The organism is Nonomuraea sp. NPDC003214, from assembly GCF_053590035.1.
Map to the genome: position 1 here is coordinate 230,449 of NZ_JBSFSX010000003.1, position 56,018 is coordinate 286,466.

Below are 56,018 nucleotides of genomic sequence, written 5' to 3' on the forward strand. Positions count from 1 at the left end.
GATGACCTCGTCACCGGGCTCGCACAGCGCCAGGACGGCGGCGGCGATCGCCTCGGTGGCGCCGACGGTGACGAGCACCTCGCCGGCCGGGTCGTAGGACAGGCCGTAGTGCTCGCGGCGGTGCTCGGAGACGGCCTGGCGCAGCTCCATCACGCCGGGGCCCGGCGGGTACTGGTTGGCGCCCGAGCGGATCGCGTGCACGGCCCGGTCGAGCATGGCGGCCGGGCCGTCGGTGTCGGGGAAGCCCTGGCCCAGGTTGATCGCGCCGGTGCGGGTGGCGAGCGCGCTCATTTCCGCGAAGATCGTCGTGCCGAAGGAGCGCATCCGGGAGACAAGTGGTTCCGTCACAGCCTCACACTATTACCCGTAGGGTGATTCACTTGGGCAGCGTCGCACGCATCCGTGAGCTCGACGCCCTCCGCGGGTTCGCGGTGGGCGGGATCATGCTGGTCAACACCTGGCAGCACGCGCCGCACGAGCCGCAGACGGGCATCGACCAGGTGGTCGACACGTTCTTCCAGAGCCGCTTCTACCCGATCTTCTCGCTGCTGTTCGGCATCAGCTTCGTGCTGTTCCTGCGCGGGTCCGACCGGTGGGCGCTGGCCCGGCGGCTGGCGTGGCTGATGGGGTTCGGGCTGGTCCAGCACCTGTGGTACCCGGGCGAGGTGCTGACCGACTACGCGTTCTTCGGGGCGCTGGTGCTGCTGCCCGCCTCGTTCCTGCCGGGCGGGCTGATCCCGCTGCTGCTCGGGGTGGCGCTGCTGGCGTGGAGCGTCATGTCGGGCGGCGGCTACCTGGGCATCGAGGACGCGCCGCCGTTCGTCTCCAACGGGCCGCTGCTGATCCCGGCGGCGTTCCTGATCGGCATGGGGCTGATGCGGCTGCGGCCGTCGCGGCGGCTGCTGGCGCCGGGGTTCGTGGTGAGCGTGCTCGCCGTCGTGTTCCTGACCGCCGCCTGGAACTCCACCGGCGACTGGTCGCTCTACCTGGCGGGCGCGGTCGCCGGGGCGTCGGCGTACGTGACGGGGCTGCTGCTGGTGCTGCGGCCGTGGCTGTCGGCGGCGCTGGAGCCGCTGGGCAAAATGGCGCTGACCAACTATGTGAGCGGCACGGTGGTGATCGTGCTGGCCGCGCCGCTGCTCGCGACCGACCCGACCCGTTGGTCGGTGCTCGGGCTGACGGCGGTGACGCTGCTCGTCCAGGGGCTGTTCAGCCGGTGGTGGCTGGCCCGCTTCCGTTACGGGCCGCTGGAGTGGATCTGGCGGTGCCTCACCTGGTTCCGGTACGTGCCCAACAAGTTAGAGTCGGGCCGTGACGAGAATCGCCCTCTGCCAGATCCCGGTGTCTCCTGACCCGGCGGCCAACCTGACACGAGTCCGCGACGCCCTCGCCAAGGCGGAGGGCGCCGACCTGGCGATCTTCCCCGAGGCCACGCTCACCCGCTACGGCAGGCGGATCACCGAGCTGGCCGAGCCGCTCGACGGGCCGTTCGTGACCGGCCTGGCCGAGGCGGCGCGGCGGCACGGCCTCGCGGTGATCGCCGGGGTGTTCGAGCCGGGCGACGGCCGGGTGCGCAACACCGCCGTCGCGATCGGCGCCGACGGCGGGATCCGCGCCGCCTACCGCAAGATCCACCTGTTCGACTCGTTCGGCGCCAAGGAGTCGGAGCTGGTCGCGCCGGGCGCCGAGCCGGTGGTCGTCGAGCTCGCCGGGCTCCGCGTGGGGCTCGTCACCTGTTACGACATCCGCTTCCCCGAGCTGACCAGGGCGCTGGTCGACCGGGGCGCCGAGCTGTTCGCGGTGATCGCCGCGTGGGGGTCGGGGCCGCTCAAGGAGGACCACTGGGTCACGCTGGTGCGCGCCCGCGCGCTGGAGAACACCATGTGGACCGCCGCCGTCGGCCAGGCGCCCAACCCCGCCGAGTCCGGCGACGGCTACGGCGTGGGCCGCAGCATGCTGGTCGACCCGCTGGGCGTGGTCCGCGCCGACCTGGGCACGCCGCCGGGCGTGCAGGTCGTGGAGCTCGATCCGGAGGCCACCGCGGCCGCCCGCGCGACCTTGCCATGCCTTGAACATCGGGTGCTCGGGGTCGAGCGACCGTAAAGTGGTCATCATGAGCGGAACGCAGATGCAGAAGGTGGTCCCGCCGCGTCTGCTGGTGCCCTATCTGGCGGGTAAACGCACGGTCATCTCCGGCTTCGTCTACCGGGTGCAGGACTGCGCCAGGCTGACCACGCCCGAGCAGCTCTACTACGGCCTCGACCTGTCGTTCGACGGCTCGGAGCTGACGGCCGGCGTGCCCGAGCTCTACGTGATGCGCTGGCAGGCACGCGACGTCGACACCTACGCGGTGCCCTACGGCCCGCACATGGGCGGCGACTGGAGTGACGCGCCGCCGTTCGCCGGCAACGGGTTCACCACCTCGCGCGAGCACGTGGTGCCGCAGTTCCACACGACGCCGATGCCGATCCCGGCGGGCGCGAGCATCGTGCACGTCACCGCCGAGGGCGAACGGCCCTTCGCCGAGTACGACGGTCTCACGTGGCGGCCGGCCGCATGAACGACGAGCTCATCCCTGTCGCCTCCGGGTTCGTGGCCCGCTTCGGCGAGCGCACGCTGCCTGCCGCGCTGGGTCCGGACGAGCAGGTGGTGCTGTTCAGCGAGGAGGAGCTCGACGGGTTCGAGGCGGCCTCCGGCTACTGGCGGCGCACGGTGGCGCGTACGGAGCTGGAGTGGCTGGTGCTGGTGCGCACCGTGGGCGCGTTCGGCGGCGAGCCGTGCATCGTCCTGGACGAGGACGAGGACGGCCTGCACATCGCCTACACCGGCCACAGCGGGATGAAGGCCGAGGCGCTGGGCTACTGGATGGTCGATCACGGCGCCTACGAGGTCGTGGTGCCGCGCGAGGAGGTCGTCTCCATCCGCGTCGAGCGCGTCCCGGTGCCGTGACTCAGCCGCCCAGGTGGCGGTAGCGGGCCAGCCGGGCGGCGAGCCGGTCGGCGGGTGGCTGGGCGAGCAGGCCGGCGATCTCGTGCTCCAGCGCGCGGCCGACGCGCTCGCAGAAGGCGCGCGGCTCGTAGGCGGCGTCGGGCAGCTCGGGGACGACGCGGTCGACGATGCCGTCGCGGCGCAGGTCGGTGGCGCGCACCCGCTGCGCCTGGGCGATCTCGGGGGCGAAGTCGACGCTGCGGTAGAGGATGGCCGAGGCGCCCTCGGGCGGCAGCGGCGACAGCCAGGCGTGCTGCGCGCACAGCACCCGGTCGGCGGGCAGCAGGGCCAGCGCGGCGCCGCCGGCGCCCTCGCCGAGCAGCAGGCAGACGGTGGGCGCGTCGAGCATGACCAGCTCGGCCAGGCAGCGGGCGATCTCGCCGGACAGGCCGCCTTCCTCGGCGGACTTCGACAGCGCCGCGCCGGCCGTGTCGATGACGGTGACCAGGGGCAGCCCCAGCTCGGCGGCCAGCCGCATGCCGCGCCTGGCGACCCGCAGCCCGGCGGGGCCGAGGGGTGAGCGGGCGCGCTGGTGCTGGCGGTCCTGGCCGAGCAGCACGACCGGGGCGTCGCCGAACCTGGCCAGGGCCAGCACCAGGCCGGGCTCGTTCTCGCCCTCGCCGCTGCCGCTGAGCGGGGTCACGTCGGTGGCGGCGAGCTTGAGCAGCGCCCGCACGCCGGGCCGGTCGTCGCGGCGGGAGCGGGTGATGGCCTCCCACGCCTCGACGGGCCGCAGGTCCTCCTCGGGGGCGGGGCCGGGGTCGAGGCCGCGGCGCTCGGCCGACAGCACCGACAGCGCCCTGATCGCGATCTCGCGGGCGTCCTCGGCGGCGACGACGGCATCGATGAGGCCGTGCTCGAACAGGTTCTCCGCCACCTGCACGCCCGCCGGGAACGGGTAGCCGTGCAGCGACTCGAACACCCTCGGCCCGAGGAACCCGATGAGCGCGCCCGGCTCGGCCGCCGTCACGTGCCCGAGCGAGCCCCAGGAGGCGAACACGCCGCCGGTCGTCGGGTGGCGCAGGTAGACGACGAACGGCAGGCCCGCCGCGCGCAACTGCTGCACCGCCGCGGTGATCTTGACCATCTGGACGAACGCGGTCGCGCCCTCCTGCATGCGGGTGCCGCCCGAGGCGGGCGCGGCCAGCAGCGGCAGCCGTTCGCGGGTGGCCCGCTCGACGGCGGCGACGATCCGCTCGGCGGCCGCCACGCCGATCGACCCGGCCATGAACGAGAACTCCGACGCCACGACGGCCACGCGGCGCCCGCCGAGCAGCCCTTCGCCGGTCAGCACGGCCTCGTCGTAGCCGGATTTGACCCGGGCCGCGGCCAGCTCCTCGGCGTAGGAGGAGCCCGGCTCGGCCGGGTCGGCGGGAGGCGCGTCCCACGACTTCCACGAGCCCCCGTCGAGGACCGTGTCGATCAGTGTGCGCGCGTCCGGACGGCTCACCATCGCTCCCTCTCGTCAGCCGGTGATGCAAGGTTGACGCACGAGCTCCTCGTGCGGTGCCGCCGGATCGCCGTCATCGCTCCCGCTCTTCGAGCTCCGTGAGCCAGCGCAGCACCGCGTCGCCGTCCTGGCCGAGGGCCGGGGGCGGCGTGTGTCTCACGCCGTCGAGGCCGTCGAAGCGCAGCGGCGGCCCCGGCAGCTCGATGGGGCCGAGCACCGGGTGGTCGACCTCCACCACGAGGCCCTGCGAGCGGGTCTGCTCCCAGGCGTAGACCTCGTCGATGGACCGGATCGCGCCCGCGGGCACGCCGGCCTCTCCCAGCCTGGCCAGCCAGTGGGCGCGGTCGTGGGCGGCCAGGGCCTTCTCCATGTCGGCGATCAGCTCATCCCGGTGCGCGAATCGGTCCCTGTTGGTCGCATATTTCGCCATATCAGGGTCAATGTCGAGTAGCGCGGCGACCTTCTTCCACTGGCCGTCGTTCGCCGCGGCGATCTGCAGCATGCCGTCGGCGCAGCGGAAGGCTCCGTAGGGGGCGATCGTGGCGTGGTGGTTGCCGCCCGCCGCGGGCACCCGCCCGCCGACGGTCCAAGCGGTGCCATGGTAGGAGTGCACGCCGGTGACCGCCGCCAGCAGCGACGTCCGCACGACCCGGCCCCGGCCGGTGCGCTCGCGCTCGTACAGGGCGGCGACCACTCCGTACGCGCCGTGGATGCCCGCCAGCAGGTCGGCCACCGAGGCGCCCACGCGGTGGGGCTCCCCGGGCGGCCCGGTCAGCGACATCAGCCCAGCCTCCCCCTGCGCGATCTGGTCGTATCCCGGCCGGCCGCCCTCGGGGCCGTCGTGCCCGAACCCGGTGATGGACAGGACGACCAGGCGAGGGTTGAGCTCGTGCAGCCGCTCGACCGGCAGGCCCAGCCGGTCGAGCACCCCGGTGCGGAAGTTCTCCACCAGCACGTCGCTGCGGCGGACCAGCCGTTCGACCAGGTCTCTGCCCGCGTCGGACTTCAAATCCACGGCGATGGACTGCTTGTTACGATTCGCCGCCAGGAAATATGTCGAAATTTCCTCGTCCGGGCCGACGAAGGGCGGTCCCCACCCCCGCGACTCGTCTCCCCCGTCGGGGTGCTCCACCTTGATGACCCTGGCGCCCAGGTCGCCGAGCATCTGCGCGGCGTGCGGGCCCGCGAGGGCCCTGGAAAGGTCGAGCACGACGATGTCACCCAGGGGTCCGCGCAAGATCAACCTCCAGCCGGTTCGGAAGCGGAAGCATATCTCCTCGCCTCCGCACTCCAGTCTCCTCCTACCCTGAGTGCGTGGAATCCCTGGCCCGGCGCGTCCTCGAACGCCCACCGTCGTGCGGCCCGGTCCGCGTCGTCGCCGTCGACGGTCCGGCCGGCTCCGGCAAGACCACGTTCGCCGGCGCGCTCGCCGCCGCGCTCGGCTGCCAGGTGGTGCACAGCGACGACTTCCCCGTGCACTGGGACGACGGCCCCGAAACCTGGTTCGCCGCCCTCGACGAGCAGGTCCTGCGCCCGCTCGGCCAGGGCCGCCCCGGCGCCTTCCGGCGCTACGACTGGGTACGGGCCGCCTACACCGGGCGGATCGTGGTGCCGGTCGCCCCCACGCTGATCATCGAGGGCGTCGGCACCGCCAGGGCGTCGGCCGCCCACCTGCTCGCCTTCACCGTCTGGGTCGAGGCCGACGAGGACGTCCGGCTGCGCCGGGTGCTGGCGCGCGACGGCGCCCACCTGGAGCCGAGCTGGCGGACGTGGTTCGCCAAGGAGGAGGCGTGGTTCGCCGCCGACGGCACCCGGGAGCGCGCCGACGAGATCGTCACCACCTGACCCCTACAGGTGGCCCCCGGCGTTGAAGTCACGCAGCGTCAGCCGGCCGCCGACCGTGTGCCAGGTGGAGACCGAGCCGTTGCGGATCGGCGTGAACGCGTCCAGCTCCGCCAGATCGGCGTCGGGCGCCTCGGCGATGACGTGGCGCAGCGCCAGCACCACCGCGTCGTGCGCCACGATCAGCACCCGCCGCCCGTCGGCCCGCCCGCGCAGGCCCGCCAGGAAGTCACGGACGCGGGCGGCCACGTCGCCGAACGACTCCCCGCCGGGCGGCCGATAACGGTATTCGCCCTCGGCCCGCAGCCGGGCCAGCTCCTCCGGGCGGCGCAGCGCGATCGCCGCCTCGTTGTAGCGGCCCAGCTCTCCCCTACCGCGGTCGCGCAGCCGCTCGTCCACCGTCACCGGCGGATCGGCGCCCCACACCCGGCGCGCGATCTCCCAGGTGTCGAGCGCCCGCCGGAAGGGCGAGCAGCGGACCAGGTCGGGCGCCTCCTCCTCCGGCAGCGCGGCCAGCAGCGCGCCGAGCGCCGCGGCCTGCTCCCTGCCGTGCGGCGTCAGCGTGACCTCGTCGTCGCCCCGCCCGTAGACCAGCGGCTCGTCACCGGCCTCCCGGTAGGCCAGGTTGGCCTCGCTCTCGCCGTGCCGCACCGCGATGATCCGCGACGGTCCCGTGGCGTGCATCGCGCCTCCTCATTCCGTCCGGAAGTGGCGGCGCCGGCCCGCGGGCTCGGCCGGCGCGCTGTCGAAGGGGACGACGTCCAACGGCGGTCCTCCCGGCAGGCTGGGTCCGGGATCGATCCTAGGCTCAGGGCCGGTAGCGGAACAGCTTCGGACCCTCGGCGAAGTACACGTCTCCCGACCGGTGCACCGCCAGGTGGTGCACCGGCCCCTGCTTGATCACGGCCCGCGCCAGCGTCCTCGGGTCGAGGGTGAACGCCTCCTTGCCCGCGTGCGCCCCGTACAGGAGCCTGTCCGCGGGGTTGAAGGCGAGCTGGCCGCCGGAGCTGGAGCTGGCGGAGAGCGTCAGGCGGTCGACCACCTTGCGCGCGTGGACGTTCACGCCGAACACCTCGCCGCCCGCGATGCCCCACAGGCGGCCGCGGTCGTCGAAGGTCAGCGCCGGGATCGCGGGCTTGCCGGGGGCCGGGACGATCTCCCACAGCAGCTTGTCGTGCCTGACCGACCAGGCGAACAGCTTGGCCTCCGGCTGGGTGGGCTCGGTCGCCGACTGGCCGCTGTAGATGGAGGTGCCGCCGTACAGGACGCCGTCGCGGTAGGCGAGCGAGACGATGCTCTGGTCCTTGACCACGTCGCGCTCGGCGTGCTTGAGCGCGCCGGTCTCCGGGTCCCACAGGGCCAGGACGCCGCCGAGGTGCCCCAGGTCGGGCATGGTGCCGACGGCCAGGTACTTACCGGCGGAGGTCAGGGCGCGGGGCCTGATCTGCTTGTCGGCGGCGAAGTCCGCGAGCCTGGCCGGGTTCGGCGCGGGGCCGGGCTCGGGGCTGGGCGAGTACTCGGGGCTGTTCCAGGGCAGCGCGGGGTCGTAGGCGTAGAGGCGGGCGTCCGGGTAGGCGCCGACGTAGAGCTTGCCCCGGTGCGTGGCCAGCGCCTCGGTCTGGGAGAAGGTGTGGAACTCCTCCCTCTCGCCGGTGCCCGGGTCCAGGGCGGCGAAGCCGCCATTGAGGAAGCCGCCGGTGTAGACGCGCCCGTCGGGGCCGTCGGCGATGGCGGTGACGTCGATCGGCTCGCCCTTGATGCCGGACTGGACGAACGACTTGGCCCCGGTCTGCGGGTTGTAGCGGAACATCATGCCGCGCCACAGCAGGCCCACCAGGCTCTTGCCCGGGTAGTCGGGCAGGCCCAGCTCGGCCCAGCCGATGCCGCGCGTGTTGGCCACCCGGCCGACGAACGGCATCCCCGTCGGCGTGACGGTTTTGGTACGCGGGTCGTACCTGACCAGTTCGCCCGCCTTTACAAAGTAGACCCTGCCTTCGTCGTCGGGCGGCGACACGTCGAGGCCGTGGGCCGTCTCCAGCGCGTCCACCCAGGCGCCCGCCGCGATGTCCCACACGTGCAGCGGCGCCGGGAACGCGCTGCCGAGCCGGACGTACAGGTAGCCGGCCTCCACGTCGACGTCGTACGCCCACCGGTCCGTCAGGTCGATGCCGGGCGGGGCCGGCAGCCGGCGGACCGCGCCGGATGCGGCGTCGATCTCGAACAGGGCGGCAGGGTTCTCGGTGCCCGCGTAGATCTTGCCGTCGGCGTAGGAGACGCTGCGGACGTAGGAGTGGGACGGCGACAGCTTGCCGTAGTCGCGCACGCCGGTGGCAGGGTCGTAGGCGAACAGGCGTCCGCCCGGGTAGGTGCCGCCGTAGACGGTGGCGCCCTCTCCGGCGGCCACGGACCAGATGAAGTTCTCCGAGGCGATCGGGCGGCCCAGGTCCGTGACGCCGCCGCCGGGGGTCCAGCGGTAGAGGCGGCCGTCGCCGTAGGTGCCGGCGTAGACGCTGCCGTCGGGCGTGGCGTCCACCGCCCAGGCTCCGGCGGCGCCGGGCAGGTCGAGCCGGGTCACCTCGGCGCCGGTGGCGGGGTCGACGGCGTTGAGATGGGCCGGGGCCCCGGAGGAGGCGGCCCAGAGCACGGGCGTGCCGCCGGGTCCGGGGGCGACGGTGCCGCCGAGAAGCAGCACGTCCTGCAGCGGCACCCCCAGGTCGGTGAGCCGGTCATCGGCGTGCGCGGGGGCGGCCGGCGCGGCCAGCACCACGGCGGCCACGGCGGCGGCGAACGCTCGCTTGATTAAGGTCATGACCGAAACCTAGGAAGGAACGGTTTTCCCGTCAATACTCCGGTTACGGTTGGGGCCGAATATAGATCTCCTGGAGCTCCGGCACGGCCCGGCGGTGCCCGAGCGCGATCACCGCCACCAGCGCGCCCATCGCGACGCTGACCAGCGCGCCCGCCGACACCGCCGCCGCGAACGCCCCCGGCGCCTTCGCCAGGCCCAGCGCCATCAGGGCCGCGACCGGCAGCCAGGCCAGCGCGTTGAGGATGGCCGCCACCGCGAGCGAGGCGCCGCACGTGCGCACCACGGCCGCCAGCGCCGGGACGGGGGCGGCGATCGCGGGCAGCGGCAGCACCAGCGCCAGCACCACGGGGACGAGGAAGCCGCCCGCCATCGCCTCGCCGAGCGGGCCGGCCGGGTAGCCGTCACGGGCGAAGGCCGCGCCGTGGAAGAGGTGGCCGAACAGCGCCACGGGCACCGCCACCAGCACCGCCGTCACGAGCACCCGTCCCGCCGTCAGCCGCGCGACCTGACCCTGGCCGGGGGACGTCATGACCGCCCGGGAGGCCAGCACGAGCGGCAGCGCCGCGAGCACCGCCTGGACGCCCGCCGCCGCGAACAGCCAGCGCGCCGCGTCCGGCAGCCCGGCGGCGAACCCGCCGGCCGCCGCCGCGGCCCACACCCCGTGCAGGCCGGCCTGGTCGCGCAGGCCCGGGTTCCACAGGAGCCACAGAAACGCCCCGCCGGCGGCCAGCACAGCGGTCAGCACGACGGGCAGCCCGGCGGCCCGGACGCGCGGGGGCGCGGCGCCGGGCAGGCGGCGGCGGTGCGCCCACGCGTCGGCCGCTCCCCGCGCCAGGTCGAGCACCGTGCGCGGCCGCGCGGGCCGGGAGCGGACCAGGTCGGCGACCTCCTCGCCGTAACGGTCGCGCCACACCTTCGGATAGAGCGCGAGCACCGCCAGCGCGATCGCCCGCATCATGACGCCCCCCAGGCGAGCCCGGCGCGCCTGACGCCGGTCCGCTCGACCCGGCGCAGCGTGGCGAGCTGCTCGCGCAGCGCGTCGCGGCCGTCCTCGGTGATCCGGTACGGCTTGCGGCGCTCGGCGGAGGCGACCGCCTCGATCCAGCCGCGTTCCTCCAGCCGCATCAGCGCGCCGTAGAGCGTGCCGGGTTCGAGTGCGGTCCCGGAGAACTCCTCGATGTCGTGGATCATGCGATAGCCGTGCTTCTGGCCTTCGGCCAGGCTGATGAGCACCAGCAGCGCCACATCCGTGAAGCGGCCGAGCTCCTGCGTCCTGCGTGCCATGTATTCAGTAAAACTTAGTAAGTTGAACTGAGCAAGCGCAGGAGCGGGGGAATCTAGGCCGACAGCACCTTGGCCAGCGCCTCGGCGATGTCGGAGGCGCGGGCCGGATCGTCCATGAGCATCGACTGGCGCACCCACACCACGTCGCGGGCGGCCTGCTCGGCGGCCGGGCACGGCTCGGCGCGCGCCCCCTCGGCGGTGAGCGCGTCCATGCCGCCCAGCGGCGGGTAGCCGGCGTCCAGCGGCACCCCTTCGGCGGCCATGGCGGCCAGCAGGAAGTCCCGGTCCACCGGAGCCTCGACGCGCAGCATGAGCAGGTGCCGCGAGTCGCGCGTGGTCCCCTCCGGCGCGGGCACGGCGCTCACCGGCAGGTGCGCCAGCTCGGCCGTGAGCGCCGCGCAGAACGCGTCGCGGCGGGCCAGCTCGCCGTCGAGGCGGTCCAGCCACGGCAGCAGGAGCGCGGCCTGGATCTCGGTGAGCCGCAGGTTCCAGCCCACCGACGGGTGGCCGTACCACTGGCCGCCGAGCCGGCGGCCGACGTTGCACACCGACCAGACGGCCTCGTACGCGCTCTCGTCCCGGCAGACGATCATCCCGCCCTCCCCCGCGGTCATCGCCTTGCTGGACTGGAAGCTGAAGACGCCGGCGTCGCCGAGCCCGCCGACCGGGCGGTCACGGTAGGCGGCGCCGTGGGCCTGGGCGGCGTCCTCGACGACCGCGAGGCCGTGGCGGGCGGCCACGGCGGCGAGCTCGTCCATGGCGGCGGGGCTGCCGGCCAGGTGGACCGGCATGACGGCGGCGGTGCGCGGCGTCACGGCCCCGGCCACGGCGCGCGGGCACAGGTGCAGGTGCTCCGGGTCGACGTCCGCGATCACCGGGACGGCGCCCGCGAGCAGCACCGCCGTGGCCGAGGCGACGAACGTGTAGGCGGGCACGATCACCTCGTCGCCCCGGCCCACGCCCAGGCCCTTGAGCGCGGCGAACAGGCCCAGCGTCGCGTTGCCGACGGCGACCCCGTACGGGACGCCGGCGGCGCGGGCGAACGCGGCGGTGAGGTCGGCGACGTGGGAGCCGCCCTGGGTGGCGCCCCACAGGCCGCTGTCCAGCACGCCGGTGACGAGCTCGCGCTGGGCGGCGTCGAGGGGCGGCGGCCAGGCGGGCCACGGGGTGGCGCGCACGGGGGTGCCGCCGTGCAGGGCGAGTGTCATGGGAGTCCCTTCCCGAGCAGGCGGGCCAGGTTGCCGCCCTGGACGAGGGCGCGGTCGGCGTCGGACAGCGGGGCGAGCGCCAGGCGGCCGAAGCCGAGGCGCATGTCGAGGAAGCAGGCGTCGGTGCCGAACACGACACGTCCGGCCCCGGCCAGCTCCACCAGGCGGGCGATCCAGCGGCCGGTCGACTTGGAGCCGCACACCTCCAGGTGGACGCTGGGGTGGTCCGCCACCAGGCGGGCGGCGCGGGCGAAGCCGTTCGGCCACAGCCCGGTGTGGCCCATGAGGAGCGGCACGTCCGGGTGCCGGGCGGCGACGGTGGCGAACTGGGCGGGGTCGCTCCACGGCGAGTCGGTCTGGCCGTGGGCGAGCACCGGCAGGCCGAGCCGCCAGACGGGCTCGTAGCGGGGGTCGTCGAGGCGGCACTGGTGGACGTCGGGGTGCAGCTTGACGCCCCACACGCCGTCGGTGACCAGCGGGGTGCGGTGGTGGGGGTTGTAGACCTGCCAGACGCCGAACCGGCCGGGGTGGCGGGCGGCGACCTCCTGGGCGAGCCGGTTGCCGCGTTCGGCGTCGGGGCCGACGGCGAGCAGGTGGCTGATGCCCACGGCGGTGACGCCGAGCCGGTCCATGGTGGCGACCAGGCCCTCGGCGGTGGGGTCGGGGATGAGGAAGTCGGGCCAGGCGCCGACGTGGCCGTGCGCGTCGAGGATCATCGGCGGTCTCCGAGCAGCGCGGCGAGGGACCCGGCGGCGATCAGGTCGGTCTCGTGCGGCGTGAGGTCGAGGTGGTCGAGCAGGAAGCGCGGGCCGCAGTCGTCGGCGACCGGGGCGCCGGTGCCGAACACCAGCCGCTCGGCGCCGAACCGTTCGGCCAGCCATTCCACGCCGCCCTGGGTGTTGACGGTGCCGATCTCCACCCAGACGTCCGGCGCCTCGGCCATGAGCTCGGCCAGCGCGCGCAGGCGGCGGTAGCCGGGGTTCAGCACGAGGATCCGCTGGCCGGGCAGCCGGTCGGCGAGGGTGCGGAGCTGGGCGGGGCTGGTCTCGTCGAGGTCGACGGCGACGACGGGCGGCCGTCCAGGACCGGCGTCACCCTCCGAAGCGCCGTCGCGGAGGGCGGCGAGCCAGCGGAGCGCGATCGGGCCGGTGAGGTCGAACCGGTGCCGTTCGGGGCAGAGCCGGACCATGCGCGCCCCCCACGCCCGCACGGCGGCGGGCGTGGCGGGGGTGCACGCCCCCGGCACGGCCGGCACCACGACGGGCACCGGTTCGAGCCGGGGGTCCGACAGCGCGAAGAGGGCGTCGTTGCCCGCCTCGGCGTCGGAGTAGAGGCTGAGGGTGTGGGTCACGAGGGCCCGGTCGATGCCCAGGCGGTCCAGGTCGGGCCGCGGGTCCACCGGCAGGTCGTCGAACGGCACGGGACCGGCCAGCCGGTGGGCGTCCACGATCAATTTCGGCACAGACCGAAACCTACGACGTGCCGACGGGGAGCGTCAAGGGCGGGCAGCGCGGGTCTAGCCGGACGCGGGCCAGGTCACGCCCCACGATCGCCCAGGCGTTCCAGGAGCCGGGCTCGAAGTGGAGCTGCGGATTGGTGTGCCACTCGTCGCCCAGCCCGGTGGCCAGCAGCGTGGCCCCGCGCCCGGCGTCGAGCTCGTAGGCGTTGCCGCCGCCCCGGAAGACCGAGGCGAACAGGCGGCCCCGGTGCGTGGTCAGCTCACCGTAGCCGGAGATCGTGCCCTGCCGCACGACCTGCCGCGTCTCGGGGTCCATCGCCATCCAGGCGCCCGACTCCCGCTTGAACGACGCGTACAGCAGGCCCTTGTGCAGCTTGACGTCCTGGAAGGTACGGTGGCCCGGCATCGGGTCGGCCTGCCAGAGGACGGTGCGCCGGGCCAGGTCGAAGGCGGCGACGGAGGCGGTCGGCGTGCTGGTGCCGAACACGTCGCCGGCCAGGTAGACGACGCCCCGCTCCTCGTCGAGGGCCAGGCTCATGAGGTTCTGGCCGGGGATGACGCCGGCGTACACGTCCTTGGCGCCGGTCCGCGGGTCGACGACCGACAGCGCGCCGGGGACGCTCGCCGACAGCGACGAGGTGGCGACCAGGAGCTTGCCGGTGCGCGGGTCGTACTCGATGTCCCAGGGCCGCTTCTGGTCTTGGCCGAGGTAGCCGAGGCTGCGGACCTCGTCGGTGCGCACGTCGACGGAGATGATCTCGCCGGTGGGGTACATGGCGGCGTAGACCTTGTCCCCCGCCCTGACCATGGCCTTGGGCTCGCCGGGGACCCGGATCCGGCGCTGCTCGCCGGTGCGCAGGTCGCGGATGTCGAGGGCGAAGTGGCCGCCGGCGTAGACGGCGCGGCCGGGGACGAGCACCATGCTCTGGGTGCGCTCGGCCCCGGCCGGCATGCCCGCGTCGATGAGGTCGGTGAACTCGGCCGCGCCGGTGCCGCCGTCCAGCGCCCACAGGCCGCCGCTGCCGGCGAACGACAGCACCGCGTTCTCGCCGGTCACGTGGAGCAGGCGGGTCTCGTCGCCGTAGGAGGGCGGGGCGGCGACCCGGGTGAGCGCGCTGTCGCCGGTGCGGTAGCGGTGGACGGCGCCGTCGGGGCGGGAGGCGGCGTAGACGGAGCCGTCGGCGGCCGGGGTGAGGGCGTCGAGCAGCCCGGTCTCGACGGTGACCCGCCGCAGGTCGGTGCCGTCCTTGCGGACGTCGATCAGCTCGGGCCCGGCGGCGGCCACCACGCGGTCGCCGTTGAGGGTGACGACGCCGAAGGCGGCGCCCGCCTCGGCGAGCCGGGTGACCTCGCCGCTGACGCGGTCGACCCGCACGAGCAGCTTCTTCTCCAGCAGGCCCGCGTAGACGTAGCGGTCGTCGGCGGCCACGGCGCGCACGTAGTGCTCGCCCTGGGCCAGCACGCCGTAGCGGCGGACGGCGCCGGTGCCGGGGACGTACTCCCACACCCGCCCGTCGGAGGAGGTGCCGGCGTACAGCGTGCCGTCGGGGGCCGCGGCCAGGCTCCACACGAAGCCGCCGACCTTGCCGAAGGAGTGCAGGTGGGCCACCTCGCCGGTGGCGATGTCGAAGCTGTAGAGGTCGGGGACGGGGTAGGTGCCGACGTAGACCTTGCCGCCGGACACGGCGACGGCCCAGCCGCCCTCGGGCTCGCCGTCGGCGGGGCCGTCGGGCAGCGTGGCGCTCCTGACGACCTTGCGGGTGGCCAGGTCGATCTCGGCGATCACGGGCGGCTTGGGGCCGCGGCTGACGACGTAGGCGCGGCCCTCGTGCACGGCGGCGCCGACGATGGCGGCGGTGACGGAGGCCGGGCCGTAGGTGGTGACGGCGGGGTCGCCGCAGCGGGAGGGGGCGGCGGAGGCGGCCCCGGGAGAGACGAGGGCGGGTAACAGGCCCGCCACCACGACGAGCAGGGATCGGAGCACGCCGGCCACCTCACGTTCATTTGTGCGTGATTTTGGCCCAGACCGTAACTATATGAGCGTGGTTAGTCAATGGCATGATGACGCGCATGACGATTGAGGAACAGCCCGCAATACCGTTCGACGCCTGGAGTCTGATCGGCGGCCTGGAGGTGACGCTCGACGTGGACGTGCTCGTCGGGGCCTTCCCCGACCGCGACGGCCCGCCCGGCACGCCGGAGTCGGTGGGCGGGCTCCTGGCCGGCCACCGCACCCGCGCCGGCGCGGTCGCGAGCCTGCGGGCCGCCCTGTTCGACGTACGGCAGGGCAACGACGAGGTGCTGGCCCTGGCCGCCGAGCCGCGGTGGCTGCCCGTGGGCGCCGTGGACCTGCGTGACGCGCTCGGCGCCGGGCGCGAGCTCGACCGGCTGGCCGGCGCCGGGGTGCGGGCGGTGCGGCTGTTCCCGGACGAGCAGGGCGTGGACGCGTCGTTCCCGTCGGTGCGCCACGTCGCCCGCCGGGCGGCGGAGCTCGGGCTGGTGGTGCTGACCGGCGGCGACGTGCGCCGCTTCTGGCAGCCGTTCGCCGGGATCGGCGCCCGGGTCGTCTTCCTCGACACGCACTTCTACCACCTGGGCGACTTCCTGGTGGCCGCGCTGGAGGAGCCCGGGTTCCACACCTCGACGCGGCTGCTCAACTCCCCCGACGCGCTGGAGACCGTCGCCGCCGAGCTGGGCGTGGAGCGGCTGCTGCACGGCACCCGCGCGCCGCACTACGAGCCGATCGTGCCGCTGCTCAGGCTGGCGACGAGCGGGCTGGACCCGGCCCAGGTCGAGGCCGTGGCCGGAGGCAACGCGAGGAGGCTGCTGGCATGATCATCGACGTGCACGCGCACTGGGGGCCGTGGTTCTTCACCATGGACGTGGCCGGGGCGAGCCTGGCCACCATGGACCGCTACGGCATCGGCAAGGCGATCGTGTCGGCCACCGAGGCGGTCATCTACGACGCGCAGGCGGGCAACCGGGCGCTGGCGAAGGTGCTGGAGGGGCAGGACCGGCTCCTCGGGTACGTCACGGTCAACCCGCGGCGGCTGCGCGAGGCGGCCGAGGACCTGCGGGACCTGACCGGGCCGTGGGTCGGCGTCAAGATCCACACGGACTACACGGGCTCGCCGGTGACCTCGCCGCGCATGCGGGCCGCGCTGGAGCTGGCCGCCGAGGCGGGGCTGCCGGCGCTCGTGCACACGTGGGGGCCCTCGGTGCTCGACCTGGCCCAGGTGTGCCTGGACATCCCGGGCCTGCGGGTCATCGCCGGGCACATGGGCGCCGACGGCCACCGCTACGCGATCGAGGCGGCGCGCGGGTGCGACCGGCTCTACCTGGAGCCGTGCTGGTCGCACGCCCCGGCGGGCCGGATCGCCGAGGTGGTGGCGGCGGTGGACGACCGGCAGCTGCTGTTCGGCACGGACGCCACGCTGATCGACCCGTCCTCGGCGTTCGGCGCGGTCGCGGCGGCGGGGCTCACGGGCCTGACGGCCGAGCGGGTCGCGTGGCGCAACGCGGCGGAGCTGTTCTCGATCTAGACATTACGGACCAGCCCGTTATAGCGTGCGGCCAAACCTTCCCAGGAGCCGCACATGATCCCCCGCCGTCGTTTCCTGCAGGTGGCCGCCGCGTCCACGGCGGCCGCCGCGCTGCCCGCCCTGACGCCCGCGACCGCCCACGCCGCCGCACCTCCCGAAGGAACCCTCACCGACCTGGGCCCCGCCAGCGTCGCCAGCCCGCTGGGCAACGCCGAGATCGTCGGCGGCGTGCTCTACGCCGGCTCGCGCGGCCTGTCGCCCAACGTGGTCGGCGCCTACGACCTCGCCCAGGATGCGGTCACCGCCCACTTCGACATCCCCACCGGCATCGGCGTCTGGGCGATGTGCCGGGTCGGCACCGACGTGTACGTGGGCACCCACTCCAGATCCGACCTCTACAAGCTCGACACCGTCGCGGGCACCGTCACCAAGGTCGCCTCCTACCCGGACCACTTCATCTGGACCCTGGCCGCCTCCCCCGACGGCAAGGTCTACCTGGGCACCTCCGAGCCGGGCAAGGTCAAGGAGTACGACCCGGCCACCGGCGCCGGCCGCGACCTGGGCGAGGCGGCCCCCGGCGAGGCGTACGTGCGCGGCATCCAGGCCGACGAGACCCACGTCTACGCGGGCGTCGGCGCCAACGCCCACCTGATCGCGATCGACCGGGCCACCGGGGAGCGGCGCGACCTGCTGCCGCCCGAGCTGGCCGACCGCGACTGGGTGTCGAGTCTGAGCGTCTCCGCCACCCACATCGCCGGCGGCATGAACTCGCTCGCCGAGCTGGTCATCCTGAACAAGGCGGACCCGTCCGACTACAAGGTCGTCAAGGCCACCGCGCCGGGCGAGAAGTACATCGTCTCGGTGCTGATCCACGACGGCTACGCCTACTTCGCCGGCCGCCCCACCGGCACCTTCTACCGGGCCCGGCTCAACACCGGCGAGCTGGAGGTGCTGGGCGTGCCGTACTTCGAGGCCGCCACCCACCGCATCCTGGCCCACGAGGGCCGCGTCTACGGCGTCCAGGACAACGCGGTGTTCGTCTACGACCCGGCGACGGGCTCGCTGGACTACCGCAACCTGGTGCAGCGCGGCTTCCGGGCCGCCGCCGAGGAGCCGATGTCGGTGCACTCCGACGGCGAGCGCGTCTACGTGGGCGGCAAGAGCGGCGCCGACATCCACGACCTGGCCACCGGCGAGACCACCCGGCTGGCCATCCCCGGCGAGCCCAAGACCATGATCACCGTCCACGGCACCACCTACATCGGCGTCTACACCCAGGCCGCGCTCTACTCCCACCGGGCCGGCGACGCCGAGGCGACCCTGCTGGCGCGCACCGGCAACCAGCAGGACCGGCCGCGCGACCTGGCCTGGGACGCCAGGACCGGCCTGCTCGTCATGCCGACCCAGCCGGAGCCCGGCCACATGAACGGCGCCCTGTCCTTCTACGCCCCGCGCACCCGCGCGTACACGACGCAGCGGCCCGCCGTCGAGCGCCAGACCGTCTACTCGGTCGTCACCCGGCGCGGCACCGCCTACCTCGGCACGCTCACCCAGGAGGGGCTGGGTCTGCCGCCGGTCACGACCACCGCCCGCCTGGCCGCCTACGACCTGGCGGCGCGCGAGCTGCTGTGGGAGGCCGAGCCCGTCCCGGGCGCCCGCTACATCTCCGCGCTCGCGCTCGGCCCCCGCCACCTGTACGGGATGACGAACACGGGCGTCGTCTTCGAGTGGGACCTGCGCGCCCGGAAGGTGACCCGGACGCTCAAGACCGGCTCGAAGGGCGGCGACCTGCACGTGGTGGGCCGGGTGGCGTACTGCACCGACGGCGACAAGGTCTACAAGGTCGACCTGCGCGCCTTCACCGCGAAGCCGATCGTGGAGGGGCTGGCGGGGCAGTGGTTCGGCGGCGAGCCCAAGCTGGCGCTCGACCCGTCCCGGCGCGCCCTGTACGGGGTCAAGGGCCGCAACCTGGTGCGGATCGCCATCGACGGCAGCCGCTGACCAGCGCCGTTCCGGGCCCGGTTACCGTAGAGGTGAAGTCGTGATCTGGGGGAGAACATGACCGGCGTCGCAGTGCTCGGAACGGGGATCATGGGCGCGCCCATGGCGGCCAACCTGCTCGCGGCGGGCCTGCCCGTCCGCGTGTGGAACCGCACGCGGGAGAAGGCGCAGCCGCTGGAGGCGGCGGGCGCGGTGGTCGCCGGCACGCCGGCCGAGGCCGTGGACGGCGCCGACGTCGTGATCACGATGCTGAGCGACGCCGGAGCCGTCCACGACGCCGTGTCCGCCGCCGCCCCCGGGCTGCGCGCCGGGCAGGTGTGGGCGCAGATGAGCACGGTCGGCGTCGGCGGCGTGGCCCGGCTGGCGGAGCTGGCCGCGGCCCACGGGCTGACGTTCGTCGACGCGCCCGTGCAGGGCACCAAGCAGCCGGCCGAGCAGGGCACGCTGATCATCCTGGCCGCCGGGCCGGGGCAGGCCAGGCAGGCGCTCGAACCGGTCTTCGCCGCCCTCGGGCAGCGCACGCTCTGGCTGGACGAGGACGGCGCCTCCGGGGCCGGGTCGCGGCTGAAGATGGCCACGGTGAGCTTCGGCATCTCGCTGACGGCCGTCGTCGCCGAGTCGCTGGCCCTGGCCCGGGGCCTCGGCGTGGACCCCGAGCTGGTCCGTGAGGTGATCGTGGGCGGGCCGATGGACAGCGCCTACTTCCAGGTCAAGTCGCGGGCGATCCTCGACGGCTCCTTCGAGCCGAGCTTCACCGTGCGCAACGCCGAGAAGGACACCGGCCTGATCGTCGAGGCGGGCCGGGAGGCCGGCGTCCGGCTGGACGTGGTGGCCGCCGCCCGCGAGCGTTTCCGCCGCGCCGACGCCCAGGGCCACGGCGACGAGGACATGTCCGCCACGTATTTCGCTAGTTTCGACTGATGCGTACGTGCTAGTTAACGGAGATGCGATATCCGTCTCCCCTGCGCCCCGGTGACCGGGTCGGGGTCACCTCACCGTCCAGCGGCGTCGACAAGAGCCTGAACGACCGCCTCCAGGTCGCGATCCACGCCGTCGAGGCGCGCGGCTACGAGGTGGTCGTCGGCGCGTGCATGGACGGCTCCGGTCACGTCAGCGCGCCCGCCCCCGAGCGGGCCCGCGAGCTGACGGACATGCTCACCGACCCGTCGATCAGGGCGATCGTGCCGCCGTGGGGCGGCGACACCTGCATCGACCTGCTGCCGCTGCTCGACTGGGACGCGCTGCGCGAGGCCGAGCCGACCTGGCTGGTGGGCTACTCCGACAACACCACGATCCTGACCCCGCTGACGCTGCTGACCGGCGTCGCGACCGTCCACGGCAACAACCTGATGGACACGCCCTACCGGGTGCCCGACGGGCTGGCGAGCTGGCTGGACATCGTGGCGATGCCTCCCGGCGCGACGTTCACGCAGACCCCGCCGGGCCGCTACCGGGCGCAGGGCTTCGACGACTGGCAGAACGCGCCCGGCTCCGACGAGTTCACCCTCGACACGCCCGGCCGGTGGACCCGGCTGGACGGCGACGGCGACGTGCGGGCGGAGGGACGGCTGATCGGCGGCTGCGTCGAGATGCTCTGCAACCTCGCCGGGACGCCCTACCTGGACACCGCGCCGCTGGCCGGCGACGGGCTGATCGTGTACGTGGAGGCGTGCGAGCACGACGCGGGCACCATCTGCCGCAACCTGCACGGGATGCGGCTGGCCGGCTTCTTCGACGGCGCCACCGCGATCCTCGTCGGCCGCACCCGCGCCCCCGGGCTGCGCACGCTCACCCAGCACGAGGCGGTGCTCGACGCGCTCGGCGGCCTCGGCGTGCCCATCGTGGCCGACGTCGAGTGCGGCCACGTGCCGCCGTACCTGCCGCTGGTCAACGGCGCGCGGGCGGTCGTCACCCACACCGCCGAGCGCGACGAGGTCACCCAGACCCTGGCGTGAGCCCCATCCTCAGCAGCGTGTAGGCGGCGACCGAGCTGGAGTCGCTGATCTCGCCGGCGCGGATCATCCGCTCGAACTCGGCGCGGCTCACCCACCGGTGCAGCATGTCCTGCTCGGTATGCTCCCGGTTGACCGGGCCGCGTCGCAGCTGCGTGGCGAGGTAGACGTACAGCTGCTGGTTGACCAGGCCGTGGGCGTTGTCGAGCGCGCCGAGGAGGGTCCAGCTCGCGGCGCGCAGCCCGGTCTCCTCCGCCAGCTCGATCCTGGCCTCCTCCTCCCGGCTGGCGGCCGTCGCCGTGCCCTGGGGGAAGCTCCAGGAGCGGCGCCGCATCGGGTAGCGGTACTCCTCCACCAGGTGGAACCCGTCGTCCTCCATCGGGACGACCAGCACGAAGTCGGGCTTGTCGACGTAGGCGTACATGCCCCGGGTGCCGTCGGGGCGCTCGACCTGGTCCTCGCGGACCGTCATCCACGGGTTGTCGTAGACGACCTTGCTGGACAGCTGCCGGATCGTGTCCGGCCGGGGGTCAGGCACGGCCGGCCGCCAGGGCGCCCAGCACCGCGGCGCGTTCGCCGCCGGGCAGCGGCGGGCCGTAGGGGTCGGCGGCGTGGGCGGCGGGGATGCGGCCCTCGGCGGCGGCCAGCCAGAGCATGCGCTGCACGTAGCCCTCCATCGGGGCGGTGAACGTGGCCGCCGCGAGCCGGTCGAGCCGGGCGGACGCCTCGTGGAAGGCGCGCAGGTCGGTGCCCTCGAAGGCGCGCAGGACGGCGGCGGTCAGGCCGACGTGGGCGGCGGCGATGCCGACCAGGGCCGCCTGGGCGCCCCACAGGAGCGAGGGGCCGAACATGCGGTCCTCGCCGGTGATCGCGAGCCGGTCGGCGTCCCTGGTGAGCGCGATGGCGAGCTGGCAGCCCATGGCGTCGGACAGCAGGGCCGTCTTGAGCCCCGCCACGCCCGGGTGGGCGAGCAGGTCGCGCAGCGTCCCGGGCGGGCAGGGGCGGGTGTAGAGGTCGAAGGCGATCATGGGCAGCCGGGCCGCCCGCCAGACGTGCTCGTGCCGGGCGAGCCGGTCCCCCTCCTCGGGGAACACCAGCACGCCGGCCGCGCCCAGCGCCGCCGCGACGCGCGCCTGCTCCCCCGGGTCGTCGCGCGCCGGCCCGCCGCCCACGCCGACCAGGACGGGGACGCCGGTGGCGACCGCGCGTTCGATCACGGTGGCGCGGGTGGCCGGGGGGAGGTACGGGCCGCGGCCCGTGTGGGCGAGGACCGCCAGGGCCCCCGCGCCGTCCTCGACCAGGCCCGCCAGGTAGCGGGTCACGACGTCCGGGTCCACCTCGCCGGTCGCCGTCATGGGGGTGGCCGCGGCGGCGATGAGGGTGCCGTGGAGCCGATCCCGAAGCGCTTGTGCCGTTTCATCCACGGAAGGGAGCCTATTTGAATCCGGTCATCGCGATGCTGTTCACCAGGTACCGCTGCAACAGGAAGAACACCAGCAGGCACGGGATCACCGAGATCGTCGCCGACGACATGAGCATCGTCAGCTGCATCTCCTCGGTACGCAGCCCCGCCAGGCCGACGGTCAGCGTCCGGGTGGCGTCGCTCTGGCCGACGACCAGCGGCCACAGGAAGTCGTTCCAGTGCCACAGGAACACGAACACGCCCAGCGTGGCCATGATCGGCTTGGTCAGCGGCACCACGATCGTCAGGTAGACGCGCAGCTCGGAGGCGCCGTCGACCTTGGCGGCGTCGAACAGCTCGTCCGGCAGCCCCATGATGAACTGCCGCATGAGGAAGACCGCCTGGGAGTTGGCCAGCGTCGGGACGATCAGCCCCCAGAACGTGTCGACCCCGTCCAGGCTGTTGACCAGCACGAACGTGGGGATGAGCGTCGCCTGGAACGGCACCATCATCGTCGCCAGGAACGTCCAGAACATCGCGTCGCGGCCCGGGAAGCGCTTCTTGGCGAACGCGTAGCCGGCCATCGACGCGGTGAGCAGGATGATCACGACCGACACGACGGAGTAGACGATCGAGTTGACCGTCCACTCCACGAACCCGGACGCCGACAGCACCGCGGTCAGGTTGTCCAGCGTCAGCGACTCGGGCCACTGGGCGGGCAGCGTGGGCCGTCCGGCCGGCGACAGCGCGACGACGAACATGGCCAGGAACGGCGCGACCGTCAGCAGCGACAGCACGGCCAGCAGGGCGGCGAGCGGCCACCTCGCCCGGCGCCTGGGCGGCCGTCCGGCGGCCCGTTCGCGGGTGAGCGGCCTGGTGGCGGTGATGGTCACGTGTTCCCCCGGTCCAGGAAGCGGCGCTGGATCAGCGACACGACCAGCACGATCGCGAACAGCACCACGCCCCACGTGGCCGCGTACCCGAAGTCGAAGAAGCGGAAGCCGTGGTCGTAGATGCCGTAGATGAGCGTGTAGCTGGCCCGCGCCGGGCCGCCGCCGGTCATCACGTAGATGGTGTCGAACACCTGGAAGGCGCTGATCGTCTCGATGATCAGGACGAAGAAGAGCGTCGGCTTGAGCAGCGGCAGCGTGATGCGGCGGAACTTCTGCCAGGAGCCCGCCCCGTCGACGGTGGCCGCCTCCAGGTAGCTGGCCGGGATGGACTTGAGCCCGGCCAGCAGGATCAGCATCGAGTAGCCGAACCCCTTCCACACCGACACGACGGCCAGCGCGGGCAGCACCAGCGACGCCTCCTCCAGGAAGGCCACCGGGCCGAGGTCCAGCTTGCCGATCAGGCCGTTGACCAGCCCGTCGAACTCGTAGATCCAGCGCCACAGCACGCCCGCGAGCACGAAGCTGGTCACGTACGGCAGGAAGAGCATGCCGCGGAACAGGCCGCGCATGAACACCACCCGGTTGAGCAGCAGCGCCGTGCCGAGCGCCACCACGAGGGTGAGCGGCACGTAGACGGCCGCGTACACGAGCGTGACCCGCAGACTGCGCCAGAAGTTGACGTCCTCGAACAGCCTGGCGTAGTTGTCCGCGCCGATGAGACTCCAGTCGCCGCTGACGTTCCAGTCCGTCAGGCTCATGCCCACGGCCCCGAGCGAGGGGAAGATCCGGAAGATCAGGAAGAGCACCAGCACGGGCAGGACGAACAGCAGTCCGGTGACCGGGTCACGCAAGCGATGTCGCACGGCGTTCCTTTCTCGTTCAGCCGCTTCAGCCGCCGCTGCTCAGCAGCGCGTCGGCTTCCTCGGCGGCCTTGTCCAGTGCCGTCTTGGCGTCCTCCTGGCCGAGCAGCGCGGCCTGGATGTGCGGCGCGATGAGGCCCATGACCTGGCGGGCCTGCGGGTGGGTGTCGCCGGGGAAGGCGTACTCCAGGGACTTGGCGAACTCCTTGGCCGACTCCGACTGGCCGGGCACGGTGACGTCGGTGCGGGCGGGGAAGAAGCCCGACTCCTTGGCCAGCTCGGCGGCGACCTCGGGCGAGGCCAGGTAGCCGGCGAGCTTCTTGGCGGCGTCCTTGTTCTCGGTGTGCTTGGCGAGCACGACGCCGCCGGGGATGCCGAAGGCGACCCGCTTGCTGCCTTCCAGGGGCAGGCCGATGCCGACGTTCTCCTCGCCGATGGCGGTGCCGAGCTGGACGGCCTGCAGCGCGGTGGCCGCGTGGTACATGGCGGACTTGCCGGACGCCAGCGCGCCGCCCTCGATGTCGTTGCCCTTGCTGGCGGTGTTCTCCGGCAGGCCGCCGGCGGCCTTGAGGTCGAGCAGGAGCTGCAGGCTCGCCACGCCCTCCGGGCCGTTGAAGGCGACGCTCTTGCCGTCGGCGGCGAAGACGGTGCCGCCGTTGGCCCACAGGATGGGGTAGAAGCTCTGGTTCAGGCTGACCTCGGGCTTGCCGGGGTAGTCGAGGACGGCGACCTTCTTGGCGGCCAGCTTGGGCGCGGCGGCCTTGAGCTCGTCCAGCGTCTCGGGGACCTTCTCGACGCCCGCCTCGGCGAACAGCTTCTTGTTGTAGATGGGCGCGGTGATCGTCTGGTAGATCGGCACGCCGTAGAGCTTGCCGTCGACGGTCAGGGCGCTGAGCGAGTTGGGCAGGTAGGCGGCCTTGTCGGCGGCCACCACGTCGTCGACGGGCTCGATGGTGCCCTGCTGGGCGTACTGCGGGATCTGGTCGGGTCCGAGGACGACCAGGTCGAAGCCCTTCTTGGAGACGAGAGCGGTGGTGACCTTCTCCTGGCGGCCCTCCCACGGCTGCTGGTCGACGGTGACGTCGATCGCCGGGTTCTTCGCCTCGAAGTCCTTCTCGACCTTCGCCCAGAACGCCTGGCTCTTGGCCTGGTCGCCGATGACGGGGTACATCCAGAGGGTCACCGTGCTCTTGTCCGACCCGTCGGACGACGATCCGCACCCGGCGGCGGCGACGCTCAGCGCGAGCGCGACGCCCAGGGCCGTTGTCTTCCTCATCGGCGGCATCCTTTCGTTAATACCGGTCCTGACCGAAACCTAGTAACGCGTACTCGGCGCGGTCAATCCCTGATACCTGACCGTGACTACGGGGCGGGCCGGAATTTCAGCATTTCCTGGGCGATGAGGGTGACGTGATCGGGGGTGTAGTTCTCGTTCCAGTCGATGACCAGCAGCGTCTCGGCGACCAACCGCTCGGCCTCGGGGCACGCGCGGGGGACGTACCCCTCCAAAGGGTAGCGAGACGACCCGTATATCGGCCCTTGCCATACGGGCGCGTGGTTGAGCGGCTCGTCCAGGTATCCGGCCCGCGCCGGTATCCCGGCCTCCCGCAGCCGCGCGGCCAGCTCCGGCGCGCCGCCCCCGGGCAGCACGACGGGGAAGAGCCACCAGGCGTGGCCCTCCGGGCGCGGCAGCCGTACCCCTTCCAGGCCCTCCAGGGCCTCCAGCAGCCGCAGGGCCGCCGCGCGGCGGTCGGCCACCACCCGGGGCAGCTTGGCGAGCTGGGCGCGCGCCACGGCGGCCTGGAGCTCGCTCATGCGGTAGTTCAGGCCGAACGCGGCGTGCGAGCGGCCCGCCGACCGGTCCCAGCCCTTGTCGGAGAACAGCCGCATGCGCCGGGCCAGCTCGTCGTCGTCGGTCAGCGTGAGCCCGCCGTCGCCGCAGGTGATGTGCTTCCACTGCTGCAGGCTCAGGCAGGCCACGTCGCCGGCGGTCCCGGCGAGCCGCCTCTCCCCCGGCCCGGCGGGCAGCTCGGTCAGCCACGCCTGGGCGCAGTCCTCGATCAGCGCGAGCCCGTGCGCGTCCGCCAGCGCGCGCAGCTCGTCCACCCGGGCCGGGGCGCCGAACAGGTGCACGGCCATGATCGCCCTGGTCCGCGGCCCGATGAGGCGCGCGACGGCGTCCGGATCGAGATTGCCGTCGGCGGGATCGACGTCGGCGAAGACAGGAACGGCGTTCTGCGCCAAGATGGGGGCCACAGTCCCGAAGTCCGTGATCGGCGTCGTGATGATCTCGTCGCCGGGATCCGGCGCTGCGGCCACGACCGCGAGATGGAGGGCGGCGGTGCCCGAGCTGCACGCGATCGCGTGGCGCACGCCGTGCATGTCGGCGATCTCGCGTTCGAGCGCCCGCGCCTCGGTGCCCCAGACGGAGTTGAGCATGCCCGAGCGGATCACCCGCTCGACGGCCGCCACCTCCTCGTCACCGAGCGTGCGGCCGGCCGCCTCTGCCATGGACGGGAACTTCACAGAGCACCTCACAGGATACGATTGCGGTCTTGACCGTTATAGCGAGAGGGAGACGTGGGTGGCGATCGTCATCGGTGTCGTCGGTCCGCATGATCTGGTCGACCAGGTCGCGGCCACCTGCGAGGAGCAGCCGGGCCTGAGCGCCCTGCGGCTCGACTACGACCACGAGTCGCAGGCGCCCGCGATCGTGGAGGCGCACGCCACCTCCGTCGAGGGCTGGCTGTTCACCGGCATCGTGCCGTACATGCTCTCCCGCGACGCCGACGCGCTCACCCGCCCCGCCGCGTTCGTCGACTACACCGGCGCGACGCTGCTCAGCGCCCTCGTCCGGCTCCAGCACCAGGGCGTGGACGTGACCCGGCTGTCCATCGACACGCTGTCGGCGGCCGACGTGACGGCCACGTTCGCCGAGGCGGGGCTGCCCACCGAGCAGCTCCGCACGCTGCCCTACCGGCCCGAGATGACCTCGAAGAAGGCCATCGCCTTCCACCGGCGCGGCCCCGCCCACCCGGTGATCACCTGCCTGAGCTCCGTCTACGAGGCGCTGCGCGACGACCCGCACGTGCTGCGGCTGGCCCCCTCCACGCACTCGGTGCGGGTCGCGCTGCGCCAGCTCCTGCTCACCGCCGAAGGGCAGGCGCAGGAGGACGCGCAGATCGCGCTCGGCCTCATCGAGGTGGAGAACGACGAGGGGCTGCTGCGCGAGGCCGCCGCCCTGGGCGGCACCGTCGCCGCCTTCCGTGGCGGCACCCACCTGCTCGTCACCACCCGGGGGCCGCTGCACGACGCCACCGTGGGCTTCACCGGGCTGCCGCTGCTGGCCCGCCTGGCCGGCCAGAACCAGGTGGTGCGGGTCGGCTTCGGCCTGGGCCGCAGCGCCGCCGAGGCCGAGAGCCTGGCCCGCCGCGCCCTGGCCCGCGCCCGCCGCATCGGCGACGTCGCCGCCGTGCTGTCGCTGCGCGCCGACACCGACATCGTGCTGGAGTCGGTGCCGACGGGCCCGGCGGGCGAGCAGAACCTGTCGGTCATCGCCCGCCGCGTGGGCCTGTCGGTGCCCACGCTGGAGAAGCTCCTGGAGGCCCGCGACGCCGCCGGCGACGAGCCGCTGACCACGCGGGAGATCGCCGACCGGCTCGCGGTCCAGCAGCGCACCGCCCGCCGCATGCTGCACCGGCTGGAGCTCGCCGGTCTCGCCGAGCGCACCGGCAACCTGACCAGCGGCTCCAGCGGGCGGCCGCTGACCCTCTACCGGCTGACGCTCTGACACGGCTTCAGGCGAGCCAGCGGGCGAGTCCCTCGGCGACGAAGTCGTCGTCGCGCAGCCACGGGTAGGCCGCCCACACCCGGTCGATCTCCGCGAGCTGGCCCGGCGACAGCTCCTCGGCCGGGTCCAGGCACCAGCGGCCCGCCAGCAGTCCCTGGCGGCGCAGGATCTCGTGGATGCCCGGGATGCAGCCGTGGAAGCCGTTGGCCGTGTCGAAGATGGCCGCGTTGGCGTCGGTGAGGTGGCCGTCGAGCGTGAGCAGGCGGCGCGTGGCCGCGTCGTCGCCCGCGCGGGCCCGCCCGGCCTCCTCCAGCAGCTCCACCGCCCGCCGCACCCACACGGCCCACTGGCCGAGCAGCCCGCCGACGAACTCGACCTCCACCTCGCGCCCGTCCACCACCACCCGGTGCGGGGTGATGAGGTCGGCCAGGATGTGGTCGTCGTTGCCCGTGTAGAGCGCGACCTCGCCGGCGCGCCCGGCCCGCACGACGCCGTGCAGCACGTCGAGCGTGCGGTAGCGGTCGAACGGGGCGACCTTGATGCCGACGACCGACTCGATCGAGGCCAGCCGCGTCCAGAAGTCGCGCGACAGCGGCCGTCCGCCCACGGCGGGCTGCAGGTAGAAGCCGATCACCGGCAGCACCTCGCCCACCGCCCGCGCCCGCTCCACCAGCGCGTCCTCGTCGAGCTCGGCGTACGGGCTCAGCAGGGCCATGTGGTAGCCGAGCGACCTGGCCAGCTCGGCCTCGGCCACGGCCTGGGCGGTGGGCCCGGTCGTGCCCGCCACCATCACCACCTCGCGCTCGAACTCGCCCGCGGTGCGCGCGGCCAGCTCCAGCACCGGCGGCAGCAGGTCCGTGCCGTGCAGGGCGAACTGCGTGGTGTGCACGCCGACCGCCAGGCCGCCCGCGCCGGCCTCGATGTAGTAGCGGGTCAGGGCGCGCTGGCGGCGCTCGTCGAGCGTCCTGCCGGGTGTGAGCGCGAGCGGGTGCGCCGGGATCACCAGCCCGCGCCTGAACAGGTCACGCACCGACGTCTGCGCCTCTGGAGCCGTGCTGAGCACGTTTGTCCCCCTTGTCATGGAAGATGTGGTCCCGCCGGCGCTAGAAACGGCCGTCACGGCGTTCGAACTTCGTGGGCTTGCCCAGCAGCGGGCCGCCGTCCGCCACCCAGCGGGCGATGTGGTCGATCAGCTCCAGCGGCGTGATCTCCGGGTAGCCGAACAGCCGGTGGCAGCGCGAGGCGTTCGACAGCAGCGCCGTCGGGGCCTCCTCGCCGGTGAACACCGGCTCGACGCCCAGCCGCGCGCCCAGCTCCAGCGCGGCCCGCCGTACGGAGATCAGCTCCGGGCCCGTGACGTTGAGCACGTACGGCGGGGTGCCGGCGTGCAGGAGCGAGCGGAGGGTGACCTCGTTGGCGTAGCCCTGCCACACGACGTTGACCTGACCGGTCGTCAGGTCGACGGGCTCGCGGGCGAGCACCTTCTGCGCCAGGTCGACGAGCACGCCGTAGCGCAGCTCGACGGCGTAGTTGAGGCGGATCAGCGCCATCGGGGTGCCGTGCAGCTCCGAGAAGTGCGTCAGCACCCGCTCGCGGCCCAGGCAGCTCATCGCGTAGTCGCCGACGGGCCCGGGCCGGTCGTCCTCGACGCTGCCGCCGCCGGTGACGGGGACGAGCGGGTAGACGTTGCCGGTGGACAGCGCCGCGATGCGGCTGTCACGGAAGCGCTCGGCGATCCGGCCCGGCAGGTACGTGTTGGTGAACCAGGTGGCGTGCTCGCGCCCCTGCGTGCCGAACTTGGCCCCGACCAGGAACACCACGTTCGGCGCTTCGGGCAGGCCGGCCAGCGCCCGCTCGTCGGCCACGTCGGCGCCCACCACGGTGGCGCCCTCGGCGGCGAGCGCGTCGGCCAGGCCGGGCTCGGAGAAGCGCGACACGGCGATGACGCGCTTCTCGCCCCGGGTGGCGTTCAGCGCCAACCGCACCAGGCTCGGGCCCAGCTTGCCGCCCGCGCCGAGGATCATGATGTCGCCGTCGAGCTTGCCGAGATCCTCCACGAGGCCGGCGCTGGGGCGCGCCAGGCGCTCCTCGAGTTCCGCTGTCGTCCGCACGCGGGGTCCCCCTCTGTCCGTTATTTACGGTCCAGACCGTAACCGTGAGGGAGTCCGCCTGTCAACGGGCGGCGCCGCGACGTCAGACGCTCTCGCGCGCCGCCACCAGAACACCGAGGATCGCCCGCGTCTCCGCCCACGGCACCGGGCTCGGCGCGCCGCCCGCCATCTCCAGGAACGCCTCGATCGTCCCCGCGTAGCCGAGCCCCCGCACCGGATCGTCCCCCGCCTCGATCACCACGTGCTCGTCGCCGCCCCGGCGGTGCACGGTCACGCCGTAGCGCTCCTCGTCACTCACCCCGATCACCTCCACCACGCCGGTCACCCCGCTGTCCCACCGCAGCGCCATCACCCCGGTGTCCTCCGACCGCAGCGTCCCGTAATGCCGCGTCGCAGCCGCCGCCCCCGCCAGCCGCACCCCCGGCCCGAGCAGCGCCACCAGCAGCTCCACCCCGTGCACGCCCATCGTCACCAGCGTCCCGCCGCCCTCCGACGGGGTGTCCTGCCAGGCGTTGTAGCCGGTCGCCCACAGGCCCACGTCATGCCGTACGGTCGCGCGCACCGACAGCACGTCGTCCCCGTCCGCCTTCACCCCGGCGAACGCCGGCGCGAACCGCAGCACCGAACCCGACATCACCCGGTCGTGGATCGGCAGCCGGTCCAGCCGGTCGAGCTGCTCCCGCGTCGCCGCCGCCGGCTTGTTCACGAAACACGCCGCCCCGGTCTCCAGCACCGCCGCCAGCGCCTCGGGCACCTGCGGGTTCGGCACCGTCAGCACCACCCCGTCAGGGCCGTGCTCCAGCGCCTCCGCCAGGCTCCCCGCCACCCGCGCCCCCGGGTACTCCTCCGTGAAGCGCCGCAACCGCTCGGCGTCCGGCTCCCACACCACCAGCTCGGCATGCCGGGCCAGCGTGCGGGCATCGGTGTAGGGATGGCTGGTGGCGAGCCCGGCGAGAGTGATGCGCACGGCGTGCTCCAAGAGTGTCAGAAGGTACGAAACGCAGCCCATCATGACAGCCCGGCAACCCAGGTGACACTGCGTACGCGGACGGGTACGCTTTCCTTGCCGCCCATCGCCGATGGGACCGGAAGTGAGCCCGGGTGGACTGCCGGACGACAGGAGCCCGGGCTTTGCGCTGTCCGGCCTCAGCCGACGGTCACGTAGACCATCTCCACCCCGGCGCCGAGCCCCTCCCAGAGCTCCGTCCGTCCCGCGGCCGCCAGCGACGCGGCGCCCGCCACCACGTCGGGCAGCCAGGTCAGCGGCTCCTCGACGGCAGGCACCCAGAGCGCCCGCAGCCTCGGGCTGATGGCGTGACGGATGCGCAGGACGTCGATCAGGTCCCGGTCAGCCGCGTCGAGCCCGGGCCCGCGCGACTCGAAGAAGATCTCCAGCACCGGCCGCCGCCCGAGCTCCCACAGCAGGTGCTCCATGCACTTGCGGCGCGCCCGCTCCTGCCTCCTGGCGTCGAGGCCGGTGCCCACGACGACGAGCGCGGAGGGCCGCAGCTCCGCCACCGCCTCGACGATCAGCGCCCGCCGTTTGGCGTTCTCGTCACGCCAGTGGAGCCGCCGCTGCCGGCGCAGCAGCAGTTCGCGGAGGGCGGCCCGATGACACTCGGCCCGGGCCGGCGGGACGAGCACGGCGGCCATCAGGTAAAGACCATGGGAGAACCGCATCGACTCGTCGACGTACGCGGAGAACGGGGGGTTCACGAGCGCTCATGCTAGCCCCGCCCCTCACGTAGCGTGACGATCTCCCTACAGTTCGTCGACCTCCGCGAACGTGCGCCCTCCCGAGAGGCGGGGGTAGCCGGGGCCGCGGTCGAAGAAGCGGTCGGACGGGGGCCGCAGGCGGGCGCGGAGCTCGGCGGTGCCCTGCTCGTCGATGCGGTCGCCGTCGAGGACGACGCCGTAGTCGCCGAGGGCGCCGGCGATCGACACCTTGCCGTCGCGGACGTCGGCGGCGACGGCGCGCGGGTCGCGGTCGTAGGGGGAGCCCCAGCCGCCGCCTCCGGTGGTGCGGATGCGGATGAGCTCGCCGGCCTGCACCGGGTGGTCGTCGACCAGTCCCTCCATCTCTTTGCCGGCGATCTCGACGCGGAAGGGGCGCCCGGCGAGGCCGCCGTTGACGCCCCAGCAGGACAGGATGGACCGGTCGGCGATCGACATGTAGGAGGCGTCGCGCAGCATCCGGATGTGCTTGTCGTAGCCGAGGCCGCCGCGGAACATGCCGGGCCCGCCGGAGTCGCAGGCCAGCCCGAGCCGCTCCACCCGGAACGGCCAGCGCGCCTCGGCGAACTCGACGGGGATGTTGCGCGAGTCGGGCACGACGTGGATGGTGTCCTCGCCGTCGGCGTACCAGCGTCCGCCGGAGCCGCCGCCGAGCACCTCGCGCATGAGGTAGGGGCCGTCGTCGCCGATGCCGTGCACGCCGGTGTAGCGGATGGTCTCCTGGTCGGCGGGCATGCGTCCGCCGGTGGCCTTGGCGAGCACCCCGGCCAGGACGCCGAGCAGCCGCAGGATGACGAACGTGCGGGCGTTGGTGGGCGCGGGGAAGACCGGGGTGAGCAGCGTGCCCTTCTCCGGGAAGATCATTTTGATGAGGGGGACGACGCCCTCGTTGACGTCCAGCTCGGCCATGCGCTCGGGCGTGTCGGCCAGGTTGCGCAGCACGGGCGCGAGCCACTTCTTCAGGAAGACGCCGTCGGCGTAGTCGCCCGCGTGGTTGATCGGGCCCTTGGCCTGGGGTGAGGTGCCGGTGAAGTCGATGGTGAGCGGCGCCTCGGCGGCGTGGTCGACGGTCAGCGTGATGCGCTGGGCGTGCAGGCGCGGCTCGTCGACGCCGTCGTGCTCGGCGTAGTCCTCCCAGGTGTAGGTGCCCTCGGGGATCTTGGCCAGGAGTTCGCGGCGGAACGTCTCGGTCGTCTTGCCGATGATGGCGTCGAAGCACTCCTCGACCGCCTGCCTGCCGTAGCGCTCGAACAGCTCGGCGAGGCGGCGGGCGCCCATGAGGCAGGCCGAGCACTCGGCGTCGAGGTCGCCGGCCAGCGAGTCGGGCATGCGGGAGTTGCGCGTCATGATGCGCAGCGCGGCCTCGTTCGGCACGCCCTGGTCCCACAGCTTGATCGGCGGGACCATCAGCCCCTCCTCGTACACCGAGCGGGCGTGCGAGGGCATGGAGCCGGGCACCGAGCCGCCGATGTCGTCGTGGTGGCCGAACGCCTGCACGAACGCGACCACCTGGCCGTCGTGGAAGACGGGCACGGTGACGCACAGGTCGGGCAGGTGGCCGATGCCGCCTTCGGACAGGTAGACGTCGTTGTGGAAGTACACGTCGCCGGGCTTCATCGCCTCGACGGGGAAGTCGCGGACGATCGGCTGGACGAGCGCGCTGTAGGAGCGGCCGGTGAGCTTGCGCAGCCGTACGTCGTGGATGCCGGCGCGGAAGTCGTGCGCGTCGCGGATCATCGGCGAGCGGGCCGTGCGCGCGATGGCGGTCTCGACCTCCTTCTCCACGGAGGCGAGCGTGCCCTCGACGATCTCCACGAGGATCGGGTCAGTCACGCCGCACCTCCAGGTTGCCGTATTCGTCCACCTTCGCGGAGAAGCCGGGATGGATCGGGATGGTGGACCCGTACTCCTCGATGACGGCGGGCCCGGCGACGACCGTGCCGGCCTCCAGCGCGGCGCGCTGGTGGACCGGGGTGTCGTGCGCCTCCTCGAAGTGGACGCTCCTGCTCGCCTCGACGGGCTCGATCCGCCGGTACGGGTCGCGCCGGATGACCGGGCGGGTGATGGGGCCGATGCCGAAGACGCGCAGGTTGACCCATTCGACGCCGTGGCGCGCGTCGTCGCGGTAGGCGTAGCCGTACAGCTTCTCGTGGGCGTCGTGGAAGCGGGCCACGACCTGCTCGCGCCACTGCTCGTCCAGCGGCCCGGCGGGGGCGGGGACGCGCACCTCGTAGGCCTGGCCGTAGTAGCGCAGGTCGGCGCTGCGGACGTGGACGGGCTCGTCGAAGCCCTCGCGGTCGAGCGCCTCGGCGGCCTCGCCCTCCAGCTCGCCGAAGATCCTGGCGGCCGTGGCCAGGTCGAGGTCGCGGGTGACGCAGGTGCGCACGTAGTCGTTCTTGACGTCGACGGTGAGCAGGCCGAACGCCGAGACGTTGCCCGGCTCGGGCGGGACGATGACGGCGGGCAGGCCGAGGATGTCGATGAGCCGGCAGGCCAGCAGCGGCCCCGAGCCGCCGAACGTCACCAGCGGGAAGTCGCGCACGTCGAGGCCGCGCTTGACGGTGAGCTGCCGGATCGCGTTGCTCTGGTTGAACGCGCTGATCTCCAGGATGCCCGTCGCGGTGCGCTCGGGGGTGAGCCCGAGCTTGTCGGCCAGCGCCTCGACCCCCATCCGGGCGGCGTCGTAGTCGAGCGGGATCTCGCCGCCGAGCAGGTGCGGCGGGATGCGGCGCAGGTAGACGTGCGCGTCGGTGACCGTCACCTCGGTGCCGCCCCGGCGGTAGCAGAGCGGGCCCGGGTCGGCGCCGGCCGAGCGGGGGCCGACCTTGAGCGTGCCCTCGGGCGAGATCCAGGCGATCGAGCCGCCGCCCGCGCCGACGGTCACGATGTCGATCATCGGGACCTTGCACGGGTAGCGGCCGACGGACCCCTCGGTGGTGACGGACGGCTCGCCGTCGATCACCACGGCCACATCGGTCGAGGTGCCCCCGCCGTCCAGCGTGATCACCGACGGGTGCCCGGCGTTGGCGGCGATCAGGCTCGCGCCGAGCGCGCCCGCCGCCGGCCCCGACAGGACCGTGGTGACGGGCTGGTGGACGACCTCGCGCGCCGACAGCACGCCGCCGTTGGACTTCATCACCGAGAACGGCTTGCCCAGGCGGCTCGACAGGTTGGCGATGTAGGCGCGCATGGCCGGTTTGACCGCCGCGTCGACCAGCGTGGTGACGGCGCGCTCGTACTCGCGGTATTCGCGCAGCACGTCGCTGGACAGCGACACCACGGCCTCGGGGTGCTCGCGGGCCAGCACCTCGCGCATGCGCCGCTCGTGGGCCGGGTTGGCGTAGGAGTGCAGGAAGCACACGCCGATCGCGGTCACGCCCCGGGCGCGGAACCAGCGCGCCACCTCGGCGGCCTGCTCCTCCGAGAACGGCCGCACCTCGGCGCCCCGGTGGTCGAGCCGGCCGCCGACGGTCTTCACCAGGTGCACCGGGACGATCCGGGGAGGCTTGACCCAGAAGTACGAGTTGCCGTAGCCGTCGGGAACGCTCTGCCGGCCGATCTCCAGGAGGAACTCGAAGCCCTCCGTGGTGATCAGGCCCAGGTTGGAGATCCGGTCTTCCAGGAGCTGGTTCGTCGCCACGGTGGTGCCGTGCACGATCGAGGCGACGTCGAGCTCGCCCAGCCTGGCGACGCCCGTGAGGAAGCCGTCTGCAGGGTTGGCGGGGGTGGAGGGGGTCTTGGTCGTGACGATCTCACCGGTCTGCTCGTCCACCGCAACCACATCGGTGAACGTCCCGCCGGTGTCGACTCCGATACGGACGCTGCGCATGGCTCCTCTAGCTTCGGCGACGGCCGAGCACTTCGTCGATGACCTTGGGCGCGTTCTCGGTGCCGACGTAGGCGGCGAGCCGGACGACCATCTCCTGTGCCTTGGACAGCTCGGCCTCGACCCTGGCCTTCCCCGACTGGCCCGCCTGCACGCCGAAGTAGGCGCCGATGATGGTGCCGATCACCCCGGCCACCCCGGCGAACAGCGCGGCGAGCTCCCCGGTGGCGAACACGGCGGCGCCGAACGCGACGAGGACGGCCACGATGCCGGTCACGACCACGAAGAAGCCGTACCGCCACCGGGCGGCGTCAGCCTGCGCGGCGGTGACCTCGTCGGGGGTCATCATCGCGTCGAGCGACGGGGGTTTGTCATGGACCACGGTTCCTCCTGATACTCCAGAGGAGAAATGTCCCACGAGGTCATGGAACAAGCCAAGCCGCTAAGGTGGCACCCCGTGACTGAATCGTCTGCCCTGTCTCCTGTGCCGCCGGGTGCCCGTGATGCCGTGCTGAAGTTCTATTTCGGGCCGATGGACTGCGGCAAGTCCACGCTGGCGCTGCAGATGAACTACAACCACGGCCGCCAGGGCAGGCGCGGCCTGGTGCTCACCAAGCACGACCGGTCCGGCGGGCCGCGCGTCACCAGCCGCATCGGGCTCGGCCTGGAGGCGATCGAGGTGGACGACGCGCTCGACCTGGTGGCGCTGGTCGGCGCGCACGACAAGATCGACTATCTGATCTGCGACGAGGCGTGCTTCTACACCGTCGAGCAGATCGAGCAGCTCGCCGACCTGGTCGACGAACACGGGATCGACGTGTACGCGTTCGGGCTCGCCTCGGACTTCCGGTCGGTGATGTTCCCGGCGGCGCAGCGGCTGTTCGAGCTGGCCGACGAGGTGTGCCGGCTGCAGGTCGAGGTGCTGTGCTGGTGCGGCAGGCCCGGCCTGCTCAACGCCCGGGTGGTGGGCGGCGAGCTGGCGCGCACCGGCGAGCAGGTCGTCATCGGCGACACCGACGCCTCCCCGGTGCGCTACCAGGTGCTGTGCCGCCGTCACCACCGCGCCGGCCTGCTCGGCGAGGGCACCACGGCCCCCGCCCCCGCCGCCGCTGCTGCCGGTCAGACGGCGCAGTAGCCGTCGTCGTCGCACCCGTCGCCGGGGGTGGCGAGCTGCGTGATCGGGGTCTGCCCGGTACGCGCCGCCACCTCGTCGACGGCGGCCGCGAACGTCTCCACGGGCTGCGCCCCCGACACCGCGAACTGCTCCTCGAACAGGAACAGCGGCACCCCGGTGATCCCGAGCCGCGCGGCCCGCGCCACCTGCTCGCGCACCGCGTCCGCGCCCTCGCCGGTGTCGCGCACGCCCGTCTCGGCGGCCAGCTTCGCCAGCACCTCCGGGTCGCCGACGTTCAGCCCGTCGGTGAAGTGCGCCCGGAACAGCCGCCCGGTCATCTCCTCCCCCAGGCCCTGCCCGGTGGCGACCTCGACGAGCCGGTGCGCCTCGAACGTATTGGCGCTGATCGCCTGGTCGAAGCGCATGTCGAGGCCGTCCTCGGCGCCGGCGGCGGTGACCCGGGAGGTCATCTGCGCCACGTTCGGGCCGAACTTGCGCTCCAGCGCCGGAATCAGCGGCTCGCCCTCGGCCGGGGCGTCCGGGTTGAGCTGGTACGGGCGCATCATCACGTCGATGACCCCGCCCTTGGCCCGGAACGCCTCAGCGGCACGGGCGAACCGGGTGTGCCCGATATAGCACCAGGGGCAGACGATGTCAGAGAAAATCTCAACCTTCACGCCCAACCACAACCACACCCCCGCCCCGCTGATTCCAGCCCCGCCCGGACCGGCGGTCTCAGCCGGAGGCCAGCTCCTCCAGGCGGTACGGCAGGTAGGCCGAGCCGTCGACGAGCGCCGACGCGCCACGCCACCAGCCGAACCACTCGCCGCTGCGCCACATCCAGTCGACCCGCTCGATCGCCGCCACCACGTCGCCGACGCTCTCCCACCGCTCCCCGAGCTGCGCCGCCGTCGCGCCGTGCCGCAGCGCCCAGTCACGCAGGATCCGCACCGCCTCGGCCTCGACCGGCCGCGCGTACGGGTCCGGCTCCTCGCCCGGCAGCCGGTGCGGCCCGAGCCCGGCCGCCACCCCCCAGCTCCACTGCGCCTCGGCGGGCCGCGAATAACGCAGCGAGTGGAAGTCCAGGTTGGAGCCCAGCTCCTCGTCGGGACGCCGCGTGACGACCGCGTCCAGCCTGCCCCCGGCGTCGAAGTGCACCACCAGCCGCTGCCCCGGCCGCACCCCGTCCGGCAGCGCGAAACGGTCCTCGGCATGCCAGGAGTTCAGGTCCACCTCGGCGACCGGCTTGCCCCACAGCGCGTCGGCGGCGTCGTCGGACGCCCACGCGGCCAGCATCTCCAGCGCCGTCAGGTCGGTCCACGGCTCGATCGCCACGGCCGTGCGCAACACCTCGTCCGGCGCGGGCAGCTTCCCGCCCCGGGGGCGCGTCCACCACTCCACGCCCAGCTCCCGCGTGCCGACCAGCAGCGCGGCGATCGCCGCCAGCTCCGCCGACCGCCGCGTCAGCGACGCGCCCAGGACCAGCCCGAGGCACCGCTCGCACCGCTCCTCGCCGACCACCGGACGCGCCTCGGCCACCAGCGACCCGGCGGTCGGGCGGTCGTCGCCCAGCAGGTTGCGGATCACTCGTCTGGCCTCGGTCCTGGCGTCTTCAGCGTGTGCCTGCCGCATACCGCCACGCTACGCCCGGAGATCCTTTTCCGCGAGAGTCCACCCTGCACCCAAACCCACCGGTCACCCCGCCACCGCGGGCCCGAGGGTGGGCGGCCCTCGCAGGGCCGGGGTCAGCGGCGGGCGCGGCCGAAGAGCCAGCCGATGGCGGCGCTGCCGAGCGCGACGCCCGCGCCCATGCCGAACGCGGCCAGCATCACCCAGGGCCGCGTCTCGGCAGGCTGTCCGGCGGGGCGTTCGTAGACGGCGGGCGCGATGGGGGGCGCCGGGGCGGAGGCCGGGGCGGGGGCCGGGGGGTGGGCGCCGTTGACAGACGCTGGTTCGCCGGGGGCCTCGGGTGCGGGGGCGTTCGGGGCTCCGCCGGTGCGGAGGTGCCGGTCGACGGCGGTGAAGAAGTCGCCGGCGGTGCGGCGGGCGACGGAGCCGAGCATGCGCTGCCCGACGCCGCCGATCATGCCGCCGACGACCGCGTCCGCGTCGTAGTCGACGCGGGTGCCGCCGTCCACCTCGCTGAGGCGTACGCGGACGGTGGCGTCGACCGTGCCGGGGGCGCCCTGGCCGCGGGCGCGCAGGACGAAGGTCTCGGGCGGCGAGGGGTCGGCGAGCGCGACCTCGCCCCGGTAGACGCCCTTGAGCGAGGCGACCCCGGCGTTGACGGTCATCCGGTACGTGTCGGGCCCGGTCTCCTCCAGGCGCTCGCAGCCCGGGATGGTGCGCACGAGCACCGCCGGATCCTGCAGGGCGGCCCACACGCGGTCTCTGTCGACGCCGATCACGGCGCTGCCTGCGACTTTCACACCGCCACTCTAGAAAGCCGCCGGCCCCGGCGATAAGGGCAACACCTGACCAACGCGGATTGCGTACGTGGTGATCAGGGCTGGCAGGATGGGGCGGCATGTACGGGGGACGGGCGCGGCGGGGCGCGGCGATCGCCGCGGTGCTGCTGATGGCGGGGTGCGCGGCGGAGCCGGCGCGGCAGGACGGCGGCGCGGCGCGGGAGAGCGGCGCGGCACGCGAGCCGGCGACGGCCGAGGCGAGGACGCCGGGCCCGCAGGGGGTGGCGCCGAGGCCGGGCGAGGTGGGGCGGATCCGGGCGTCGGGCGGGCTGCCGCCGGTGGTGAGCTCGATCCCGACCAGGCGCAAGGTCGTGTTCCTGACGATCGACGACGGCTGGGAGCAGGATCCGGGGTTCGTGCGGCAGATCCGGGAGGAGCGGATCCCGATGACCGCGTTCGCGATGCGGGACGCGGTGGAGGCGGAGGGGACGCCGGACCAGTCGGGCGGCGAGGCGCGCTTCGTCGGCGCGGGCAAGTGGGGATATTTCCGGCAGTTGCGTGACGCGGGCGTCCCGATCGAGAACCACACGCTCACCCACCCCGACCTCAGCCGGATGGGCTACGACGCCCAGCGCCGGGAGATCTGCGGCGCCTCCGCGCTGATCCGCAAGCAGACCGGCGCCCGGCCGACCCTGTTCAGGCCGCCCTTCGGCGCGTACAACACCGCCACCCTGCGCGCGGCCGGGAGCTGCGGCATCGACGCCGTGCTGCTGTGGACCGCGACCGTCCAGCCGGGCGGCAAGATCGCCTACCAGGTGCCCGACAAGCGGCTGCGCCCGGGCGACATCCTGCTGATGCACTTCCGCCCCAATCTGGCCAGGGACTTCCGGATCCTGGTCAAGAAGATCAAGCGCCGCGGCTACGAGCTGGGCGACCTGCGGGCGTACCTGGACGCCGCCGTCCGCCCCGGGGCGTAGCGGGCGGTCCGCCGCGCGGGTGACGCGCCCGGCGGGGGCGCTCCGGCATCGTTGAACGGCCTGATGGGGGCGCGTTGTGACGAAGATCGCATCGCATTGCTCTACGGCTTGTAGTACTACTTCAAGTAGACGCACTACAGGCTGTAGAGCTAACGGACGCGGTGAGGGGAAATGGACGCACTGGATCTCGCACGGTGGCAGTTCGGGGTGACCACCGTCTACCACTTTCTGTTCGTGCCGCTGACGATCGGCCTGGGCGTCTTCGTGGCCGGGCTGCAGACCGCGTGGCATCGCACCGGCAAGGAGCAGTACCTGCGGCTGACGAAGTTCTTCGGGAAGCTGTTCCTGATCAACTTCGCGATGGGCGTGGTCACCGGCATCGTGCAGGAGTTCCAGTTCGGCATGAACTGGTCGGAGTACTCGGTGTTCGTCGGCGACGTGTTCGGGGCGCCGCTGGCGATGGAGGCGCTGCTGGCGTTCTTCATGGAGTCGACGTTCCTGGGCCTGTGGATCTTCGGCTGGGACCGGCTGCCCAAGCGGGTGCACCTGGCGACGATCTGGGCGGCGGCGATCGGCTCGAACATCTCCGCCTACTTCATCCTGGCGGCCAACGCGTGGATGAAGCACCCGGTCGGCTACGAGGTCGTCGACGGCAAGGCCAGGATGACCGACCTGTGGGCGGTGCTGACCAACTCCACCGCGCTGGCGCAGGTGCCGCACGTGGTCGGGGCGGCGTTCGTGGTGGCCGGCGGGTTCGTGCTGGCGGTGTGCGGCTACTGGCTGCTGCGCACCAAGGAGGACATGTGGCGCAGCGCGGCGCGCGCCGCGCTGGTCATGACGGCGATCGCGGGCGCGGTCGTGGCCCTCACGGGCGACACGTCCGCCAAGCTCATGTACGAGCAGCAGCCGATGAAGCTGGCCGCGGCCGAGGGCCTGGAGCGCGACACGGCCGGGGCGCCGTTCTCGATCGCGCCGGGCATCGAGATCCCCAAGGTGCTGAGCTTCCTGTCCACCAACGACCCGGACGCCGTCGTCCAGGGCACCGAGGACCTGCAGGCGCGCTTCGAGAAGGAGTTCGGCCCCGGCGACTACCGCCCCGACCAGACCGTCGTGTTCTGGTCGTTCCGGGTGATGATCGGGTTCGGGATGGCGACGGTCGGCCTGTCGGTGCTGGGGCTGTGGCTGATGCGGCGCAGGCGGGAGATGCCGCGCTGGCTGGCCAGGGCGCTGCTGTGGGCGCTGCCGCTGCCGCTGCTGGCGGTGACCGCCGGATGGCTGCTCAGCGAGGTGGGCCGCCAGCCGTGGACGGTCGCGGGCGAGCTGCTGACCGCCTCCAGCGTCTCCCCCGGCGTCTCGCTCGCCGAGGTCGCGACCTCACTGGCGATCTTCACGCTGGTGTACGGGGTGCTGACCGTGGCCGAGATCGTGCTGCTGGCCAGGCACGTGCGCAAGGGCCCGGACGAGCACGAGCCCGTCCCGGCCGCCGAGCGGCGCGAACCGTCCCTGATGTACTGAGGAGCTGGTCATGATCGATCTGTGGTTCGTCATCATCGCCTTCCTCTGGACGGGCTACTTCGTCCTGGAGGGCTTCGACTTCGGCGTGGGCCTGCTGGCCCCGTTCGTCAGCCGGACGCCGGCCGAGCAGCGGCAGGCCCTGCAGACGATCGGCCCGGTGTGGGACGGCAACGAGGTGTGGCTGATCACCGCCGTCGGCGCCATGTTCGCCGCCTTCCCCGCCTGGTACGCGGGCATGTTCAGCGGCTTCTACATCCCGGTCATGCTGGTGCTGCTCGGGCTGATCGTGCGCGGGGTGGGCCTGGAGTGGCGCGGCAAGGTGGCCAAGCCGTTCTGGTGCGACCTGGGCATCACGGTCGGCAGCGCGCTGCCCGCGTTCGTGTGGGGCACGGTCTTCGCCGACCTGCTGTTCGGCAGCGCGACGGCGGCGCTGATGGGCGGCGTGTTCTCGCTGGCGGTGTGCCTGCTGCACGGCGCGGTGTTCCTGGCGCTGCGCACCGACGGGCCGGTGCGGCGGCGCGCCAGGACCGCCGCGCTGGCCGTCAGCGTCGTGGTGGTCCCGGTGGCCATGGTCGCGCTGTCGGCCGTGGGCACGATCCCGGCGCTGGCCGCGATGGGGGCCGTGGCGGCGGCGGCGGCGCTGGTGTGGCGGCGCCGCGAGGGCTGGGCGTTCACCGCGATGGCGGCGGCGCTGGTGCTGGTGTCGGTGGCGGTGTTCACCGAGCTGAGGGGCGCCCCGCTGCCGGGCTTGACGCTGGCCGAGGCGGCCTCCGGGCCCTACACGCTGACGATGCTGAGCTGGATCGGGCTGATCGCGCTGCCGTTCGTGCTCGGCTACCAGGGGTGGACGTACTGGGTGTTCAGGAAGCGCGTCACGCTCCCGGTGGTCAGTAGCCCGCCGCGGGCGACTGTGTGACGCGGTCGCCCGCCGCGGGCGACTGTGTGACACGGTGGTCCGACAGGTGCAGGTCGCCGTCGAGCGGTTCCTGCAGCTTGCGCAGGACCTTGAGGTCGGCCAGCACCGTCCACAGCGGCCCCACCAGGTGCGGCTTGTACTCGGGGGCGGTGTCCATCCAGGCGTTCTTGCCCTCCTCGGTGACGAACGTGCTGACGAAGAAGCGGCCGGCCTCGGTCTTGCAGTAGCCGGTGCGGATGTCGGCGGCGTCGACCTGCATGCGGGGCGTGCAGCCGACCTTGGCGGCGAGCTGCTCCACGGTGAGGGGGGCGGCGGGCTCGGGGTTCGGGACGCCGCCGCCCTCGGCGCCGGGCGCGCACGCGGCGGCGAGCCCGGCCAGCAGCGCGAGGGCGGCCAGACGTGGACGAGTCTTCATGTGCGGAGGTACGCACAGGCGGGCGGCCCGGTTCAGCGGGCGATGGTTCAGCGCAGGATGACGCAGCCCCGGGCGGCCAGCTCGCGCAGCACCGGCGGGTCGCCGTCGAGCTTGTTCCAGCGCAGGTCCAGCTTGTCCACGTACGGCAGGCGCTCCGGGAGGTCGCGCAGCCGGTTGTTGCGCAGGTCGAGGTGGCTGAGCCGGTCCAGCTTGGCCAGCTCGGCGGGCACGGCGCGCAGGTGGTTGTCGCGCAGGTCGAGCGTCCGCAGCTCGGCCAGCTCGCCGACGGAGGCGGGCAGCGCGGTCAGCCGGTTGCCGCGCAGGTGCAGCTCGCGCAGCCGGGTCAGGCCGCCGATGCTCCCGGGCAGCTCCGTCAGCTGGTTGTCGTAGAGCCGCAGCTCCACCAGCGACGCCATCCGGCCGATCGTGGCGGGGAGCCGGGTGAGCCGGTTGCCGGTCAGGTTGAGGTAGCCCAGCCGGTCGAGCCTGCCGAGGGTGTCGGGGACCTCGGTGAGGCCGTTGTCGCTGGCGTACAGGTAGTCGGTGAGGGGCAGCTCGCCCAGCTCGGGCGGCAGCGCGGTGAGCCGGTTGTGGCCCAGGTCGAGCATGCGCAGCCGGGTCAGGCGGGCGACGGCGGGCGGGATCGACGTCAGCGCGTTCTCGGCCAGGTTGAGCGATTCGAGCCGGGTCAGCTCCCACACGGCGCCGGGCACGGCGCTCAGCCGGTTGCCGCCGACGGCCAGGTGGCGCAGGCCCGGAGGGAGCCGGTCGGGGATCGTCTCGACGGCGTTGCCGTACAGGAAGAGGCTCTCCAGCCCCGGCGGGCAGGCGGGGAAGGCGGTGAGCGCGTTGCCGTCGAGGTGGAGCTCGCGCAGGGCGGCGAGCCCCGACAGGTCGGGCAGCGAGCGCAGCCGGTTGCCGTCGAGCCGCAGCTCCTCCAGCGCGGTCAGCCCGGTCACGCTCGCGGGCAGCTCGGTCAGCTCGTTCCAGGCCAGGTCGACGACGCGGGCGCCGGCGGGCAGGGCGGGGGGCGCGGTCAGGCCCGCGGCGGGCGCGCGCAGCTCGCTCACGCGCCCTCGCGCAGGTGGAACAGGTCGGACGGGGAAAGCGGCATGCGGTCGATGCTAATGCCTTCGGCGTCCTCGACCGCCGAGGCGATCACCGCCGACACCGGGATGACGCCCGCCTCGCCCGCGCCCTTGATGCCGAGCGGGTTGAGCGGCGACGGCGTCTCCAGGTGGCCGGTCTCGATGGGCGGGATCTCGGTCGCGTACGGCATGAGGAAGTCCATGAACGAGGCGTTGAGCAGCTGCCCGTCGCCGTCGTAGGCCATCCGCTCGTACAGGGCGCCGCCGATGCCCTGCGCCACTCCCCCGTGGATCTGCCCCTCGACGATCATCGGGTTGATCAGCCGCCCGCAGTCGTGCACGACGGCGTAGCGCACGACCTTGATCTCGGCGGTCTCCGGGTCGGTCTCGACGACGGCCGCGTGCATGCCGGCGGCGAACGTGGACCGGATCGGCGAGTAGTAGCCGCGCCCCTCCAGCCCCGGCTCCTCGCCCGGCTCGACCGGCGGCCGGTCGGGGGACGCGGCCCCGGCGAACTGGGTGGCGCGGGCCGTCTCCTCGTCGAAGGCGTAGCGCAGCGGGTTGGCCAGCACCGCCACCGTGCCCAGCGGGATCGACGCCGACGGCGCGCCCACGACGTGCACGAGCCCGTCGGTGACGGTCAGGTCGGCCGGGTCGGCCTCCAGCGCGGCGGCGGCGACGCGCAGCGCCTTGGCGCGCACCTCGGCGCAGGCCAGCGCGATCGCGTTGCCGCTCATCACGGCGGCGCGCGAGGCGAACGTGCCGACGGCGTAGCCGAAGCGGCGGGTGTCGCCGGTGACGACGGAGACCCGCTCGACGGGCACGCCCAGCTCGGTCGCGGCGATCTGGGCGAACGCGGTCTCGTGGCCCTGCCCCTGCGAGGTGAGCCCGGTGGAGACGTGCACCCGCCCGTCGGAGGTGATCTGCACGTGGCCGCCCTCGTACGGGCCGACGCCCGTGCCCTCGACGTAGCAGCCGATGCCGATGCCCCGGCCGGGCGCCCGCTCGAAGGTGTCCCAGCCGATCAGTTCCTTGATCATGCGCAGCATCTCGGGGTAGTCGCCGCTGTCGTAGACGAGCGGGCGGCCGTCCTGGAAGGTCAGGCCCTGGTCGTACGGGAACTCCTCCGGCCGGATCAGGTTCGCCGCCCGCACCTCGGTCCGGTCCTTGCCCAGGTACCGGGCGATCTTGTCCATGGTCCGTTCCATGCAGAACACGCCCTGCGGCCGCCCCGCCCCCCGGTACGGCGTGACCTGGACGGTGTTGGTGTAGACGGCGGTGAACTCGACCCGGTACGCCCCGATCCGGTAGGGCCCGAGGAGCTGCGTGGACGTGACGATCGGCACGATGATCCCGTACGGCGTGTAGGCGCCGTGGTCGTGCAGGATCGACACGTCCAGCCCGAGCACCCGTCCCTCGTCGTCAAACCCGACCCGCACCCGGTGCACCTGGCCGCGCTCGTGGGCGGCGGCGACGAAGTGCTCGCGCCGGTCCTCGGCCCACTTGACCTCCCGGCCGAGCAGCATGGCCGCCCACGGCACCAGCAGCTCCTCCGGCCACGGGTGCACGATCTTGACGCCGAACCCGCCGCCCACGTCCGGGGCGATGACCTCGACATGTGGCAGCGGCAGCTCCAGCGCGGCGGCGATGGCCATGCGGACGCTGGTCGAGGTCTGGGTGCTGGAGTAGACGCGCAGGTCGGCGCCGTCCCAGCGGGCGTAGACGCCGCGGCCTTCGAGCGGCATGCTCGCGCTGCGCTCGATGTCGAGCCGGAAGGAGAGCGTGTGCGGGGCCGCGGCGATCGCGTCGGCGGCGCTCCGGCCGCCGGCCGACGGCACCTCCTGCACCAGGTGGGCGCCGACGTTGCCGGGCACGTCGGCGTGCACGAGCCGGTCGCCGCGCGCGGCCTCCTCCAGCCCGGCGACGGGTTCGAGCACCTCGTAGTCGACCTCGATGAGCGCGCAGGCGTCCTCGGCCAGGTAGCGGTCCTCGGCGACGACCATGACGACGGGCTCGCCGACGTGGCGGACGACGTCGCGGGCCAGCGGGCGGGCGGTGCGGCCGTGGGTGAGCGCCGGGTGCGGGATGAGCAGCGGCAGCGGCCTGCCGATCCGCTCGGGCAGGTCCTCCCAGGTGTAGACGGCGACGAGGCCGTCGACGTCGAGGGCGCCGCTGACGTCGATGTCGCGGATGCGGGCGTGCGCGTGCGGCGAGCGGACGAACGCGGCGGCGAGCGCGCCGGGGCCGAGGTCGTCGAGATAGCGGCCCTGCCCGGTGAGCAGCCTGGGGTCCTCCCTGCGCGGCATCGGCTCGCCGAACAGCCGGGTGCTCATGACTCCTCCGCCATGAGCTCGGCCGCGCGGTGCACGGCCTTGACGATGTTGCGGTAGCCGGTGCAGCGGCACAGGTTGCCCGAGATGCCCTCGGTGACCTGTTCGTCGGTGGGTGTCGGGTGCTCGCGCAGCAGCGCGGTCACCGTACACAGGAAGCCCGGGGTGCAGAAGCCGCACTGGAGCGCGTGGCACTCGGCGAAGGCCCGCTGGACGGGCGAGAGCCCGCCGGGGCCTGCCAGCCCCTCGACGGTGGTGATGTCGCGGCCGTCGACGGTGACCGCGAGCGTCAGGCAGGAGCGGACGGGCTCGCCGTCGAGCAGCACCGTGCAGCAGCCGCACACGCCGTGCTCGCAGCCGACGTGGGTGCCGGTCAGGCCCAGGTCGTGGCGCAGGCAGTCGGACAGCAGCCGCCTGCCGGGCACCCGGGCGCGGCGTGCGACGCCGTTCACCACCAGCGTGATCTCGTGCGGGGACGCTGCTCGCCCGTCGGTCATGCCGCCGCCTCTCTCGCCGTCCGTTCGGCCCGCTCGGCCGCCTGCCGTGCCAGCACGCCGACGAGATGCAGCCGGTACGCGGCGCTGGCGTGCACGTCGCCGTCCGGCTCCGCCCGCTCGCGCACGGCGTCGGCGGCGCTCTTCCAGTCGGCGCCCAGGTCCGCCACGAGCGGCACGGGGCCGACGCCGATGCAGGCCAGCCGCGCCGAGGCGACGCGCAGGTCGTCGTCCAGCGTGACGACGGCGCAGACGCCGGCCAGCGCGTAGTCGCCGTGCCTGCGCGAGACCTCGGCGAAGGCGGTGCCGGTGCGCGGCGGCAGCGCCGGGAAGTGCGCCGACACGGCCAGCTCGCCGGGCCGCAGCGCCGACTCCATCGGGCCGGTGAAGAACTCGGCGGCGGGCACGTCCCTGGGGGCGGCGCCCGCGCGGGCCACCCGCACCGAGCCGCCGAGCACGGCCAGGACCGCGGGCAGCTCGGCGGCCGGGTCGGCGTGCGCGAGGCTGCCCACGACGGTGCCCCGGTTGCGGATCACCGGATGGGCGACCAGGCGCAGCGCCTGGCCGAGCAGCGGGTGGACGCCGGCCTTCGCCACCCGGGCGTGGCGGGCCAGCGCGCCGACGGTGACGCCGTCCGGCCCGGCCTCGACCGTGTCGAGCTCGGTGAGGCGGTTGATGTCGACGACGTGCTCGGGGGCGGCCAGGCGCATGTTGAGCATCGGGATGAGGCTCTGGCCGCCGGCGAGCACCTTGCCGCGCGGCCCCGCCTCGGCCAGGATCTCCAGGGTCTCGCCGACGTCGCGGGGCGCGTGGTGGACGAACGGGGGCGGCTTCACCCGGCTTCGCTCCCGGCAGGCGCGGGGGTGCGGCGGGCGATGACGCGCAGCAGGTGCCAGCCGCCCACCACCACGATGGTGCCGAGCGCGATGCCCTCCAGCCTGAAGTCCCCGCTGATCATGTGCTTCACCGGTCCGATCGCCAGGATGATTCCCGCGCCGATCGGGACCATGTTGACCGGGTCCGCGAAATCGACCCGGTTCTCGATCCAGATCTTCGCCCCGAGCAGCCCGATCATGCCGTAGAGGATCACGGTGACGCCGCCGAGCACGCCCGCGGGCGTCGCGGAGACCAGCGCCCCGAACTTGGGCACCAGCCCGAACGCGATCGCGATGAGGCCCGCGATGTAGTAGGCGGCCGTCGAGTAGACCTTGGTGGCGGCCATGACGCCGATGTTCTCGGCGTAGGTGGTGGTGGGCGAGCCGCCGACGGCGCTGGTGACCACGGTGGCGAGTCCGTCGGCGGCGACGGCGCGGCCCACGTACGGGTCGACGTCGGTGCCCGTCATCTCGCCCACGGCCTTGACGTGGCCGATGTTCTCGGCGACGAGCGCGATGACCGCGGGCAGCACCAGCAGGACGGCCGAGGCCTCGAAACCGGGCCAGTGGAAGTCCGGCCAGCCGAACCACGGCGCCTGCGCCACCTTGCCGAGGTCGACGCGGAAGTGCGCCGCGACCTGGACGGCGCCGTCGTCGTAGGCGGGCACCATGCCGAACAGCCGGTCGGCCGCCCACGAGAGCGCGAAGCCCGCCACGAGCCCGACGAGGATGCCGATCCGGCCGAGGAACCCCTTGAACGCCACCACGACCACGAACGTGATCAGCATCGTGACCAGCGCCATCCACTGGTCCTGCGGCCAGTAGACGTCGGCCACCACGTACGCCAGGCCGAACCCGATGAGCATGACCACCGCCCCGGTGACCACCGGCGGGAACACCCGGTTGATCACCCGGACGCCGAGGAAGTGCACCGCCAGCCCCACCAGCGCCAGCACGAGCCCGGCCACCAGGATCGCCCCGGTGACGATCGCGTCGGCCCCGGCCGTGTCGCCGCCGAACAGCGCCCGCACGGCCAGCACCCCGCCCACGAACGACGCGCTGGTGCCCAGGTAGCTGGGCACCTTCCCCTTCACGATCAGCAGGAACAGGATCGTCGCGACCCCGGACATCATGATCGCCACGTTCGGGTCGAGTCCCATGACGAGCGGGAAGACGAACGTCGCCCCGAACATCGCCACCACGTGCTGGGCCCCGAACCCGGCCATGCGGGGCCAGCTCAGCCGCTCGTCAGGCCGTACGACCTCGCCGGGAGCCAGATGTCTGCCGTCGCCGTGTCTGGTCCATCTCAGAGCCATGCGAGCCCCTCTTCGCCCGGACCGCCTTGCCGCGTTGCGGGCACATTAGGCCCGCCCGCGCGCACGTACACGGGCATGATCTGCCAAAACTGCGCGGCTGACCAGAGATCAGGCTTCCCGGCGCGGCCGGGCCAGGTGAAGCAGGTGGTAGCCGGCCAGCAGCACGATCGTGCCCAGCGCGATGCCGCTCAGCGCGAACGTGTCGGTGACCGGGAAGGCGACCGGGCCGATCGCGCAGATGATGCCCGCCCCGGTGGGCAGCAGGTTGACCGGCTCGGCCAGGTCGACCTTGTTCTCCATCCAGATCCGCGCGCCGAGCAGCCCGATCATCCCGTACAGGATGGTCGTGACGCCGCCGAGCACCCCGTCGGGGGTGGCGGCGATGAGCGCGCCGAACTTGGGGCACAGCCCGAACAGGATCGCGATCACGGCGGCGATGTAGTAGGCGGCCGTGGAGTAGACGCGGGTGGCGGCCATGACGCCGATGTTCTCGGCGTAGGTGGTGGTGGCCGGGCCGCCCACCGACGTGGCGACCACCGTGCCGACGCCGTCGGCCAGCACCGCCCGGCCCATGTACGCGTCGACGTCGGTCCTCGTCATCTCGCCGACGGCCTTGACGTGGCCGACGTTCTCGGCGATGAGCGCGATCACCACCGGCAGCACCAGCACGACGGCCGACACCTCGAACGCGGGACCGTGCAGCTCCGGCAGCCCGAACCAGTCGGCCTCGGCGACCTTCGACAGGTCCACCCGGTAGCGCTCGGTCGTCGCGCCGCTCGCGTCGGGCGTGGCGATCTTCCCGCCGACCAGGTCCCACACGTACGACAGCGCGAACCCGAACACCAGGCCCAGCAGCACGCCGATCCGGCCGACGAAGCCGCGGAACAGGCCGACGAACACCAGCGTCGCCACCATCGTCAGCAGCGCCACCCACGGATCGCGCGGCCAGTAGTTGTCGGCCGCCACGTACGCCATGCCGAACCCGATGAGCATCACCACGCCGCCGGTCACCACCGGCGGGAACACCCGGTGGATGATCCGCACCCCCAGCAGGTGGATCGCCAGCCCGGCCGCCGCCAGCACGACGCCCACCACCAGCAGCGCGCCCGTCACGGTCGCGCTGTCGCCGCCGCCCGCCCGGATCGCCACCACCGCGCCCACGAACGACGCGCTCGACCCGACGTAGCTCGGCACCTTGCCCTGCACGACCAGCAGGAAGATGATCGTCGCGACGCCCGACATCATCACGGCCAGGTTCGCGTCCAGGCCCATGAGCAGCGGGAACACGAACGTCGCGCCGAACATGGCGATGACGTGCTGCGCCCCGATCCCGGCCGTCCTGGGCCACGACAGCCGCTCGTCCGGCTTGACCACCTCGCCCGGCGTCAGCCTCTTGCCGTCGCCGTGCAGTTTCCACCCGAGCGCCATCCGCGTGCCCGTCCTCTCCGTAGTTCCGGAGAGCACAATAGGGGGTGACCTGCGATGTCAGTTCACGTGGATCTCGAAACCGTCGCCGCTGACCACCTGGCCGGAGCGGATCTTGCACGTCTTCCTGAGCTCCACCTCGCCGTCGACCAGCACCAGGCCCTCGGCGATCAGATGCTTGGCCATGCCGCCCGTCTCGGTGACGCCGCAGTATTTCAGCAGGTCGCACAGCGGGATGAAGTCGTCGCGCAGCTCGAATTCCAGGTCCACGGAGAGCAAGCCTAGATGCCGCGCATGCGCAGCACGTGCAGGGCCAGTGTCAGGTTGAGGCGCAGGTGGGGGTCGTCGGTGAAGTTGCCCAGCAGGCGCTCCAGCTTGCCGATGCGGTAGCGCAGCGTGTTGTAGTGGAAGTGCAGCCGCCGGGCGGTCTCGGCCACGTTGAGGTTCGTCTCCAGCAGGACCTGGAGGGTGCGGCGCAGGTCGGCGTTCTCGGCGTCGGCGTCGGACGACAGCGGGCCGAGCGTCTCCTTCACGAACGCGTGCAGCTCGTCGGTGTCGCTGACCAGCGACAGCAGCCGGTAGACGCCGAGCTGGTCGAAGTGCGCGACCGCGCCGGGGCCGTGCAGCTGGCGGCCGACGCGCGCCGCCTTGAGCGCCTGCGTGTACGCCTCGGGCAGCGTCGCCACCCCCGGGCTCGGGCGGGAGGTGCCGGTGGAGAACGTCGCCGGCGGCACGTCGGCGAACCCGGCGGCGGCGTCCCTGGCCAGCCTGGACGCGTCCACCTCCGCGCCCACCACGGCCACCACCTCGTGCGAGAAGCCCGCGACCGCGCCGCCCGGGTCGTGGCGGCGCAGCGCGGCCGTCCAGCAGGTGACCAGGCGGTCCTGGGCGGTGCGCTCGTCGCTGTCGGGGTCGAGCTCGGCCACCAGCACCGTGACGGGCCGCTCCAGGTCCCAGCCGAACGCCCGCGCCCGCGCCGCCACCCGCTCGGCCGTGCCGGCCCGGCCGGTGAGCACGTCCCGCAGGAAGTCGGCCCGGTACTTCGACTCGACGGCGTGGACGGCCTCCTGGCGGGTGACGGCCAGCGCCGCGACCGTCGCGGCCCGTTCCAGGATGCCGACGTCGCTGTCGCGGATCGCCCCGGCGGGGCTGTAGGCGACGATCCGGCCATGGTGGTGCCCGCCCGCCGTCACCGGCACCGACGCCATCACCCGCCCGCGCGGCCCCGCCCCCGGCTGACCCGCCTGACCCGGCTGCCCGTGGCCGGCCGAGGCCGGGAGGCCGTCGTGGGCGGCCGACTCGCGCAGCGCCGCCACGTGCTCCCGCGGGCCCGCCGCAGCCAGCACCCGGCCGCGCCCGTCGACCGCCGCCACCGCCACGTCCAGCAGCGCCGCCACCTCGGCGGTCACCTCGTCCAGCCCGCCGCCCGCCAGCACCACCTGCACCAGGGCCCGGTGCGCCTCCTCCGCCCGCACCAGCACCGCCGCCTGCCGGTTGAGGATGTCGGTCAGCACCTGGTTGAGGATGTCGTCGAAGCCGACGTCGTTCGGCAGCAGGATCAGCGGGAAGCCCAGCCGCTCCGCCTGCTCGGCCATCTCCGCGGGCAGCTCGTCCACGTAGCGGCCCAGCTTGATCCCCAGCGCCGCCAGCCCGCGCTCGTCCAGGTCAGCGACCAGGCGGCCGAGCGACTGCGGCGTGTTGCGCAGCGGGTAGCCCGTCGTCAGCAGCAGCTCGTGCGGCTTGACCCAGGCCAGGATGTCGGGCACCTCCATGACGTTGAGGCGCTGCACGATGCGGCCCAGCCCGCGCTCCCCCGCGATCAGCCGGGCGCCCGCGAGCGTCGACACGCCCAGCACCTCCCCGACGGACACACCGTGAATGATCGTTCCGGTGCTGGCGAGACGGACCGGGGGCTCCATGGGGTGATTGTGACCCGAGAAACGTCTGGCAGGAAGAGCCAACCTTCCCGCTGACTGTTGGCAAATTTCTCCGTACGGAGGGTTGCCCGGCGCGTTCTACGGTCAGGTCCAAGGTCGATAGGGAGGTCCGGTGACGGTCGGCACTCACGCGGGGCGCGCACGCGCCCACGTCACGGGCGCCGCCAGCGCGGCCGTGCGGCCCGTCCTGGAGGCGCCCCGGCGGCCCGCCCGGGTGCTGGCCGCCTTCGCCGCCGGCATCTACCTGGAGGTCAGGACCGACCTGGAGCCGTCGGTGATCGCGGTCATCACGGGCGGGGCGTCCCGGCTGCCCAACTCCGTCCTCCTCTCCGCTCCCCTGCCGCACGTCACCGTGGGCGACGACGCCCACGTCGGCGACGGGTCCGTCGAGCTCGGCCGGCTCAGCCTGCGCGCCCGCCGCTGGTGGGACCCCGCCCCGCCCCTCGGCCCCGTCGACCCGGCCCGCCTCGCCGCCGTGACGCTCCCGCCTCCGCCTGCGGGGCCCGCGCTCGCCGGGCACCCCGCCGTCGATCTGCTGGCCGTGAGCTGCGCGTCCGGGCGGCTGGTCGGCGCGGTCACCGCCGCCGAGCAGCTCGTCGGCCTCGGGCCGGGGCTCACCCCGAGCGGCGACGACGTGCTGGCCGGGCTGCTGGTGACGCTGCGCCACCTCGGCGCCGCGACCGGCGCCGGGCAGGCGGTCAAGCTCGCCGGCTGGCTCGCCGCCGCCGTCACCTACGACGCCCGCACCCGCACCACGCCGATCTCCGCGACGCTCCTGCACTGCGCGGCGCGCGGCCAGGCCGGGCCCGAGGTCGTCGCCGTCCTGCGCGCCCTCGCCGGACGCCAGGCGCTCGAACCGGCCCTGCGCCGCCTCCACGCCCTCGGCCACACCTCCGGCGCCGACCTCGCCCAGGGCATCGCCATCGGCCTCGACGCCGTCCTCGCCCTGGGCGGCCGCCGATGACCCGCCCCCTGGGCGGGCGCCCTTCCACGCGGGACCGGCGTCCCGTCCCCGGGCGCCGCGCCGGACGGTCGTCCCGCCCGCTCGGGGGGCCGCCGTCCCCCGGGTTTCCGTACGGGGTTCCCGGTCCTGGGGGTCGGCATGGGTGATGCGGTGTTCGTGCGCCGGGGCGTCTACCACGACTCGGTGACGCTCATGCGGGCCGGTACGGGCCTGCCGGGGGCAGAGGTGGCGGTGGTGGCGATGGCCACGCAGCTGAACCTCGGCCTGGCCCGCGACCTGGGCTTCGACGTGCCCGCGGCGGACCCGGGCGACCTGCTGGTGGCGCTGCGGGGCGACGACGTGGCCGGGGCCGCCGAGGAGCTGGACCGGCGGCTCACCGAGCGGGCCCCGCCGGGCCGGGAGGCGGAGCAGCCGCCGCGCACCACCCGGTCGGCCGCCAGGTCGCCCGCCGACCTGGTGCTGGTGTCGGTGCCGGGCGAGCACGCGTTCGCCGAGGCGCTGGACGCCGTGGAGGCCGGGCTGCCGGTGATGATCTTCAGTGACGGGGTGCCCGTCGAGCAGGAGCGGCTGCTCAAGGAGCGGGCGGACGAGCGCGGGGTCCTGGTCATGGGCCCCGACTGCGGCACCGCCGTGATCGGCGGGGTCGGGCTGGGCTTCGCGAACGTGCTGCGGCCCGGCCCGGTGGGCGTGGTCGCCGCGTCGGGCACCGGGGCGCAGCAGGTGACGTGCCTGCTCGACCTGGCCGGGGTGGGGGTCAGCCATGTGCTGGGGGTCGGCGGGCGGGACCTGTCGGTGGAGATCGGCGGCCGGTCCACCGTGCGGGCGCTGCGCATGCTGGACGACGACCCGGCGACCGAGCTGATCGTGCTGATCTCCAAGCCGCCGTCGCCCGAGGTGGCGGCGGCCGTACGGGAGGTGGCGGGGGCGCTGCGCACGCCGGTCGTGACGGCCGTGCTCGGCGGGGACGCCGACCTGACGTCGGCGGCCGAGGAGGCCCTGCGGGCGCTGGGCGTGCCGGTGCCCGACTGGCCGTCGTGGACGGCCCCTGGCGACGTCGCGGCGTCCGGCGGGGACGGGACCGGTAGCGGGGCCGATGGCGGGACCGGTGGCAGGACCGGTGGCGGGGCCGGGGGCGGGCGGGCGCTGGTCGGCTTGTACGCCGGGGGCACGTTGTGCGCGGAGGCGGCGGCGGTCGCGGGCCGGGGGGAGTTCACCGACTACGGGGACGACGCTTACACGCGGGCGCGTGCGCATCCGATGATCGACCCGACGCTGCGGCTGGAGGCGTTGCGGAAGGTGCCGCCGGACGCGGTGGTGCTGATGGACGTGGTGCTCGGGCACGGGGCCGACCCCGACCCGGCAGCCGCGCTGGCCCCGGCGATCGCGGCGTCCCGGGCCACGGTCGTGGTCGCGCTGGTCGGCACCGAGGGCGACCCCCAGGGGCTCCGGCGACAGGCCGAGACCCTCCGGGCCGCCGGGGCCGCCGTCTTCGCCTCCAACGCCCGCGCCGCCCGCTTCGCCGCCACCACCGCCAGCCACCCCCCATCCCCCGCCCCCGGTTCCGGTCCCGCTCACGCCCCCGCCTCCGCTCCCGGTCCCGCTCCCGGTCCTGGTCCCGGTCCCGGGGCTCCCGGGGCTCGCGGGGCCGCCGCTCCCGGCCCCGGGTCGGGTCCCGGGTCGGGTCCCGATGTCCTCGGGGCCGCCGCTCCGGCCCTCGGAGCTCCCGGGGCCACTCGCCTCGACTCCGGTCCCGGTCCCGGGGTGCCCGGGGCCGCCGCTCACGGCCCTGGGTCCGGTCCTGGCTCCGGGTCCGCGTCTGGAGGGGCTTGGCCGGGGTCGGTTACGGAGGTGTCGTGATGGTGCTGGACGGGCCGCCGAGAGTGATCACCGTGGGGGCCGAACCGCTGGCGGAGGCGTTGCGGGAGCAGGCCGCCGACACCGTGACCGTGGCGTGGCGGCCGCCGATGGCGGGGACGGCCGAGGCGCTGGCGCGGGTGCTGGCGGATCCGCGCAGGCGGGCGGCCAACGAGCTGGCGGTGCGCCGGATGACCGGTGCCCGCCCGTACCTGGCGGGGGTGCGGCGGGCGTCGGAGCTGCTGCGGCTGCCCAGGGGCATGTTCCTGCACGCGGGCCCGCCGATCACGTGGCGGCGGGCGTCGGGGCCGCTGCGCGGGGCGCTGATCGGCGCGATGCTGCTGGAGCGGTACGCGCCGGACGAGCGGGCCGCCGAGCAGGCGCTGGCCTCGGGTGACGTCCTGCTGGAGCCGTGTCACGGGCACGGCGCGGTGGGGCCGATGGCGGGGGTGGTCAGCCCGTCGATGTGGCTGTTCGAGGTGCGGGACGACGAGCACGGCGGTGTCGCGTACTGCTCGCTCAACGAGGGCCTGGGCAAGGTGCTGCGGTACGGCGCGTACGGGCCGGAGGTGCTGGAGCGGCTGCGCTGGATGGACACGGTGCTGGGCCCGGTGCTGTCGGCGGCGGTGGAGCTGGCGGGCCCGATCGACCTGCGGGCGATGATCGCCCAGGCACTGCAGATGGGCGACGAGCTGCACAACCGCAACCGGGCGGCCACCTCGCTGCTGCTGCGGGAGCTGGCTCCGGCGGTGGTCGACGCGGCTCCGGCGAACGCGTCGGACGTGCTGCGGTTCATCGCGGGCAACGACCATTTCTTCCTGAACGCGGCGATGGCGGCGGCCAAGGTGAGCACCGACGCGGCGCGGGACGTGCCGGGCTCGTCGCTGGTGGTGGCGATGGCGCGCAACGGCACGGACTTCGGCGTGCAGGTGTCGGGGCTGGGGTCGCGCTGGTTCACCGGCCCGGCGGGGGTGCCGGACGGGCTGTTCCTGGGCGCGTACGGGCCGGGCGACGCGAACCCGGACATCGGCGATTCCACGATCACGGAGACGTCGGGCCTGGGCGGGTTCGCGATGGCGGCGGCCCCGGCGATCGTGCGGTTCGTGGGCGGCGAGGTGGCGGACGCGGTGGCGGCGACCCGGTCCATGTACGAGATCACGCTGGCGGAGCATCCGGCCTACCAGATCCCGTCGCTGGGCTTCCGGGGGACGCCGGTGGGGATCGACGTGGCGCTGGTCG

54 protein-coding genes (2 of these 54 only partly in view) are annotated in these 56,018 nt (G+C 73.5%); 18 read left to right on the forward strand and 36 right to left on the reverse strand.

The window, feature by feature from the left end:
* Positions 1-348, reverse strand: partial view of a pyridoxal phosphate-dependent aminotransferase gene (locus ACWDXC_RS09985; RefSeq protein WP_449980160.1) — the start only. The gene continues 819 nt to the left of window position 1, outside the view; 348 of the gene's 1,167 nt are visible here — the first part of the coding sequence; it begins with the start codon at positions 346-348; its stop codon lies beyond the left edge, outside the window.
* 32 nt (positions 349-380) lie between these two features.
* Between ACWDXC_RS09985 and ACWDXC_RS09990 the strand changes: the two genes are divergently transcribed.
* From ACWDXC_RS09990 to ACWDXC_RS10005, 4 genes are read left to right on the forward strand one after another with little or no spacing between them, the layout of a single operon-like run.
* Positions 381-1,352, forward strand: coding sequence for a DUF418 domain-containing protein (locus ACWDXC_RS09990; protein ID WP_449980162.1), 972 nt, complete (start codon positions 381-383; stop codon positions 1,350-1,352).
* Positions 1,312-2,103 carry a carbon-nitrogen hydrolase family protein gene (locus ACWDXC_RS09995; RefSeq protein WP_219506638.1) on the forward strand — a complete coding sequence of 264 codons (792 nt, stop codon included), beginning with the start codon at positions 1,312-1,314 and terminating at the stop codon, positions 2,101-2,103. The genes ACWDXC_RS09990 and ACWDXC_RS09995 overlap by 41 nt, the downstream gene beginning before the upstream one ends.
* A gap of 10 nt (positions 2,104-2,113) precedes the next feature.
* Positions 2,114-2,560, forward strand: a complete 447-nt coding sequence (locus ACWDXC_RS10000) for a hypothetical protein (RefSeq protein ID WP_246645128.1) — start codon at positions 2,114-2,116, stop codon at positions 2,558-2,560.
* Positions 2,557-2,949, forward strand: a complete 393-nt coding sequence (locus tag ACWDXC_RS10005) for a hypothetical protein (RefSeq protein WP_219506640.1) — start codon at positions 2,557-2,559, stop codon at positions 2,947-2,949. Before ACWDXC_RS10000 ends, ACWDXC_RS10005 begins: the two co-directional genes overlap by 4 nt.
* A gap of 1 nt (position 2,950) precedes the next feature.
* On the opposite strand, the gene ACWDXC_RS10010 is transcribed toward ACWDXC_RS10005, so the two are convergent.
* Positions 2,951-4,441: a carboxyl transferase domain-containing protein gene (locus ACWDXC_RS10010; protein WP_219506642.1), complete on the reverse strand. Its 1,491-nt coding sequence runs from the start codon at positions 4,439-4,441 to the stop codon at positions 2,951-2,953.
* Positions 4,442-4,511: 70 nt separating this feature from the next.
* On the reverse strand, positions 4,512-5,675 hold the full coding sequence (locus ACWDXC_RS10015) for a CaiB/BaiF CoA transferase family protein (RefSeq protein WP_449980165.1): 1,164 nt from the start codon (positions 5,673-5,675) through the stop codon (positions 4,512-4,514).
* A gap of 77 nt (positions 5,676-5,752) precedes the next feature.
* Here ACWDXC_RS10015 and ACWDXC_RS10020 point away from each other — a divergent pair, with 77 nt between their 5' ends.
* Positions 5,753-6,283: a uridine kinase family protein gene (locus ACWDXC_RS10020; protein WP_449980168.1), complete on the forward strand. Its 531-nt coding sequence runs from the start codon at positions 5,753-5,755 to the stop codon at positions 6,281-6,283.
* Between the two features lie 3 nt (positions 6,284-6,286).
* On the opposite strand, the gene ACWDXC_RS10025 is transcribed toward ACWDXC_RS10020, so the two are convergent.
* The 8 genes from ACWDXC_RS10025 to ACWDXC_RS10060 form a co-directional block, all read right to left on the reverse strand.
* On the reverse strand, positions 6,287-6,964 hold the full coding sequence (locus tag ACWDXC_RS10025; protein WP_449980170.1) for a histidine phosphatase family protein: 678 nt from the start codon (positions 6,962-6,964) through the stop codon (positions 6,287-6,289).
* Positions 6,965-7,088: 124 nt separating this feature from the next.
* Positions 7,089-9,089 carry an outer membrane protein assembly factor BamB family protein gene (locus tag ACWDXC_RS10030; protein WP_449980173.1) on the reverse strand — a complete coding sequence of 667 codons (2,001 nt, stop codon included), beginning with the start codon at positions 9,087-9,089 and terminating at the stop codon, positions 7,089-7,091.
* Between the two features lie 43 nt (positions 9,090-9,132).
* Positions 9,133-10,047, reverse strand: a complete 915-nt coding sequence (locus ACWDXC_RS10035) for a hypothetical protein (RefSeq protein ID WP_449980175.1) — start codon at positions 10,045-10,047, stop codon at positions 9,133-9,135.
* Positions 10,044-10,373, reverse strand: coding sequence for a PadR family transcriptional regulator (locus ACWDXC_RS10040; RefSeq protein ID WP_449980177.1), 330 nt, complete (start codon positions 10,371-10,373; stop codon positions 10,044-10,046). The genes ACWDXC_RS10035 and ACWDXC_RS10040 overlap by 4 nt, the downstream gene beginning before the upstream one ends.
* A gap of 53 nt (positions 10,374-10,426) precedes the next feature.
* On the reverse strand, positions 10,427-11,581 hold the full coding sequence (locus ACWDXC_RS10045) for a DegT/DnrJ/EryC1/StrS family aminotransferase (protein ID WP_449980180.1): 1,155 nt from the start codon (positions 11,579-11,581) through the stop codon (positions 10,427-10,429).
* Positions 11,578-12,297 carry an amidohydrolase family protein gene (locus ACWDXC_RS10050; RefSeq protein WP_449980183.1) on the reverse strand — a complete coding sequence of 240 codons (720 nt, stop codon included), beginning with the start codon at positions 12,295-12,297 and terminating at the stop codon, positions 11,578-11,580. The genes ACWDXC_RS10045 and ACWDXC_RS10050 overlap by 4 nt, the downstream gene beginning before the upstream one ends.
* Entirely contained in the window at positions 12,294-13,043 is a 750-nt protein-coding gene (locus ACWDXC_RS10055) for an amidohydrolase family protein (RefSeq protein WP_449980185.1), read from the reverse strand. Before ACWDXC_RS10055 ends, ACWDXC_RS10050 begins: the two co-directional genes overlap by 4 nt.
* A 10-nt stretch (positions 13,044-13,053) precedes the next feature.
* Positions 13,054-15,024 carry an outer membrane protein assembly factor BamB family protein gene (locus ACWDXC_RS10060; protein ID WP_449980187.1) on the reverse strand — a complete coding sequence of 657 codons (1,971 nt, stop codon included), beginning with the start codon at positions 15,022-15,024 and terminating at the stop codon, positions 13,054-13,056.
* 86 nt (positions 15,025-15,110) lie between these two features.
* Between ACWDXC_RS10060 and ACWDXC_RS10065 the strand changes: the two genes are divergently transcribed.
* The 5 genes from ACWDXC_RS10065 to ACWDXC_RS10085 are packed head-to-tail and all read left to right on the forward strand — an operon-like array spanning position 15,111 to position 20,538.
* The gene (locus ACWDXC_RS10065) at positions 15,111-15,875 is read left to right on the forward strand and encodes an amidohydrolase family protein (protein ID WP_449980189.1); all 765 of its coding nucleotides are present in this window, start codon (positions 15,111-15,113) and stop codon (positions 15,873-15,875) included.
* The gene (locus ACWDXC_RS10070) at positions 15,872-16,582 is read left to right on the forward strand and encodes an amidohydrolase family protein (RefSeq protein WP_449980191.1); all 711 of its coding nucleotides are present in this window, start codon (positions 15,872-15,874) and stop codon (positions 16,580-16,582) included. The genes ACWDXC_RS10065 and ACWDXC_RS10070 overlap by 4 nt, the downstream gene beginning before the upstream one ends.
* Before the next feature lie 54 nt (positions 16,583-16,636).
* Complete coding sequence (locus ACWDXC_RS10075) at positions 16,637-18,583, forward strand: PQQ-binding-like beta-propeller repeat protein (protein ID WP_449980194.1); 1,947 nt, start codon at positions 16,637-16,639, stop codon at positions 18,581-18,583.
* A gap of 57 nt (positions 18,584-18,640) precedes the next feature.
* Positions 18,641-19,504, forward strand: coding sequence for an NAD(P)-dependent oxidoreductase (locus tag ACWDXC_RS10080; protein ID WP_219506665.1), 864 nt, complete (start codon positions 18,641-18,643; stop codon positions 19,502-19,504).
* 23 nt (positions 19,505-19,527) lie between these two features.
* Positions 19,528-20,538: a S66 family peptidase gene (locus ACWDXC_RS10085; protein ID WP_449980197.1), complete on the forward strand. Its 1,011-nt coding sequence runs from the start codon at positions 19,528-19,530 to the stop codon at positions 20,536-20,538.
* Here ACWDXC_RS10085 and ACWDXC_RS10090 read toward each other — a convergent pair.
* From ACWDXC_RS10090 to ACWDXC_RS10115, 6 genes are all read right to left on the reverse strand, one after another.
* Positions 20,519-21,073: an NUDIX domain-containing protein gene (locus ACWDXC_RS10090; protein WP_449980199.1), complete on the reverse strand. Its 555-nt coding sequence runs from the start codon at positions 21,071-21,073 to the stop codon at positions 20,519-20,521. The two genes, ACWDXC_RS10085 and ACWDXC_RS10090, sit on opposite strands and share 20 nt — an antisense overlap.
* On the reverse strand, positions 21,066-21,959 hold the full coding sequence (locus ACWDXC_RS10095; protein WP_449980202.1) for a dihydrodipicolinate synthase family protein: 894 nt from the start codon (positions 21,957-21,959) through the stop codon (positions 21,066-21,068). Before ACWDXC_RS10095 ends, ACWDXC_RS10090 begins: the two co-directional genes overlap by 8 nt.
* A 10-nt stretch (positions 21,960-21,969) precedes the next feature.
* Entirely contained in the window at positions 21,970-22,830 is an 861-nt protein-coding gene (locus tag ACWDXC_RS10100) for a carbohydrate ABC transporter permease (RefSeq protein ID WP_308125814.1), read from the reverse strand.
* A complete protein-coding gene (locus ACWDXC_RS10105) occupies positions 22,827-23,693 on the reverse strand; it encodes a carbohydrate ABC transporter permease (RefSeq protein WP_449980205.1) in 867 nt (288 codons plus the stop codon). The genes ACWDXC_RS10100 and ACWDXC_RS10105 overlap by 4 nt, the downstream gene beginning before the upstream one ends.
* 25 nt (positions 23,694-23,718) lie before the next feature.
* Positions 23,719-24,966 carry an ABC transporter substrate-binding protein gene (locus ACWDXC_RS10110; protein ID WP_449980207.1) on the reverse strand — a complete coding sequence of 416 codons (1,248 nt, stop codon included), beginning with the start codon at positions 24,964-24,966 and terminating at the stop codon, positions 23,719-23,721.
* Positions 24,967-25,052: 86 nt separating this feature from the next.
* Positions 25,053-26,201 (reverse strand): DegT/DnrJ/EryC1/StrS family aminotransferase, encoded by a 1,149-nt coding sequence (locus ACWDXC_RS10115; RefSeq protein WP_449980210.1) that lies wholly within the window; start codon positions 26,199-26,201, stop codon positions 25,053-25,055.
* A 73-nt stretch (positions 26,202-26,274) separates the two neighbouring features.
* On the opposite strand from ACWDXC_RS10115, the gene ACWDXC_RS10120 reads away from it, so the two are divergent.
* Positions 26,275-27,480, forward strand: coding sequence for a hypothetical protein (locus tag ACWDXC_RS10120; protein ID WP_449980213.1), 1,206 nt, complete (start codon positions 26,275-26,277; stop codon positions 27,478-27,480).
* A gap of 7 nt (positions 27,481-27,487) precedes the next feature.
* On the opposite strand, the gene ACWDXC_RS10125 is transcribed toward ACWDXC_RS10120, so the two are convergent.
* The 7 genes from ACWDXC_RS10125 to ACWDXC_RS10155 form a co-directional block, all read right to left on the reverse strand.
* Positions 27,488-28,561 carry a dihydrodipicolinate synthase family protein gene (locus tag ACWDXC_RS10125; protein ID WP_246645131.1) on the reverse strand — a complete coding sequence of 358 codons (1,074 nt, stop codon included), beginning with the start codon at positions 28,559-28,561 and terminating at the stop codon, positions 27,488-27,490.
* A 22-nt stretch (positions 28,562-28,583) separates the two neighbouring features.
* The gene (locus ACWDXC_RS10130; protein WP_449980217.1) at positions 28,584-29,591 is read right to left on the reverse strand and encodes an NAD-dependent epimerase/dehydratase family protein; all 1,008 of its coding nucleotides are present in this window, start codon (positions 29,589-29,591) and stop codon (positions 28,584-28,586) included.
* Positions 29,592-29,673: 82 nt separating this feature from the next.
* Complete coding sequence (locus tag ACWDXC_RS10135) at positions 29,674-30,558, reverse strand: Gfo/Idh/MocA family protein (RefSeq protein ID WP_449980220.1); 885 nt, start codon at positions 30,556-30,558, stop codon at positions 29,674-29,676.
* A 179-nt stretch (positions 30,559-30,737) separates the two neighbouring features.
* Positions 30,738-31,307 (reverse strand): hypothetical protein, encoded by a 570-nt coding sequence (locus tag ACWDXC_RS10140; protein ID WP_449980223.1) that lies wholly within the window; start codon positions 31,305-31,307, stop codon positions 30,738-30,740.
* A gap of 45 nt (positions 31,308-31,352) precedes the next feature.
* Positions 31,353-33,158, reverse strand: coding sequence for a hydantoinase B/oxoprolinase family protein (locus ACWDXC_RS10145; RefSeq protein WP_449980226.1), 1,806 nt, complete (start codon positions 33,156-33,158; stop codon positions 31,353-31,355).
* Complete coding sequence (locus tag ACWDXC_RS10150; protein ID WP_449980229.1) at positions 33,151-35,154, reverse strand: hydantoinase/oxoprolinase family protein; 2,004 nt, start codon at positions 35,152-35,154, stop codon at positions 33,151-33,153. Before ACWDXC_RS10150 ends, ACWDXC_RS10145 begins: the two co-directional genes overlap by 8 nt.
* A 7-nt stretch (positions 35,155-35,161) precedes the next feature.
* Positions 35,162-35,533: a hypothetical protein gene (locus ACWDXC_RS10155; protein ID WP_219506681.1), complete on the reverse strand. Its 372-nt coding sequence runs from the start codon at positions 35,531-35,533 to the stop codon at positions 35,162-35,164.
* Between the two features lie 126 nt (positions 35,534-35,659).
* On the opposite strand from ACWDXC_RS10155, the gene ACWDXC_RS10160 reads away from it, so the two are divergent.
* Positions 35,660-36,286 (forward strand): thymidine kinase, encoded by a 627-nt coding sequence (locus ACWDXC_RS10160; protein ID WP_449980232.1) that lies wholly within the window; start codon positions 35,660-35,662, stop codon positions 36,284-36,286.
* Here ACWDXC_RS10160 and ACWDXC_RS10165 read toward each other — a convergent pair.
* From ACWDXC_RS10165 to ACWDXC_RS10175, 3 genes are all read right to left on the reverse strand, one after another.
* Complete coding sequence (locus ACWDXC_RS10165; protein ID WP_449980234.1) at positions 36,271-36,942, reverse strand: DsbA family oxidoreductase; 672 nt, start codon at positions 36,940-36,942, stop codon at positions 36,271-36,273. The genes ACWDXC_RS10160 and ACWDXC_RS10165 overlap by 16 nt on opposite strands.
* A 58-nt stretch (positions 36,943-37,000) precedes the next feature.
* A complete protein-coding gene (locus ACWDXC_RS10170; protein WP_364169034.1) occupies positions 37,001-37,897 on the reverse strand; it encodes a hypothetical protein in 897 nt (298 codons plus the stop codon).
* 113 nt (positions 37,898-38,010) lie between these two features.
* Positions 38,011-38,694, reverse strand: coding sequence for an SRPBCC family protein (locus tag ACWDXC_RS10175; protein WP_449980237.1), 684 nt, complete (start codon positions 38,692-38,694; stop codon positions 38,011-38,013).
* Between the two features lie 98 nt (positions 38,695-38,792).
* On the opposite strand from ACWDXC_RS10175, the gene ACWDXC_RS10180 reads away from it, so the two are divergent.
* The 3 genes from ACWDXC_RS10180 to cydB all read left to right on the forward strand — a co-directional run bounded on the left by ACWDXC_RS10180 (position 38,793) and on the right by cydB (position 42,081).
* On the forward strand, positions 38,793-39,650 hold the full coding sequence (locus tag ACWDXC_RS10180) for a polysaccharide deacetylase family protein (protein ID WP_449980239.1): 858 nt from the start codon (positions 38,793-38,795) through the stop codon (positions 39,648-39,650).
* A gap of 171 nt (positions 39,651-39,821) precedes the next feature.
* The gene (locus tag ACWDXC_RS10185) at positions 39,822-41,165 is read left to right on the forward strand and encodes a cytochrome ubiquinol oxidase subunit I (RefSeq protein ID WP_449980241.1); all 1,344 of its coding nucleotides are present in this window, start codon (positions 39,822-39,824) and stop codon (positions 41,163-41,165) included.
* Positions 41,166-41,175: 10 nt separating this feature from the next.
* The gene (cydB, locus tag ACWDXC_RS10190; protein ID WP_449980243.1) at positions 41,176-42,081 is read left to right on the forward strand and encodes a cytochrome d ubiquinol oxidase subunit II; all 906 of its coding nucleotides are present in this window, start codon (positions 41,176-41,178) and stop codon (positions 42,079-42,081) included.
* Here cydB and ACWDXC_RS10195 read toward each other — a convergent pair.
* The 9 genes from ACWDXC_RS10195 to ACWDXC_RS10235 all read right to left on the reverse strand — a co-directional run bounded on the left by ACWDXC_RS10195 (position 42,053) and on the right by ACWDXC_RS10235 (position 51,943).
* Entirely contained in the window at positions 42,053-42,496 is a 444-nt protein-coding gene (locus tag ACWDXC_RS10195; RefSeq protein ID WP_449980245.1) for a hypothetical protein, read from the reverse strand. The genes cydB and ACWDXC_RS10195 overlap by 29 nt on opposite strands.
* 47 nt (positions 42,497-42,543) lie before the next feature.
* Positions 42,544-43,566 carry a leucine-rich repeat domain-containing protein gene (locus ACWDXC_RS10200; RefSeq protein WP_449980247.1) on the reverse strand — a complete coding sequence of 341 codons (1,023 nt, stop codon included), beginning with the start codon at positions 43,564-43,566 and terminating at the stop codon, positions 42,544-42,546.
* Positions 43,563-45,917: an aerobic carbon-monoxide dehydrogenase large subunit gene (cutA, locus tag ACWDXC_RS10205; protein WP_449980250.1), complete on the reverse strand. Its 2,355-nt coding sequence runs from the start codon at positions 45,915-45,917 to the stop codon at positions 43,563-43,565. Before cutA ends, ACWDXC_RS10200 begins: the two co-directional genes overlap by 4 nt.
* Positions 45,914-46,411, reverse strand: coding sequence for a (2Fe-2S)-binding protein (locus ACWDXC_RS10210; RefSeq protein WP_219506696.1), 498 nt, complete (start codon positions 46,409-46,411; stop codon positions 45,914-45,916). The genes cutA and ACWDXC_RS10210 overlap by 4 nt, the downstream gene beginning before the upstream one ends.
* Positions 46,408-47,244 (reverse strand): FAD binding domain-containing protein, encoded by an 837-nt coding sequence (locus tag ACWDXC_RS10215; protein ID WP_449980253.1) that lies wholly within the window; start codon positions 47,242-47,244, stop codon positions 46,408-46,410. Before ACWDXC_RS10215 ends, ACWDXC_RS10210 begins: the two co-directional genes overlap by 4 nt.
* Positions 47,241-48,599 carry a uracil-xanthine permease family protein gene (locus ACWDXC_RS10220; protein WP_219506700.1) on the reverse strand — a complete coding sequence of 453 codons (1,359 nt, stop codon included), beginning with the start codon at positions 48,597-48,599 and terminating at the stop codon, positions 47,241-47,243. The genes ACWDXC_RS10215 and ACWDXC_RS10220 overlap by 4 nt, the downstream gene beginning before the upstream one ends.
* A 108-nt stretch (positions 48,600-48,707) precedes the next feature.
* Positions 48,708-50,027, reverse strand: coding sequence for a uracil-xanthine permease family protein (locus tag ACWDXC_RS10225; RefSeq protein WP_219506702.1), 1,320 nt, complete (start codon positions 50,025-50,027; stop codon positions 48,708-48,710).
* A 57-nt stretch (positions 50,028-50,084) separates the two neighbouring features.
* Positions 50,085-50,294 carry an RNA-binding S4 domain-containing protein gene (locus ACWDXC_RS10230; RefSeq protein ID WP_219506709.1) on the reverse strand — a complete coding sequence of 70 codons (210 nt, stop codon included), beginning with the start codon at positions 50,292-50,294 and terminating at the stop codon, positions 50,085-50,087.
* Positions 50,295-50,305: 11 nt separating this feature from the next.
* Complete coding sequence (locus tag ACWDXC_RS10235) at positions 50,306-51,943, reverse strand: PucR family transcriptional regulator (RefSeq protein ID WP_449980257.1); 1,638 nt, start codon at positions 51,941-51,943, stop codon at positions 50,306-50,308.
* Between the two features lie 130 nt (positions 51,944-52,073).
* On the opposite strand from ACWDXC_RS10235, the gene ACWDXC_RS10240 reads away from it, so the two are divergent.
* The 3 genes from ACWDXC_RS10240 to ACWDXC_RS10250 all read left to right on the forward strand — a co-directional run.
* On the forward strand, positions 52,074-52,925 hold the full coding sequence (locus ACWDXC_RS10240; protein WP_375072167.1) for a DUF2877 domain-containing protein: 852 nt from the start codon (positions 52,074-52,076) through the stop codon (positions 52,923-52,925).
* Positions 52,926-53,063: 138 nt separating this feature from the next.
* The gene (locus ACWDXC_RS10245) at positions 53,064-54,782 is read left to right on the forward strand and encodes an FdrA family protein (RefSeq protein WP_449980259.1); all 1,719 of its coding nucleotides are present in this window, start codon (positions 53,064-53,066) and stop codon (positions 54,780-54,782) included.
* On the forward strand, positions 54,782-56,018 hold the 5' portion of the coding sequence (locus ACWDXC_RS10250) for a DUF1116 domain-containing protein (RefSeq protein WP_449981007.1). 134 nt of this gene lie beyond the right edge of the window; 1,237 of the gene's 1,371 nt are visible here — the first part of the coding sequence; it begins with the start codon at positions 54,782-54,784; its stop codon lies beyond the right edge, outside the window. Before ACWDXC_RS10245 ends, ACWDXC_RS10250 begins: the two co-directional genes overlap by 1 nt.

Excerpts from the sequence above, each read along its gene's own strand:
- ACWDXC_RS10070 (WP_449980191.1), top strand. The coding sequence starts at position 15,872 with ATGATCATCGACGTGCACGCGCACTGGGGGCCGTGGTTCTTCACCATG.
- ACWDXC_RS10125 (WP_246645131.1), bottom strand. The coding sequence starts at position 28,561 with ATGACAAGGGGGACAAACGTGCTCAGCACGGCTCCAGAGGCGCAGACG.
- ACWDXC_RS10010 (WP_219506642.1), bottom strand. The coding sequence starts at position 4,441 with ATGGTGAGCCGTCCGGACGCGCGCACACTGATCGACACGGTCCTCGAC.
- ACWDXC_RS10030 (WP_449980173.1), bottom strand. The coding sequence starts at position 9,089 with ATGACCTTAATCAAGCGAGCGTTCGCCGCCGCCGTGGCCGCCGTGGTG.
- ACWDXC_RS10180 (WP_449980239.1), top strand. The coding sequence starts at position 38,793 with ATGTACGGGGGACGGGCGCGGCGGGGCGCGGCGATCGCCGCGGTGCTG.
- ACWDXC_RS10185 (WP_449980241.1), top strand. The coding sequence starts at position 39,822 with ATGGACGCACTGGATCTCGCACGGTGGCAGTTCGGGGTGACCACCGTC.
- ACWDXC_RS10000 (WP_246645128.1), top strand. The coding sequence starts at position 2,114 with ATGAGCGGAACGCAGATGCAGAAGGTGGTCCCGCCGCGTCTGCTGGTG.
- ACWDXC_RS10065 (WP_449980189.1), top strand. The coding sequence starts at position 15,111 with ATGACGATTGAGGAACAGCCCGCAATACCGTTCGACGCCTGGAGTCTG.
- ACWDXC_RS10040 (WP_449980177.1), bottom strand. The coding sequence starts at position 10,373 with ATGGCACGCAGGACGCAGGAGCTCGGCCGCTTCACGGATGTGGCGCTG.
- ACWDXC_RS10245 (WP_449980259.1), top strand. The coding sequence starts at position 53,064 with ATGGGTGATGCGGTGTTCGTGCGCCGGGGCGTCTACCACGACTCGGTG.
- ACWDXC_RS10110 (WP_449980207.1), bottom strand. The coding sequence starts at position 24,966 with ATGAGGAAGACAACGGCCCTGGGCGTCGCGCTCGCGCTGAGCGTCGCC.
- ACWDXC_RS10115 (WP_449980210.1), bottom strand. The coding sequence starts at position 26,201 with ATGGCAGAGGCGGCCGGCCGCACGCTCGGTGACGAGGAGGTGGCGGCC.
- ACWDXC_RS10150 (WP_449980229.1), bottom strand. The coding sequence starts at position 35,154 with ATGCGCAGCGTCCGTATCGGAGTCGACACCGGCGGGACGTTCACCGAT.
- ACWDXC_RS10025 (WP_449980170.1), bottom strand. The coding sequence starts at position 6,964 with ATGCACGCCACGGGACCGTCGCGGATCATCGCGGTGCGGCACGGCGAG.
- ACWDXC_RS10075 (WP_449980194.1), top strand. The coding sequence starts at position 16,637 with ATGATCCCCCGCCGTCGTTTCCTGCAGGTGGCCGCCGCGTCCACGGCG.
- ACWDXC_RS10195 (WP_449980245.1), bottom strand. The coding sequence starts at position 42,496 with ATGAAGACTCGTCCACGTCTGGCCGCCCTCGCGCTGCTGGCCGGGCTC.
- ACWDXC_RS10085 (WP_449980197.1), top strand. The coding sequence starts at position 19,528 with ATGCGATATCCGTCTCCCCTGCGCCCCGGTGACCGGGTCGGGGTCACC.
- ACWDXC_RS10220 (WP_219506700.1), bottom strand. The coding sequence starts at position 48,599 with ATGGCTCTGAGATGGACCAGACACGGCGACGGCAGACATCTGGCTCCC.
- ACWDXC_RS10005 (WP_219506640.1), top strand. The coding sequence starts at position 2,557 with ATGAACGACGAGCTCATCCCTGTCGCCTCCGGGTTCGTGGCCCGCTTC.
- ACWDXC_RS10080 (WP_219506665.1), top strand. The coding sequence starts at position 18,641 with ATGACCGGCGTCGCAGTGCTCGGAACGGGGATCATGGGCGCGCCCATG.
- ACWDXC_RS10235 (WP_449980257.1), bottom strand. The coding sequence starts at position 51,943 with ATGGAGCCCCCGGTCCGTCTCGCCAGCACCGGAACGATCATTCACGGT.
- ACWDXC_RS10225 (WP_219506702.1), bottom strand. The coding sequence starts at position 50,027 with ATGGCGCTCGGGTGGAAACTGCACGGCGACGGCAAGAGGCTGACGCCG.
- ACWDXC_RS10045 (WP_449980180.1), bottom strand. The coding sequence starts at position 11,581 with ATGACACTCGCCCTGCACGGCGGCACCCCCGTGCGCGCCACCCCGTGG.
- cydB (WP_449980243.1), top strand. The coding sequence starts at position 41,176 with ATGATCGATCTGTGGTTCGTCATCATCGCCTTCCTCTGGACGGGCTAC.
- ACWDXC_RS10035 (WP_449980175.1), bottom strand. The coding sequence starts at position 10,047 with ATGATGCGGGCGATCGCGCTGGCGGTGCTCGCGCTCTATCCGAAGGTG.
- ACWDXC_RS10170 (WP_364169034.1), bottom strand. The coding sequence starts at position 37,897 with ATGCGGCAGGCACACGCTGAAGACGCCAGGACCGAGGCCAGACGAGTG.
- ACWDXC_RS10210 (WP_219506696.1), bottom strand. The coding sequence starts at position 46,411 with ATGACCGACGGGCGAGCAGCGTCCCCGCACGAGATCACGCTGGTGGTG.
- ACWDXC_RS10050 (WP_449980183.1), bottom strand. The coding sequence starts at position 12,297 with ATGATCCTCGACGCGCACGGCCACGTCGGCGCCTGGCCCGACTTCCTC.
- cutA (WP_449980250.1), bottom strand. The coding sequence starts at position 45,917 with ATGAGCACCCGGCTGTTCGGCGAGCCGATGCCGCGCAGGGAGGACCCC.